The following is a 51,679-nucleotide window of genomic DNA, read 5'->3' on the forward strand; positions in this document are numbered from 1 at the left end:
TATAATTTGTACCTGGTTGTTGGTGATGTCAGGTACCGCATCTATGGGCAATCTGGTTAATGAATAAATGCCCCAGATCACCAGGGAAAGTGTCATTAAACCTATGGCCAGTTTATTCTTTATAGAGAATAAAATAATCTTATCAAACATAAGGGTTTGTCTTATAGCTAAAAATAATCAATACGAGGATTCATCGAAAGCTGATGAATATTTCATCGCTGCCAAACAATTATTCATTGTTTTTAAGGAAGAATTGGTGTTGAATTATCCTAACTGAGGCGGTTGCCAGATGTCACCGGCGAATATGACCAGTGGTGCGGCAGGAAGTTCAGGGTAGCTGACTTCTTTTTTAGAAAATACGGTAGTGTTGATCAATTGGCTTGGGCTGGGAATAGCAAAAGCCTGGCAAGTGCTGCAATGGAAGAAAGGGGAGCAGGTATGTGGACCTGGATCCTGATCACAAGGGATCTCCTGTACTTCGCTGATGTGCGTTTGCTGTGTACTGATTTTAGCTTCATCATCACAGCATGGCCATATTGATAGGGCCATGATGACAATTGTAAATATATAAGCTAAGTACCTCACGCCGCAAACTTATATATTTTTTTAAACTACTGGTGATCTTTTTGACTTTTTTTTACTTTGGGGAGATGTTTGTTTCTAAAAACAGGGTGATTTTAAGGGGTTCTTATTTTTTCGATGGAAGTGGATTGAGTTGGCCTGTTTTTCTAGGGGGGGCGGAAGGGGTTGCTATAGTAAACATTGCAGTTACCCTATGGCAAGCCCTTCCGAACCCCTTCCAGCTCCTATGATAAGGGCGATCTCTTCCCGACCACTACCCGACCAGTATCGCGTTTTTCTTACAGAAAAGCAAACTAGCTTTCAAAGGTATATCTCTCCATTTTTTGTGAGATCAGGCATTCCGAAGGAAGTACTTTTTTCTAAACCAAAAGGAAAGATTGACGAGGGCAATGAGGGCTGGTACTTCTACCAATGGACCGATTACTCCTGCGAAGGCTTGTCCGGAGTTGATTCCAAATACACCGATTGCCACTGCGATGGCCAGTTCAAAATTGTTTCCGGTTGCGGTGAAGGCGATTGCAGTACTTCTGCTGTAATCTGCACCGAAATACTTGCCAGCGAAGAAGCTTAAAAAGAACATCAATGCAAAATAAATGGCTAATGGAATGGCGATACGAACCACATCTAAGGGAATCTGAACGATCAGTTCTCCTTTCAAACTGAACATGACAACAATGGTAAATAACAGCGCAATCAGGGTGATTGGTGAAATGAAGGGCACAAATTTTTCCTGAAACCAGCGCTCACCTTTTAATTTAATCAGGCTGTACCTGCTGATGATGCCCATAGCAAAAGGAATCCCCAGATAGATGGCTACACTTTCTGCAATCTGACCGATGCTGATGGAAACTTCCAGCCCTTTTAATCCGAATAATGGCGGCAGTACCGTAATGAAAACATAGGCATAAACGCTGTACAATAAGACCTGAAAGATGCTGTTGAGGGCAATTAGTCCGGCGGCGTATTCCCGGTTTCCCTCTGCCAGCTCATTCCAAACCACTACCATCGCGATACATCGGGCTAAACCGATCAGGATCAATCCGATCATATATTCCGGATAATCCCTTAAAAATGTAATGGCCAATAGGAACATTAACACCGGACCAATGATCCAGTTCAGTACCAATGAGGTGCTCAGGACTTTGGTGTCTTTAAAAACTTCTCCCATGTTTTCATATTTCACTTTGGCCAGGGGAGGGTACATCATCAGGATCAGGCCAATAGCCAGGGGAATATTTGTGGTGCCACTGGAAAAGGAATTGATGATTCCCGCAGAAGCGGGAACAAAGTATCCTATGCTAACCCCAATAGCCATGGCCAGAAAGATCCATAAGGTAAGATAGCGGTCTAAAAAGCTGAGCTTTTTTCGTGCAACTACTGGGGTACAATGATTTGCAGACATGCTAGATTACAGGTTTTTGTGAACAAAATTTTGGCAGTATTCCTTGATCATATCCCGGACTTCGGCAAATTTTGCCTGGATTTCTGCTTCAGTTCCTGTGGCCTTTGCGGGGTCTGGGAAGTTGTAATGAAATTTGATGGCCTGAGTTGGAAAAAATGGACAGCTTTCTTTCGCGTTGTCACATACAGTGATCAGGAAATCAAAATCTAGGGCCATATATTCTTCGATATGGTTAGAGGTATGTGTTGAAATGTCTATACCATCTTGCTTCATCGTTTCAATGGCCCTTGGATTTACTCCATGAGTCTCTATCCCTGCGCTGTAAATCAGCGCTTTATTGCCAGCAAAATGTCTTAAATAACCTTCTGCAATCTGACTGCGACAGCTATTGCCTGTGCAGAGTACGAGTATTTTTTTCATCTGTTAAAATTTAGCAACAACCAGATCCAGGCGTGCAGATTTCAGCATCCGGGGCAAAATTGATCAATTGAATTTTTGGTTTTTCTGTGGATACAGTTTCCACTGCTGCTGTTGTTGGGCTACAGCATTCTACGCCTGTTTCATTGGTGCCGCAGCTGCCTCCGCGATTGATCGCTTTACATTGTGTGGCATCAGGAATGAGGTTTACAATTAAATTTTCTCCATCGATGGTCATTTCTCCAGGATACATCTGACGGGTGTCAAACTGAGAATTTCCAAACTCAATTTTCACGATTCCTATAGGATTCAGGGGTAATGATTTTTCTACCAATTCCACAATAGATAAGGCTTTCTTCACTTGCATAGCCCTTTCACTGTCCTTTTCTGAAGGCTCCCAAAGTTGTACGATGATCTCCGTCCAGGAATTCATCACACCACCGCAATCCACGGATACGATAGGTGCCTGTTTGATTTCGGTGATGTGGTAGGAGGCATCTACCCATTGATTTGCTGCATATTGAAATTGCAGCGTTAGCTCAGGATGAGCTTGTAACTTCGCTTTGAAGTTTTCCCAGTTCATTAATGTTGTGGTATTCATATATTGCAATTTTACGATTGATGTAGACAATTTTTTTTAACAGCAGGGGATTTCACCTTTATAAGCACCCAGGAATGCGCCCAATTGGCTTTCCATCATTTTCCAGGTTTTTGGATTGATGCAATAGCAGACACTTACGCCTTCAATGGTTCCTTGAATGAGCCCTGCATTTTTTAGCTCTTTTAAATGTTGCGAGATGGTGGCTTGTGCCAAACCTAGTTCTTCGACAAGATCACCACAAATACAGGTGTTGGAAGCCAGAATTCGCTGCAAAATGGCAATTCTTGCCGGGTGTGCCATTGCCTTTAATAGTTGAGACAATTGGTTTTGCTCGTCGGTAAATATTTCTGATTTGGTCAGTCCCATGTCTTGTTTAATTGATACATTGCAATAATACGATTGATAGCTGGATCTTCCAAATAAATTTGTTCAAAAGACCAAAATATGACTTTAGCTGAGTCGGGATATAGGAAGAGTAACTGGTTGATATTAAACAGCGGACCCTTTTTCGGTGGCCACCCTATAGGTAGGATCTTCCAGGATATTCACTACAATAATAGCTGCTGCATCTTTTAATAGTTTTCTGCAATCTTCACTTAAATGAATTAAATGAAGCGTTTTTCCTATTTTTCGATAACGTTCAGTTAGCTTGTTGATCGCATCTATGCCAGACATATCTGCAATCCTGCTGTCTTTAAAATCAATAAAAACGACTTCCGGATCCTCGGCTGGTTCAAACTTTTCCAGGAAATTGTGGGTAGAACCGAAAAATAACGGGCCATAGATCTCGTAGTGTTTGGCCCCATTTTCATCGAAGTACTTCTTTGCACGGATTCTTTTGGCACTTTCCCAGGCGAACATTAATGCGGAAACGATCACGCCGATCAATACCGCGAGTGCCAGATTGTGGAGCCATACGGTAATTCCTGCGACTAGCACACCTACAAAAATATCTTTACCAGGCATTTTATTGATCACTTTGAAGCTCATCCATTCAAATGTCCCAATCGCGACCATGATCATCACGCCTGTCAGGGCGGCCATAGGTACTTTTTCTATCAGCGGGGCACCAAAAAGAATGATCATTAATATCGTAATTGCGGCAATAATTCCAGAAAGCCTGGCTCTGGCACCTGCAGAAAGATTAACCAGTGTTTGTGCAATCATTGGGCAGCCTCCCATTCCAAAGAAAAAGCCATTGAGCATATTTGCCGAACCTTGGGCAATACATTCCCGGTTGCTATCGCCTTTGCTTTCTGTGATTTCATCTACCAGATTTAAGGTGAGTAATCCTTCCGTTAAACCTACAGCGCCCATAATTAAGGCATAAGGCAGGATAATTTGTAAGGTTTCCAGGGTAAATGGTACCTGAGGAATATGAAAAGGAGGAAATCCGCCACTCACAGCTGCGATATCCCCAACGGTTTTGGTATCAATACCGAAGCCTAAAACAATCAGGAACACCACAATAATAGCGACCAATGAGGCGGGGATGGCTTTCGTGAATTTTGGTAAGATCAGCACAATGGCGATGGTTAAGGCAACGAGGCTAGCCATCAGGTATAGTGCAGTACCGCTGAGCCATACCATTTCTCCGTTAATTACGGTTTTAAATTGTTCTAATTGCGCTATAAAGATGATAATGGCCAATCCGTTGACGAAGCCAAACATTACCGGCTGAGGGACCAGGCGTACAAATTTGCCCAGCTTAAATAAGCCAACACTAATTTGAAAAACACCAGCAAGTATGACGGCAGCAAAAACATAATCCAGGCCATGTGATTTCATTAAAGCAATGAGTACAATTACGGTAGCGCCTGCTCCGCCGGAGATTAAACCTGGTCTGCCACCAAATATTGCTGTTACTAAACCCATGATGAAGGCAGCATACAAACCTGTTAGTGGTGGAAAGCCTGCCAGAATAGCAAAGGATAAGGATTCCGGCATCATTGTCATGGCTACAGTTAGCCCTGCAAGGATTTCAGTTTTATAATTGATCTTTTTAGAAAAGTCGAACAGCTGGATAAAAGGTTTCTGGAGGTAAGGCTTCATTTGCCTGCAAAGTTACGTTGGATTTATCAGGCTTTAATCTGCAGGAGCTGAAAAATTTAGATGGGCAGATAATTGTTGATCGGTTTAATCAGGCTGGAGTCGTTGAGACTGCGGTCTGCGATGTCTTTGGTCACTTGAAACCTGGTCATCAATTCCGGAGGATAGCTCATACACAGCGCCAATAATTTTTCTTCTTCAATGGTTTTACTCAGCCATGCTTTTTCCGTTTCCGGCGTTAAAATGACTGGCATGGATTTGCTGATGCCACTAATGAGTTCATTTCCGGGGATGGTAATGATACAGAAGGATTCATACCTTTCTTTTGTAATGGGGTCAATCCAGGCAGACCAGATTCCGGCCATTGAGAAAACTTTCCTGTCTTTTAATGTGAAACGAAAGGGATATTTTTCTGCGCCGAACCTTTTCCATAGGTAAAAGCCATCTGCCAGCACCAGACAGCGTTTATGGGTGACCATGAGTTTTCTAAACAGTTGTTTAGAAAGAATCTGGGAATGCCTGACGGTACACATGATTGATTTTCGCTCTTTAAAGAAAAACGGAACCATGGAGTAGTGCATCTTTTTTATTAAATGAGGTTCATCTGCCGTGACCACCATGCCTGGCATATAGATGCCAATGTTATAGGTGGGCGTATAGGCTGCTTCTAATTCATACGGATAATTTTGCTGTATCAATGGAAGCGCTTCTGTAAGAGAGAACGATAAACTCATAGTGTGAAAATTAGGTTTCCTTTCCGTTAATGCAATATTACTTATGGAGCTGGAGTTCGTGCTGCAATTCCTTGATCTCCTGCTGCATATCATGTACGCGCTGCAGCAAGTGCCTGATGGCGTCAATCCCTTCTATATTAATTTGAAGGTCATAGTGCAAATGAACATATTTATCCAATTCTGCGAGCTGATCTGTATGGATACATTTTTCTTTTTCAACAACTGGGAACCGGACAATTTCTGATTCTTCCAGTGAGACCATAAAAGAAGGGTCTATGTGATAATTGATACAATATTCAGTGATGGTGATGAATTCTGTTTCCATAGCTGTAGGGATTAACTCAGGTTTTGTAGTTCTCTAAACAGTTCTTGTTGTTTTTGAGTCAGGTTTTCTGGAAGTTTAACATTATAAGTAATAAAAAGGTTCCCAAATTCTCCATCTTTCTTATAAAGGGGGAAGCCTTTATTTTTCAGTCTGACTTTAGTGCCGTTTTGTGTTCCAGCCGGGATTTTAAGTTTTACTTTTCCATCCAGGGTTTCCACCATGACTTCTCCACCCAAAACAGCGGTATATAAATCAATATCCTGCGTCAGGTATAGGTCGTTGTGCAGTCTTTTGAAGATTGGATCTTCTTCCACATTAATGGTCAGGTATAAATCACCTGCCGGGCCACCGTTTACTCCGGGAGCACCCATGCCCTTTAATTTAATGACCTGATCGTCCGCTATACCTGCAGGAATGGTAATCCTGATTTTTTTATCATTGATGGTCAGCGTTTGTTTATGCGTGGTATAAGCATCTCTAAGAGAAATGCTAAAACTTGCATTGTAATCCTGCCCTTTGAATTTCATGCTGCCTCTTCCAGATGATCTTCCGCCGCCACCGCCACCAAACATAGATTCAAAAAAGTCTGAGAAATTGCCGCCACCAAAATCACTAGCACCTTGTCCGCCTCTGCCACCACCAAAAGGATTTCCTCCAGTGTGTCTGGATTGTGATCGGGCCTGTTCAAACTGGTCTGAATTTTTCCAGTGTTCTCCGTACTCATCGTATTTTTTTCGCTTTTCCGGATCACTCAGCGCCTCATTTGCTTCATTGATTTCCTGGAATCTCTTGTTTGCTTCTTTATCGTTGGGATTTAAATCCGGATGATATTTCCTTGCCAGTTTCCTGTATGCTTTTTTTATATCCTCCTGTGAAGCTTTTTTGTCAACGCCCAGAATCTTATAATAGTCGATAAATGCCATATCAATAATTGGTCTATCCTCAAATTTAAGCTATTATTTTTATCATTCCTCAATATTCAGCTATTTGTATTAAGTAAGTGTTATAATTACACCGATTTTCTCAATAATAATAATAAATTTGAGAATCAATGGCTTGCGGCTGACCACCTAAGCTATAAACCAAGTGTAAGCTGTTCCTGTAGGAGTCCGTCTTTTTCTAAGATGGTACCTCCATGTGTCGTTTCGGATCTGTTTACATGGCGTTTGATTTTGCTCGAATACATTAATGCACAAACGAATATGAAACCAAATCAACCAAACTCAAGAAGAGATTTTATTAAAAAGACAGCGGTAGGTGTTGCTGCCTTCAGCATCGTCCCCAGGTATGTACTTGGCGGAACCGGATTTATTGCACCCAGTGATCGCCTGACTAAAGCGGTCATCGGTGTTGGCAGTATGGGAAGAGGCCATTTTGGATACGATGGAACACAGGTCGTAGCCATTTGTGATGTCGATACCAGACATTTGGATCTCGCAAAACCGATGCTCGATAAAGGGGTCAAGACCTTTAGTGATTACCGGGAATTGATCAAATTACCGGAAGTAGATATTGTACACATCGCCACACCGCCGCACTGGCATGGGATTATGGCCGTTGATGCTGCCAATGCCGGAAAAGACATTTGGTGTGAAAAGCCGATGACGCATACCATCGGAGAAGGTAAGCGGGTGATGGAAGCCGTTCAAAAACATGGCAGGATGTTCCGTTTAAATACCTGGTTCCGTTTCAAAGATAATTTCTATGGGATGGGGACTACGGTGAAACCGATTAAGAGATTAGTAGACAGCGGTTTATTGGGTTGGCCACTAAAGGTAACCGTGAGTAAGCATACTGGTTTCGACTGGAAGTTTTACTGGGTAGGAAAAGACAATTTACCTGTTGAACCTGTTCCAAAGGAATTGGATTATGATGCCTGGTTAGGTCCGGCACCATTTAAACCGTATAGCACACATCGCGTGCACCAAACTTTCAGGGGATACTGGGATTATGATGGCGGCGGTTTAAGTGATATGGGACAGCATTATCTGGATCCTATTCAATACTTCCTGGGTAAAGACGACACCAGTCCTGTTTCTGTAGAAATTGATGCGCCACAGCAGCATACTGATGCAGTAGGCATCTGGCGTAGAATTACATATACTTATGCAGATGGCTGCCAGATCATTCTGGATGGCGAAGGAAAAGATGAGAAAGCGGCTTATATTGAAGGCCCTAAAGGCAAGCTTTATGCTGGATTTAAGTCTGATATTCCTGATTTGGAACGTAAGCTGGCTGCATTCCCTGATCCGGCACCGCAAATGACGGATTTTATCACCTCTGTGAAAACCAGGAGCCAGTTTGCTTTAAATGAAGAAAATGGGCATCGTTCCTGCAATATCATCAACATTGGATTGGCGGCATTACGCTTAGGCCGATCGCTGAAGTTTGATCCGGTAAAACAGGAGTTTATTGACGATGAGGGTGCAAACAGATTGATTAACCCAGTCATGCGCGCTCCATACACCATTTAAAATCAATTCATTCGAACCCATTCTCAAATATTTATAATGATGAAAAAGATATTCTTTATCCTTTTGGCTAGCCTTGCATTTCAGGGACTGGCCATTGCACAGGATAAAAAAGACCAGCGAACGCAGACTACGCGTATTGCTGATTTGCTGGCGCAGATGCCGGCAAAAGATGCGGCCCAGGCGGCCATTAATGCAAATGATATTGCCGGACTTGGTGAGACAGGCTACCTGGAACTCATTGGGATGCTTGCTCCGGTAGGAAAAGGCAATAATGCGTTAATTGAATATGCAATTGGCGGATTTACTGCAGCCTCCACAAAGACAGGAAAAGAAAACTGGAGAAAAATGTGTGTGTCTGCTTATAGTAAGGCTTTACAGAAACTAAGTGATCCACAAAATAAAGCCTTTATCATGAGTCAGCTGGATGGTGTTGCGCAAGACGATGCAGTGCCTGCGCTGGTTCCTTTTTTGAAGGATACGCAGCTTGCTGATCCTGCAGTTAGGGCATTGGTGAAAATCAATACTCCAGCATCGAAAACAGCTTTGTTGAATGCTTTGGCTTCAACGGAAGGTAAGAGTCGTCTTTCTGTGATAGAAGGATTAGGTGATAGTCGCGTTAAAGCGGCTGCAGCCCCAATTGCTGCATTTGCAAATGTTGCTGACCAGAATTTAACGAAAATGAGCCTTTATGCTTTAGCAAAGATTGCCGATCCTTCTTCTGAGGAATTAATGGCTTCTTCGGCAGCAAAAAGTAATTTTAAATATGAAAATACAAATGCTGTAGCCGCTTATCTGGACTATGCAGCCCGTCTTTTAGCAGATGGCCATGCTGTTTTAGCGCATAAGATCGCGCTTCAGTTGTTGGATAAAGCAACTGCTCCGGATTTGGTGTCTGTTCGTACAGGCGCTTTAAAAATCCTTTCTGATGAAACTAAGGGTCAGGATATCTCTGTGCTGTTAGGGGCAGTAAAAGATCCTTCTATTGCTTATAGAGCAGCAGCTTTGAAATTTGCTTTACCTTATTTAAATCCAGCAACAACAGCTTTATGGCTTAAGGAATTAAACAAAGTAAAACCTGAGGTACAGGCTGAAATGGTCACTATGCTTGGCGATGGACAGGCAGTAACTGCACTTCCAGCAGTATTGAAATTGATCAACCATAAAAATCAGGATTTGAAGTTTGCTGCAATTGAGGCAGCAGCGAAAATTGGCGGAATAGAGGTGTTTCATGATTTATTAAAAACCATGGACAAAGGTGATGACGCGACCGTGCAAAAGGTGGCGGATGTAATGCTGAGGATGAAAGGTGATGGTTTGACAGCAAATATCGCAAAGACATTGCCTGTGATGAAACCGAATGTGCAGGTGGCCTTAATTCAAGTGCTTGCAGCACGTTCCGCTCATGAGCAGATCAATAGTGTATATGCTTTGCAGAAGAGTAAAAATCCAGCGGTGAGAAAAGCGGCATTTGCAGCTTTAGCAAAGCTAGTGACTAAGGCAGATCTTCCAGAGTTATTCGCATTATTGAATCAGAAAGAGACTACCGATGAGGAATCTTTAATGGTGCAATCTGCATTGATAGCGGCATTAAAAGTGGGAGCAAGCCCGAGCCATACTGAAATTGTTTTACAGCAAATGGCGGATGCCCAATCTGATAAGAAAAAGTTCTTTTACAAGGTACTGGCTAGTCTTGGTGATGCTAAAGCCTTAGCAGCAGTAAATAATGCTTTTAAAACCGGGGATGAGCAAACACAAAAGCTGGCATTGGAAGCCCTTTCTTCCTGGGCAAATCCGAGTTCTATGGAGAGTTTATTGAACATTGCAAGAACGGCTAATAATCCGGCCTTCCAGGAGCAGGCATTGCAAGGGTATTTACGTCTGGTTCGTTTATCAACAGCCCCTGCTGCACAAAAATTACTGATGCTGCGTGAAGCCATGGAGGTGGCTAAAACGACTGCGCAAAAGCAACAGATTTTAACAGATCTGGAGCAGGCTAAAACTTTTAATGCAGTGATTTTTGCTGGAAAATATATAGATGACCCTGCTTTGCAGCAAGCTGCAGCAAGAGCAGTCATGACCATTGTGCTTTCCGATAAATCTTATGAAGGTGCGGAGGTCAAGGGTTTGTTGAATAAAACCATTCAAGTGCTGAGCGGAGGTGATAGTGAATATGAGAAACAGGCCATTCGCAAATACCTGGCGGAAATGACCGGTGGTCCCGGCTTCATGCCGATGTTTAATGGCAAAGACCTGACCGGTTGGAAAGGCCTGGTTGCTGATCCGTTGAAAAGGGCGAAGATGGACGAGAAAACGTTAGCCGCTGCACAGGAAAAAGCAGATGCTGAGGCTTTAAAAAGCTGGGTAATTGAACATGGTGATTTATTGTTTACCGGAAAAGGAGATAACCTGGCTTCTTTAAAGAAGTACGGTGATTTTGAAATGCTGGTAGATTGGAAAATCTACGATGATGGCAATAAAAAAGGAGATGCTGGTATTTATTTACGAGGCAGTCCGCAGGTGCAGATCTGGGATACTTCCAGAGTAGCTGATGGTGCTCAGGTGGGCTCCGGTGGTTTGTACAACAATCAGGTGAATGAAAGCAAGCCTTTAAAAGTAGCGGATAATAAATTGGGAGAATGGAATAATTTCCACATCATCATGAAGGGTGATCGCGTTACCGTGTACCTGAATGGTGTATTAGTGACTGAAGATGTGATCCTTGAAAATTATTGGGATCGTAAGCTTCCGATTTTTGCAGAAGAGCAGATTGAATTACAAGCGCATGGATCCAGAGTAGCTTATAGAGATATCTATATTAAAGAGCTGCAGCGTCCGGTTCCTTTTCAGTTGAGTGCTGCAGAGAAAAAAGAAGGCTATAAAGTATTGTTTGATGGTACAAATATGCACCAGTGGACAGGAAATACCAGCGCATATACCATTGCAAATGGAAACATGGAAATCAATCCAAAACCTGGAAAAGGTTCTGGAGGAAACTTATTCAGCAAAGATGATTATAGTGATTTTGTGTTTCGTTTTGAATTTCAGCTGACTCCAGGTGCAAATAATGGATTGGGGATTCGTGCTCCATTAGCAGGTGATGCTGCTTATGAAGGGATGGAACTGCAAATCCTGGACAATGACGCCGACATTTATAAAGACCTGCATGAGTACCAATATCATGGTTCTATCTATGGAGTTCAGGCAGCAAAAAGAGGATTTTTAAAGCCTCTAGGAGAATGGAATTACCAGGAAGTTACTGTAAAGGGCCCTAAGATTAAAGTGGTCTTAAATGGAAATGTGATTTTGGATGGTGATATCACGGAAGCCCGTAAGAAGGGAACAGTTGATGGTCAAAGTCACCCGGGTTTACAGCGCGATAAAGGCCGTGTTGGTTTCCTTGGTCACGGATCGGTAGTTCGTTTTAAAAATATCAGAATTAAAGACTTAAGCGTCTCAAAATAGAACGGGTTAGGTTAACATTGAATTAAAAGAATAAAATATGACTGAAGATAATAAGCATTCAGCAGGAAATAATTCAAGAAGAAGCTTCCTGAAGACGACAGCGCTTGCTGCTGCAGGATTTATGATTGTGCCCAGACATGTATTGGGTGGTAAAGGATTTTTGGCGCCCAGCGACCGTTTGATCGTTGCCGGTGTCGGGGTAGGCGGAAAAGGCCAGAGTAATTTAAGTAACATCTATAAAGGAGGAAAGGCAGATATTGCTTTCCTCTGTGACGTGGACGACCGCAGGGCTGCCAATTCCGTAAAAAACTTCCCATCTGCCAAATACTATAAGGATTACAGGGAGATGCTGGATAAAGAAGGGAAGCATATCGATGGTGTAGTCGTTTCTACACCAGATCATAACCATGCCATGATCGCCATGGCTGCGATGCAGCTCGGCAAGCATGTTTATGTAGAGAAACCGCTTTCTCATGATATTTTTGAAGCCAGAAAATTGACTGAAGCTGCCAACAAATATCAGGTAGTTACCCAAATGGGCAACCAGGGCTCATCAGGAGACGGTGTAAGGCAGCTGCAGGATTGGGTAGATGCCGGTGTGATCGGAAAAGTAGAACGGGTCTATTGCTGGACGGACAGGCCTTCCTGGCCGCAAGGGATTACCTGGCCAGCTGTAAACGGATCAGTTCCTAAGGAGCTCGACTGGGATCTTTGGCTTGGTAGCGCACCTTATAAGCCTTTTGTCGATAAATTAGTTCCCTTTAACTGGCGTGGCTGGTGGGATTATGGAACCGGTGCAATAGGGGATATGGGCTGCCATCTGGTAGAACCACCTTTCCGGATCCTTGGTTTGGATACGCCGATAGATGTGCAGTGCAGTGTGGGCAGTATTTATGTGGACGAATTTAAACGGGGATATTTCCCGGATAGCTGTCCACCTTCAAGCCATGTCATTATGACCTTTAAGAAGACCAAAAAGACAAAAGATGACCTTCAGATCCATTGGATGGATGGCGGGATTAAGCCCGGCAGGCCAATAGAACTAGGTGCGAATGAGCCTTTCGGTGCAAATGGCGTTTTGTTTGAAGGTACCAAAGGAAAGATGATGTGTGATGTTTATGGTGCGAATCCGAGGTTATTGCCTTTGTCGCGTAATCAGGAGGTACATGTGAAACCAGGTGTGGAACGCGTGATTGGTGGAGTGGACGGACATTACTGGGATTGGGCGGAAGCTTGTATCGCCGGTTACGGAAAGAAAAAACTGAGTTCTCCTTTTGAAATTGCCGGTCCGCTGACAGAGACTTTGCTCATTGCAAATCTGGCCATCAGGGGTACAGATATCCAAAAGCCAAGACAAAGTGGCAACGGATTTGACTACCCAGGCCGCGATATCAAGCTGATTTGGGATAAGGAAAACCTGAGGGTGACTAACTTTGATGATGTGAATCAGTTTGTGCGTAGAGAATACCGTCAGGGCTGGAGTTTGGGAGGATAATTTTTTAAAAGAATGAGTTTAGAAACGAATAATATTAAAGTTTTAGTAGTAGGCTGTGGTAATATGGGAACTTCCCATGCCATGGCCTATCATCAGTTAACAGGTTTTGAAATCTGTGGAATCGTATCCAGAGGAGATAGCAAGGTGGTTTTGAATGAAAAACTAGGTGGTGGTTATCCTTTATTCCATGATTTTGAAACTGCCTTGAGCGAGACCAGGCCTGATGCAGTTTGTATTTCAACCTATCCCGATACCCATGAGTCTTTTGCGGTAAAGGCGATGGAGCAGGGTTGTCATGTGTTTATTGAAAAGCCTCTGGCAGATTCTTTAGAAGCGGCACAGCGTGTGGCAGATGCGGCGAAAAGATATGGAAAGAAGCTGTTGGTAGGTTATATCCTGAGGTATCATCCATCCTGGACACGTTTTATCGAACTTTCTCAGGAAATGGGGAAACCACTGGTGATGCGCATGAACCTCAATCAGCAAAGTCAGGGAGCAAAATGGAATGTTCATCAGAATTTAATGAAAAGTCTGAGTCCGATTGTGGATTGTGGTGTGCATTATATTGATGTGATGTGTCAGATGACACGCTCCAGGCCTGTTCAGGTCAGCGCAATTGGTGCAAGGCTGACCAATGATATTCCCGAAGACAATTACAATTACGGGCAGTTACAGATCCGTTTTGAGGATGGCTCTGTGGGTTGGTATGAGTCGGGATGGGGACCAATGATGAGTGAGACCGCATTTTTTATAAAGGATGTAGTTGGACCAAAAGGGGCAGTGTCTATTCTGGCAAAGGAAGCTTCGGCTGCGGGTAAATCCGACGTGATTGATGCGCATACGAAAACGGAATCTATTAAGGTGCATTATGCCGATCTGGATCAGGATGGGAAGTTTTCCCGGGCGGATGAATGGATCGACCTACAAGACGAACCAGATCATTTGGAGTTGTGTAAAAGAGAACAGCGACACTTTCTTAGGGCAATTCTGGAAGATTTAGACCTTACAGTACCTACTCAGGATGCGTTAAACAGTTTAAGAGTAGCATTTGCGAGTGATGAATCTGTTCGGACAGGCAATGTGGTTAAATTGATCTAATAATTTTATAAAATTAAACTTTTGAGGGCCTGCTGATAGCAGGCCTTTTTTTGTTTTACAAATAATTATAATCTTTATCATTATTTTTACTTAGTGTATTGTTTTTTTATAAAAACAACTCTTAATTGGTTTTTAATCGTTGTTTTTGAGGGTTTTATCGGCAATAAATATTTTTATATTTTACACTTAGTGTATATTATTTTAATATTTTTGTTGCGGGGGTTTTAGTTTTTGTAGCAGTAAAGCAACGCTCCTGAACTTTATTTGCGGGGGTTAATTAAGATGAATTACGTGCTTAAAATGTAAGCTATCTAATTGATTTGTGAACCAGGATTTTTCAGTTTGAATCGCAGGTCAGTTTAAAATCTATTATCAGTTCAAATTTGTCCATTTTTATGAGAGCTTTAAAGATATCACAGAGTATTACCAATAGAAAGAGAGATTCCCTTGAGAAGTATTTGAATGAACTTGGGAAATATGAATTACTAAAAATAGAAGATGAAATCCAGTTGGCCATGCGCATTGCAGAAGGAGATGAGGTGGCATTGGAGAAATTAGTGAATGCAAACCTTCGATTTGTGATTTCTGTTTCCAAGAAATACCAGGACAAAGGGGTTCGGCTTTCTGATTTGATCAGTGAGGGGAACATTGGCTTGATTAAAGCAGCCAAGAGGTACGACCATACTAAGGGCTTTAAATTTATATCTTTCGCGGTGTGGTGGATCCGTCAGGCGATTTTAACGGCTATTTCTGATCAGCAAAGGATCGTTCGCCTGCCGGGAAATCAGGTAGTGGGAAATACCATGATTAATAAAGCCACTTTAAAGCTGGAGCAGCAATTAGAACGTCGTCCTACTGCTGATGAAATTGCGGAAGAAATAGGTTTCAAAGTAGATAAGGTGATAGACCATCAGCTCAATTCTGTGATGTCTATTTCGCTGGACACTCCAGTGAATGTAGAGAACGATTTTTGTTTAATGGATATGATCCCTTCCAAAAGTGTGGAGCCAGTAGATGACCTGCTCATGAAACAATCCCTAACTGAGGACTTGAAAAGATGTCTGGTGATTTTACCTGAGCGGGAACAAAGGATTTTAACACTTTATTATGGTTTGTATGGTTGTGAAGAGACGACACTTGACGACATGGTTTATATTTTTGACCTGAGTAAGGAACGAATCCGACAGCTCAAGGATAAGGCCTTGAAAACTTTGCGCAATAGCCCAAAATCACAATTGATCAAGGAATACCTCGATTAATAGGCTTTTTTTTGAACTGCCTTCGGCTCAATTTGTTTAAATATGAGCCTGTTTATTTAAACGAAATAGCCATTTAGAAGGGTTTTTTAAAGAAAAGTGCCTTATTATTTAAAAAAAGAGTGCTATCCTTAAATATTCATTTGGTGGAAATCCAATAATTATTAACTTTAAAGCGTTATATCATATATTTAAAATCTTAAACGAAAGAAAAACATGGAAAAATTCTCGAAACTTAAAGAACTTATTGCAAGCGTTGAAGCTGATGCAGACAAATTTTATAATTCAGGTAACGGTGCAGCTGGTACAAGAGTACGTAAAGCAATGCAGGATTTAAAAGGCCTTGCTCAGGACATCCGTACTGAAGTGACTGAAAAGAAAAACACGAAGTAATCTACTTTGAATGTCATGAGAAAGGCCCGCTTAATGCGGGCCTTTCTCATTTATAGCTATTGAGGTTTTTATTTTTTAATTTTAGGGCCTTAGCCTTATGAATCCCTCAGAACAGCCATCGACACGCAAGATTATTCATATTGATATGGATTCCTTTTATGCTTCAGTAGAGCAAAGGGATGACCCTACACTGGAAGGTAAGGCTGTGGCTGTTGGTGGGTCCCCTGATGGGCGGGGAGGAGTAGTGGCGACTGCTAATTATGAAGCCAGGCGCTTTGGTGTACATTCCGCCATGTCTTCCAAAAAAGCACAGCGCTTATGTCCGCATCTGATCTTTCTGTATCCCAGGTTTGCAGTCTATAAAGAGATCTCCCAGCAAATTCGGGAAATATTTAGCCGATATACAGATTTGATTGAACCCTTATCCCTTGATGAAGCTTATTTAGATGTTACTGAAGATAAATTAGGAATTGGATCAGCCATTGATATTGCCAAAGAAATTAAGGCAGCCATAAAAACGGAGCTGAATTTAACCGCTTCTGCAGGTGTGTCTGTCAATAAGTTTGTGGCAAAAGTTGCTTCCAATATGAATAAACCCGATGGCCTGACCTTCATTGGTCCATCAAAAGTAGAGCGTTTTATTGCGGCATTACCTGTGGAGAAGTTTCATGGTGTAGGAAAGGTGACGGCAGAAAAGATGAAAATCAGAGGTTTACATAAAGGAGCCGACTTAAAAAAGCTGACCGAAGCGGAGCTGGTCTATCTGTTTGGGAAAAGCGGTCATTTTTTTTACAAAATAGTTCGTGGAATTGACCACCGTAAAGTAGAGCCAAATCAGGAAACAAAGTCTATCGGTGCTGAGGATACTTTTTCCTATGACCTCGTTGAATTGGAAGAAATGAATTCGGAACTGGCCCGCATTTCCGGAATTGTATTTAAGAGGATGAGCATTTACCAATTGTTTGGCCGGACGTTAACGATCAAAATTAAGTTCAGTGATTTTAGGCAGATTACCAGGAGCAGGTCATTCCCGGCAACGTTTACAGAATTGGCAATGATTGTGGAAGTTGCTCAGTCTTTGCTGGATGCCGCGGAATTAGAGGGCGAAAAAGTAAGGCTGCTAGGAGTTTCTATCTCGAATTTTAAAAGTAATAAAGATCAGGGAGAATGGTATCAACCCAGACTTTTCCCTTAATTCCAAATAGGGGTTGGTATGTTATTGGGTAAATAATATTTCCTATGGGTTAGGGGATGTCAAATATACAGCGGAACAAGAGTTGATTTAGGGTTATTTATGTAAATTGATCTAGCATCCAAATGTAAAATTTAGCCCTATGGAATCCTTGTCAAATGTTCTTGATCCTGATTTATATCAACCTAACCTGATTTTTCTGAATAAATTATTTGAATTCCAGCATGCTTATTATTCCGGTGATGACAAGATTCAAGTATTGGAAGCATTGCTTCATGAATTATGTATCGCTACACAAAGTTTGGCGGCAGGACTAATTGATTTGGATGGAGCAGCGGATGTTGAGGTAAACCGATCTGCCCATGATGATATAAAGCAGGCCAAAGGATATGAACGTTTACTTTGTCCGATTGGCAATAGTTTTGGAAAAGAAAGCAAACTGTACCTGATTAGAACTGCACCTGCGTATACGCCGGCAGATGATCATTTGATCAAGCCTACCCTCTCTATCCTGAATGGGATGGTTGTGCACTTAACTGCAATGGCCGAAATTACCAGGCAAGAGCGGCAAGGCGGCCATTTGCAGTCGCTCATCACCTCATTAGATGATATTATCATTGAGTTGGATGAATACCTGGTGATCAAAAAAGTCTGGGTAAAAGACCCGGAAAAACTGTTCATGCCCACGGAGTTCTTTATTGACAAAACAATCGTAGAGGTGATGGGTTCTTTTGCCGATATTTTCATGGAAAGTATAAATAAGCTGCTGCAAAGTGGTGAGCGACAGGAGTGTGTCTACCCGGATTTTAATCCAGATAAAAAGGCCTGGTATAGTGCTAAGTTTCAGAAAATTGACCCAGTGTATGCTGGGGACAAAATTCGATTGATCTGTGTCATAGAAGATATTACGACTAAAAAACAGATGAGTGATCAGCTGCAGCATCAAACTTTAGAGCTTATTGCAGCGAAAAACCTGGCAGAGCAGGTGGCGAGGAAAAGAACAGAGATTCTTTCCATTATGAGTCATGAAATTCGTACTCCCTTAAATGGAATCATAGGGATTTGTAATCTCCTGGGTCAGGATATTGATCAGGATGCTTTTATTAGAGAATATGTTGATCACCTGAACTTTTCTTCTAACCACCTTTTGAATTTAGTAAATGATATTCTGGATCTGGAGAAGATTGAAAATAAGAAAATGGAACTGGTCGAAACGGAAGTTAGACTGGTTACTTTCGTTGGTAATATTCAAAAGCAATTTCAATCTTTGGCGGAGAGCAAAGGCTTAGACCTTCGGTTTTATCATGACGAACAGATCCCGGAATTAGTGAGTGTAGATGACCTGAGGTTAGGTAGAATTTTAAATAATCTGATCGGAAATGCCATTAAATTTACGAATACAGGACATGTTTCTATTTATTTAATATTGGTCAAACGGTCTGCAGAAGAGGTCAGAATTTGTTTTAAAATTGAAGATACAGGGATCGGTATCCCTGAGCACCTCCATAGTCTGATTTTTGATAAATTTCATCAGGTCCAGCAAGCTAGTCACCGCCAGCAACAAGGAACCGGACTTGGTTTGAGCATCACTAAAGGACTGGTGGACTTGTTTAAGAGTGAAATTATTATAAAAAGTAAGCCTGATGGAGGGACGATTTTTGAGTTTGAGATCGATTTTAAGATAAGTATTCCATCAGACCATAAGGTAAGTGCAGATCATGCAGTTGCATTACCGCTTGTTTTACCTGAATTGAGTTTGTTGATCGTAGATGATAATCCGGTGAATTTATTGGTTGCTAAACGTCAGCTGAGCATATTCGGACTCCATGCAGAGCAGGCCGATAATGGGCATAGTGCACTGGAAATTTTAAAAGAAAGAACCTTTGATATCATTTTAATCGACCTTCATATGCCCGGGATGGATGGTTATCAACTGGCAAAAAAAGTGCAGGAGCTGTATGCTGAGTTAAAGGTGATCATTTTTACCGCAGATATTTTAGAGGAAGTAAGAACAAGATTATGGGATATGGGAATTAAGTATGTTTTGTCGAAACCTTTCAATCCAGAGGAGATGCATCAGTTGTTGTTAGAGGTAGTGAGTGTTCATGATTAACTTCTGAACATCCTGAGAATCCATAGCAGCTACCCTTCAGTAGCTGCTATGGAATTTTAGCTTAATCGGATTGGACTTCCCGTCCATGCTGTTCCATTCGCTAGTTTTTCACCTTTCATCACCAATGAAAGTGGTTCCAGTTTCACGTCATCTCCAATCTCACTATCGTATAGAATGATTGATCTGGAACCGATACTACACCTTGCACCTATTTTTACGGAGCCAACTTTCATGACCCTATCTTCAAACAGGTGGGTTTGAGGCCCGCAGTCTTCGTTTAAAGCGGTGTCATCGCCGATACTCACCATATCATGTTCCGTGATGTCGGTAGTGTTTAACCAAACTCTTTTTCCGAATTTCACTCCAAAAAGGCTGAGCACCATAGGTAAAAACGGAGTTCCCTTCATGAATTCCAATAGAAAAGGAACGGCTAAAGCTTCATAAGTGGTGGTATTTGCTTCGCTGCGCCATACTTTATGCGTCCACATTGGGTGCTGTTCTGCTTTAAATTTACCGATAGTGGTCCATTTGAGCAGTAATGTCACCAATAATGCGGGGGCTCCCATGTAGAGGAGGTAATAAAAAGGAACTTTCGGTGCTTCTTTTAAGATTTGCCAAAGTGTTCTGTCTTTCACCAAATCATGGCAATAGGCAATGAATAAAACACTGCAGCAAATAATTACAGTTTCCGGCAGTATAATTCTTATTCCTTCAATAATATGACGGGCAGTTTTTCTTCCCCAGGTAGGATTCGTGGTTAATTCAGCAGGGAAATTTCCACTGTCCTGTCTTTTCGGTAGGGCAATTGCAGGCGATCCAAACCAATCTTTTGAATCTGATTGCTGCAGCTGTTCTGTAGTTGGCGGTGTAGAAAGTACGCCAATCAGCATGTCATCTGCCAGTTCATAACCTTGAGGAATCAAGGCGCTGTTTCCTACAAAACTTCTATTGCCAACACGTGTTTTATCGAGGATCAGCTGTTGGCCGCGGATGTCCTCTTCCCCCAAGGTAACGGCATCAGCGATGAAAGATTCATCTCCAATTTCCAATAGGGTATGGGTGACATTACTGGCCGTAGAAATTTCTGTGTTTTTCCCGATTTTAGCACCCAGCATCCTGAAAAAGGAAGAAATATAAACGGTGGCGTACATAGGATGCAGCACAATGAGTGAGGTGGAAATTAATTGGTCTGACAACCATTTCCGAACATAAATCCACCCGTAAACCGGATAAGTACCTGGTTTCATTTTGTACAGCAATAATCTGGAGAGCAGCACGGTTTCCAGTGCATAAAGCATCAGATACAGCACTGTAAGCATCGGAATGTGTATGAAATAATTGAAGTTGTAATCAGGCGCCTGACTATCGAGGTAACTTAATAATTCGATAACCGGTAGTAAAGGCAGTAGGATCACAATTGGAAATAGGATCAGTAAGATTGTATATAGAAGGCCGAAGCATTTTCTTTTGAAGCCGGAAACGATCAAGGGCTGAGGAAGTTCTTCCGGCAGTTTTTTGTCGACTGGCTCAGCAGGACTGCCTTTCCAGACTTCTCCTGCCAGGATATGTTTACCCGGCTGCAGGTGGCTAAGGTCTTGTAATTCTCCCCATTCCTCTATGGTGGTATCTCCAGAAATCACTGCTCCACTGCCAATATAGGCATGATCGGCAATTTTGATCTTTCTTAATTTCAGGAGACCATTTTCTACAATTACATTGTTGAGTACTACTCCAGAGCTGATGCTGACATCGCGGCCTATTTCCAATAAGTCTTCCATACCCACGGTAATGGAGCTGATCTGGGAATCTGGTGCCATTTTCATCCCCATCATTCTTAAATAAAAAGGATAAAGTGGAGTGCCATTCATAAACTGAAGCGGTACCAGGCGTTGCATAGATTTAATCAGCCAGTATCGGAAATAATAGGCTCCCCATAGTGGATAATCTCCCTCTTTTGTTTTCCCAAGGAGCAGCCATTTCATTGCAATACTCAATAAGGAGAAGAATGGGGCGATGAAGCAAAATAAGACTAGTGCGGTAATAATGGCCCAAAAAGTATCTCCTTTATCAGTTTCACTTTTCGCCAGCTGATAGTAATAACCCAGGTAAGAGACAAAAATCTGGGCAGCAAAAAGGCCGTAAATGATCAGCAATGAAAAGCCTTGAGCGATGCCGCAGATCCAATACCGTAGAGAAGAGATCTTATGGAAAGGTTCCTGTTCTTTAGGAGTATTTAGTTTTTCTTTTTCAGCAGCGATGGTCCAGGTTTGGATCAGTTTACTAATGGGACGGTTGGTGTAAATATCTTTTAAAGAAGCTTGAGGGATGTTTGCTTCTTTTCTCAACCAGGAAGAAAAAGAGGCGGCCAGCAAAGAATGACCTCCTAAATCCATGAAAAAATCGTTTTCAGTACTGATGATTCTTCCAGGGAAAAGATGCTTTAGTCCGGCCATGACCCTTGTTTCTATATCATCATCTGGATGAAGGAGGATTTCTTCTTCCGGCTTAATTTCCAGTAAAACCTGAGGCACTGGCAATTCTTTTCTGTTGATTTTTCCACTTGGAAGGCGCGGCATTTTATCCATCACAACGAGTACCAGAGGTACCATGTATGGGGGCAAAACCTTTGCAAGTTCCATTCTGGCCTCCTGGTCATTAAATGAAACATTTGCTTTGAGCGTCACGTATCCAATCAGCTGATCCTGTTGGTTTGCGTCTTTTTTAAGTGCTACAGCAGCTGCGGAAACTGATTCCAGTTCATTTAGTTTGACCTCAATCTCGCCAAGTTCTATGCGGTACCCACGTAGTTTTACCTGATCATCCAGGCGTCCGCGGAAATCGATACTGCCATCAGCTTGCATGATCACGGCGTCGCCGCTCAGGTAAATCCGGTCTCCGGGAAGCTCATGCAGGGAATCAGGTTTGCTTAGGAATTTTTCGGCAGTCAGGTCCTGACGGTTAACATAGCCATCACAAACTCCCGGCCCGGAAATGATCAGTTGACCCTGTTCGCCGAAAGGTAATAGCTCAAACTGTTCATTGACTACGGCAAGGTTATAATTGGGTAGTGGGTTACCAATGGTAATCGGGTCGCCGGGTCTGAGGGGAATCATGGTAGAGGTAACCGTAGTTTCCGTTGGCCCATAACTGTTGTAAAATATATTGTACCCAGGCTTGCTCCAGCGGTTCAGCACCTGACTGGTACAGGCTTCACCGCCTGCATTAATGAGGCGAAGCGAAGGGATCGCGTCATCTATGACGGCAAGGAGACTAGGTACAGCGTGAAGAATCGTGATCTTTTGTGCCCTGAAAATGTCGCTTAGTTCATCGATAGACTTAGCTGTCGTAGCATCAGCGATCCATATGGTTGCTCCTGCAGCTAAACTGATCCAGGTTTCTTCGCACCACATGTCGAATGAGACAGAGAAGCCTTGATACACACGGTCTTCTGGAAGAATCTGAAGCACACTCTGTTCAGAGCGGATCAGGTGGCAAATCTGACGGTGACTGATGGGAATTCCTTTGGGCTTCCCTGTACTTCCGGAAGTATATAATACATAGGCACGGTCGTCTGGAAGGGCGGATATTTGGTAGCTTTTACTAACTGTGTTGAAATCCGGGCAAGCTGGAATGCGAAATACAGGACAAGATCCTTCATCCAGCGCATCACTGAAGCAGGCTGATGCGCCAACTTCCTGCATCACGGTATGTACACGATCGGCTGGCATTTCTCTGTCTAGTGGCACATAAGCGGCGCCAGACTTTGCTATTCCTAAAATGGCAACTGGTAATTCCATGCTTCTTGGCCACCATAAGCCTACACTATGGCCTCTGCCAATACCTTTTTCGTTTAAAAAAACGGCGATTGCATCACTCCAAAGGTCTAGTTGCCGATAGCTTAAAGTTTTTTCATTAAAAATGAAGGCTGTTTTATGTGGGTGATCTGCGACGGCAGCTCTAATGATATCTCCGATAGTCTCGTCTCTAGTGAATTCGGGACGTATATTGCCAATAACAATGCTTTTTGAATTCATGAGCACGCTGAAATTTAATTAATCGAAATAACCGAAATTTTTTCAGAAAACCACTAAAAACAAAAAAGACATTCATTAAAAAATGAATGTCTCTAATATGTAGGAGGATTGGTTTATCTAAGCGAAATCTAACCATGAGCTGCCATTCGAATAATCATCGATTGCAGTTACGTTATTTTCGTATTGCAGGGAAGCAATAAGTGCTGAAACTTCTTGTTTAACCATCGTGATACAGTTTTGAACCAGGTCTTTTCTGTATCCTTTTTCTTCTAATTTCAGTACATAGCCTACGCAGATTACTCTGGCTAATATTTTACCAAGGTCAACCATTTTACGCTGAGAAAGATTTTCAGATAGTTGGAAAGACAATTCCTTTTTAAAATAAGCAACTGGTTGAGAAGTGATCTTAAATTCAGCAAGAAAATCAAAAAGGTTGGATTGTTTTTGTTTCTTCATTGCACGGGTAATCATTTCTGCAGTTTGATTGTACAGCATTTCATTTGATCCTTCAAAAATCTGGAAAGGTCTGCTGTCCATAATCCCACGACCACCAATATGGCTGGTTCTGTAACCTTTTGCACCTGAAAGCTGAACCAATAACTGTGCAGATTCCTGCATTAAATCAGTAACAACGGCTTTCATGGTGTTGGCTTCCAATCCTTCCATTGCCAGATTGTGCTCAATACCACTGATTTCACTACTGTGTGCACACATCGCAGAACAGATCGTATAAGCAGATTGAATTCTGGAAAGTTGGAATTGAACATTGTCAATAGCCATTAAATTACCAGCGCCCACGATGCGGGTACGGCAATGCTGCATAGCTTCATCCAACATTCTTTTAATAAATCCCATACCCATTCCAGGAAACTGCATTCTGCTTCTGTGAAGGATATCCAACATCATTTTGATACCGGTAGTTTCCGGTTTTAATCTGAAATTTTGAGGGACTACAAGATCCAGTTGATTTAATCCGTAAGGAATCATGTATAAACCTGGATTATCGTAAAGTTCTTCTACTACGATTTGCTGTTTCGGTTTAGTAATATCACAAAGGAAGAAATCGATATCTCTGCCTAAATCACCATTTTCATTTGCATTTCTTGCGGCGATGATCCAGTAATCAGCCATGCCGGTAAGACCTTGCCAATGTTTAGTTCCTTTAATCTGGTAGCCTTCTGGCACCATTTTACTCGTCGTTTTCATGTTTAGGGCATCACTGCCATAATCAGGCTCAGTGATCATCAGACCACCCATGTTTCCTTTTTCCAGGAAGTTGTCGAAAATTCCTTTTTTAACAGATTCATCTGCGTATTTTGAAACCGGCTCCAGGAAAAGCGCAATATTGATCCCAAAAGTTAAAGATAGGGGCAGTGATTCATAAGAAGCAGCGGCTAAAAGGCCAAGGCATTCTTTAACGATACTTCCACGTCCACCATATTCGGTAGGAATTGCTACGGAAAGTGGTTTTTGATCCATAATTCCTTTAAGAATTTCAGGAGGTAAGCCTCTTTCCAGGCTCAGTTGATCAATGTCGGCCTGCACATGAAATAAGTGTTTCAATGTTTGCTCGAAGTCTCTGATGTAATCAGAAAACTTGATGTCGGTTAATGTCATATATAGAATACAAGTATTTTAAAAAGATCGTTAAGCAAATAAGTGAATATTTATCTAGAATCTTTATAAATAATAAACAATTTTTGCTGAACATCGAATTCAAAATAATGACAATCCCGCGAACTATAAAATGATCGTGGTCACATCAGTTGGATTTATCATGGATGCGAAGGTCCCTATTCCCTCTTACACAGCTGTTTAATCTAATCTTAGCAGGAATAAAAACGAAATTTCGTTTCATTGTGCTCAGGATAGTACCGAAATATACGGTTTATGCGTATTTAATAGGTTAAAAATAAAAAAAAATACCAGAGCTGGCGAATGCGCTAAAGGAGATTGTCGATTTTCAATGAAAGTTATTTAGGTATAGTATAATTTTTTATCTTTTTTAGTTGTAAAATTGATAAGAAATGAATAAGAGGTTTATCAAAAATTAACCCATAATTAGCGATTTTTTGTTTTGGAAAGCTAGGTAATCCGGATGTTCTGGAATGTTTAAATAAGCACACACTTGAGTTTTCCGTAGCTTTATCGAACATTTATTGACTATGCTATATATTTTTGATCCTGAAACAGATTACACCCTGGAAGACGAGCATGCATTACTGCGTCCATTACAGCTATCCGATACTGAACATTTGAATACTTTCGCTATTCATGAGCCTGATTTGTGGACTTATTCTCTGCAGAATGCAGGTTCTGAAAGCGCAATGAAGCAGTATATTGAAAAGGCATTGATGGCCAGGGAAAAGGGAATAAGTTATCCTTATATCGTTTTTGATAAGGTCAGGCAGCAGTATGCGGGCACTACCCGTTTGTACGATATTGATCTTTCCAGCAAATGTCTGTCCTTAGGTTATACCTGGTATGGCAAGGATTTTCAGGGTACTGGATTGAACAAGCACTGCAAGTATTTACTATTTGAATTTGTGTTTGAGCAAATGGGTTTTGAGCGGATTGAGTTTCGTTTAGACAGTTTGAATGCCCGAAGCATGAGTGCCATAAAAGGGCTGGGCTGTACTTTAGAAGGAGTATTGAGAAGTAACAGCTATCGCCCAGATGGCAGCAGAAGGGATTCAGCAGTGCTGAGTATCTTAAAAGCAGAGTGGTTTGATGGGAAAAGGGAACTACTGAAAAGTAAACTGGTCTAGTCCTTTAAAAGAAGCGTTTTTTTGTCAGGTTAACGTAAGATGAAAACCGATCCTGCCTAGTATTCTTTTTTAGAGGCCTTGCTCTGGAATAGAATATGTAAATTGGCGGTAATAGATCATACTTATCCATCAGTAATGCAAAAAATAGAACAGACCGAACTGCATTTAGAAGTCGATCCAAATAAATTGGATTCCAAGATTAAAAGTTTTGAATACAATGGCAACCATTACCTTTATGTATGCCATATTGATAAGTACTCCGATAAAGCGGGTGGACATACTGATGATCGTCCTGATCAGGTTAAATTACTGGTGAAAAGCTTTTATGGTAAGTACCTGAATATGGATGTGCCCTTGAAAGACCTGAATACTCCGGCTTTTAATGATCAATTGATCAAGTCTATCAATCAAAATCTGCTTTCTACAGAGCCGAGTTACTAAAGGATAGTTGTATAGGATAGCCTTTAAATAAAAAAAAGACGACGTCTGGAGCAACGTCGCCTTTAATTAAGAAATAAATCTTGTACACCCAATAGGATTCGAACCTATGACCTACGGTTTAGAAAACCGTTGCTCTATCCAGCTGAGCTATGGATGCATTTACCTTGTTGGTGCGACAAATGTAGGAGTAAAAATGAACATCTACAAATCTAATTTGCATTTTTATCGCCTCTAATGCGCATTTGCCTGCTTTTAAGCACGATACAATGTGAAAAAAAAAGCAAATCAAATAAACATAAACTGGAGATCAGCGTCCAGTATTTACTTTAAATAAAGATTAAAGTATTATTCTGATTGTTAATGTCCTGCACATTAGGTTCTTATATTGAAATCCTTTTCTGCGGATACAGTTCTGTATGGTTTAGAATCAGGTGCATAATGTAATCATTGGAAGGGAAAGGCTGCAAAGCTGATTTTAGCATTCCAGGCTCATTTACATCGGTATACGGAGAAATATAACCCATGCCGTATAATTTTCCTTGTTCCACGAGGATGCAGCTTTGTTCATCTTCTGTTCTTCCGGTGTCTAAAATTGCAAAGCTCGGCAGCATGGTTTTCAACTGTTCTATTGCATATTTTACACGCACATTATAAGCTGGTGCTGATTCTTTGCCCAGGCAGGCACCACTGCAATTTCCTTCTTCATGACCTGTACAGGCCAGTCTTTTGCTTTGGATATAGCAGAGCTTCTCACATAGAAAATGATCTTTGATGAGAATTTTCAGTACATGATGTCCTTCCAAAATGGTATTGAAGCTATACAAAACCGGCATGTTTTTCTTGAAAGTATCCAGCCCTAACCTCAGGTATCCTTTTTGATCTTCAAAAGCGTAGAGTGCATATTTCTGCTCATAGCGTTTCATGGCACGGTTGTTTTCCGGCCATAGTCTTTTGATCTCTGTTGCTTCCAGGATAAAGGCCATCAGTTCTGTGCCGCAAACCTCAAAATCTACGGTGTAGATGTCTTTTAGAAAGTTCTGACGTTGCTTTGCTGTGCTGTTTCCCGTGAAATGGGAGCACACTCTTTTCTTCAGGCTTTTAGCTTTCCCGATATAAATTACTTTTCCTTTTTGATCTTTAAAGTAATAAACCCCAGGACATAAAGGAAGTCGATCTATCTGGGATTTAGGTAGGTTAGGAGGGAGTGCCTGTTCTTTAGAACCGATTTTTAAGGAGGCCGGGATAATTCCTTCCGAGTCATTGGCCAGTAAAAGGCTTAATAATTCTGCCGTGGCTGCGGCATCGCCACCAGCCCTGTGGCGGTTATTCAGGGAAATCTTTAATGCAGCACACAATTTTCCAAGGCTATAAGAGGCATGTCCAGGGATGATTTTACGACTCAATCTTACCGTACATAATTTTTTGCATTGCAGGTCATAACCAGCAACAGAGAGGTTATGCTTGATAAAAGAAAAGTCAAAATTCACATTGTGGGCCACAAATATTTTATCCTGCAGCAGGTTATAAATCTGCTCAGCTACTTCATGAAACATCGGAGAATCTTCAACCATATCATTACTAATGCCGGTTAAGGCTTCAATATGAGCTGGAATATATTGTCCAGGATTGATCAGTGTTTCATACGAATCTACCACAGAAACGCCGTCATGCACCAGGATTGAAATTTCCGTAATTCCATTTCCTGCAGCATGACCGCCAGTGGTTTCTATATCTACAACAGCGTACAGCATAGTTTCTTTAAAAGAGTAATTTTAATCCGTAAATATGCTAATAATTTTAGTATATTATCAAATAATTCAAATAAATGACTCGATCAGAAGAAATTAATGTTTAAAAGCTGGTTTCGATTTTGATCGGATTACTAAGAATTTTATGAATCGGGCATTTATCTGCAATTTGCATCAGCCTGTCCTGCTCTTGAGCAGATAAAGTTCCGGTGAACGTTATTTTTTTGCTGATCCTAGTTTCTTTACTCATTTCGTCTTCATTGCATATCGCCAATTCTACTTTGATGCTTTCTAAATTCATCTTTTTGCGATCGGCATACATCCGGATCGTAATGGCGGTACAGCTGCCCAGACTTGCTAGTAATAAAGCACCCGGTGCCATCCCTTCATTTGTTCCTCCTACTTCCTCCGGCTCATCTGCATAGATGAAATGTCCATCGGAATATATTTTTGTTTTGTAATGTGAGTGGTCTAATTCTGTAATTGCAGTGATTTTGTTTGCTGACATATTGGGTGAATAAGGTATAAATATAGGATATATGTGTATTGCAACAACTCAATGTTTGAAACGTTTGTGATGCAGCCATAAATAGTGCAAAGTTTTTACAATATCATATCAATTACTTAAGATTAGCTAAACATTTCAAAGTTAGATTTGTTATATGTCACCTAACCACTATAAATATGCTAAGCAATTATCTCAACTTTCAGTTTGATGTTCAGGGCAAGTCTGTGAATGGTTTTTGCATGCAGATTCAAGACGATTTTCATGAAACTTATGCAGTAGTATTAGATGGATATCATTCCTTTTGCGTGTGGTTAGATGCTACCAGCACCTGGAGATCTTCCAGACATACCAGCGTTGAACCAAAAATCCTGGAGCAAATTATTAACCGATTAACCCTCAGTAAGCTAGGTTAAATTTCTATAAATATTTTTTATTTCCCTTTATTCTTAATACGAAGGCATCAAATGTGATAATGTCTTGTCGGAATATTGAGTCTTTTTGTCGTTTTTTAGTATTGTCGGTATTTATGGCGCAAGTGGCAGTAACTTATAATCCTGCCACGGCTTCTTTTATTTATAAACAACAATATTTTAAGCGCTGATATTATCCAAAGAACATATAGCATAAGCCGATCGCAGTACATACGCCTACTAAATCTGCCAGTAACATTGCACCGATTGCATATCGCGTATTGGTTACGCTAACCGAGCCAAAATAAACGGCGATCACGTAAAATGTAGTGTCTGAAGAACCTTGCAGAATGCTGGATAATCTACCAGCAAAGGAGTCTGGTCCATGAGCAGTCATGGTATCTATCATCATCCCTCTGGCACCACTTCCACTCAGCGGTCTGATGAGTGCGGTGGGAATACCATCAATAAAACGGGAATCCATGCCTAAAGCTGTGCACACATGTTTTAATCCGTTGATGACCATGTCAAATGTACCGCTGGTACGTAATAAACTGATGGCAACCAACATCCCCACTAAATAAGGAATAATTCGGATTGCGGTATCAAAACCACCTTTAGCACCTTCTACAAAAGCATCATAAACGTTGATGTTTTTATATAAACCACCCAATACGATCAATAAAAAGATCAATAATAACAATCCGTTGCTTAGAATTCCTGAAAACTCCTGCAATCCGGCAGTAGTTAAACTGGTGAGGTAAAGCACTAATAATCCGATAATGGAAGACAATCCCAATACCCAGGCCATGATCACCGGCTGAAAAATATTGATCTTTTGCTTAAACGAAACGATAAACATGGCGGCCATGGTGGCTACAAAAGTAGCAATCATGCAAGGGATAAATATATCTGTTGGATTTGCTGAATTTAAAGAAGCACGTACTGCGATAATGCTGACCGGGATTAAGGTTAGTCCGGAAGCATGTAAACAAAGAAACATGATCTGCGCATTGGAAGCTGTGTCTTTATTGGGATTCAGTTCCTGCAGACTTTCCATTGTTTTTAGTCCGAAAGGGGTAGCTGCATTGTCTAGCCCTAATAAGTTTGCGGAAAAGTTCATCACCATGTGGCCTGTTGCCGGGTGACCTTTAGGAACATCCGGGAAAAGCTTGGAGAAGAAAGGGCTAATGATTCTCGACAACAAACGGATGCCTCCGGCTTTTTCTGCAATGCTCATAAAGCCCATAAATAAAGCCATAATTCCGATCAGCTTTAAGCAGATATTGACTGCAGTCCAGCAGGTCTCGATGATGCCATCTACCTTCAATACGTTACCTGCATCACTGGCTTTTCCAATGATCATGAGGTTGAAAATTTCTGTTTCTCCAAGAAAGAAACACTTAAAACTGGCTACTGCAATCGCGATGATAATGAATGCAGACCAGATCCTACTTAGGGCCATTAAAACAAAATTAGTTGAAGCGTTAAATTTATAGTTTTGATTCTAATAATCGGGTGTTAAGCACTAATAATTATCGTTGGATAAGGATAAAAATGTGGATGATAGAAATCTGCCGCTCAAGTAAACAGAAACGGCCGCATCCTCAATGAAGGGATACGGCCGTTTTGATACTAAAATTAATTGATAATGATCAATCTTTAATGATCATTAGGGCTTATCATCTGTTAGCTCAAAGCCCCATGTTTTTCCTTTTTCTGTAGCAGGGATTCCTGAGGTCATCCATGCTGGTGCTTTAGCACCTTTCAGATAATAATCGAAAAACTGCTGTTCTCTGATCTGAATGTCTTTTCTATTCTGACGCTGCACCAGGTTGTGTGCTTCACCGTTGTAATTGAGCATCCATACCGGTTTTCCAAGGCGTCTCAAGCCACTAAACAGCTCAATTCCCTGGTACCATGGTACGGCACCATCCGCATCATTTGCCATGATCACTAAAGGCGTGTTTACCTTTGGTAAGAAAAATAAAGGAGAGTTCTCGATATACAAATCTGGTTTCTCCCAAAGAGTAGCACCGATTCTACTTTGTGTCTTCTCATATTGGAACTGTCTGTTCATGCCACTTTCCCAACGCATGCCGCCATAGGCAGAAGTCATGTTCGCAACTGGCGCACCAGCCCATGCTGCAGCATACATATTGGTACGTGTAATCAGGTGTGCTACCTGATAACCACCCCAGCTTTGTCCCTGGATACCAATTTTACTGCCATCTACCCAAGCGTTTTTCTTCAGGGCTTCTACACCGGAATTGATATATTCTTCTGCAGATTTTCCAGGATAACCAGTTTCATAAGAGATGTCTGGTGCAAATACCAGGTAGCCATTACTCACGAAAAAAGGAATGTTTAACCTCGATGGCGTAGGAGCGGGCGGCTGATAAGCATAAAGTCCATCAGAAAGTTTCTCATAGAAATATACGATCATCGGATACTTTTTGGTCGGATCGAAGTTTTCCGGTTTATATAAAATACCTTCTGATTTAAAGCCTTTAGGGGTATCCCATTTTACCAATTCAGCGGTTCCCCAATTGTAGTTTTGCTGTTGAGGATTGGTGTTACTCAATTTTATCTCTGTTTTCAAGTCTTTTGAAACATAGACATTCGGAGAAAGGACATAGTTTCCTTTGTCGTAGATATACATTTCTGCATCCTTAGCTTTTGCTAAATCAGAGTACTTGTATTTGTCCATCACGATCAGTTCCGGGTTTTTCTGATCGCCAACATTCGTTTTATAGAAACCATTTTCTTTGGTCGTATTGTTGAAAGCATCCATTAAAATGTGCTGCTTTTTTCCAAGGAAACGGCTTTCCGGATCTAGCTTCTGGTAACGGAAAGTCAGCTTATTCTGTCTGCCAAAACCATTAGTTAAGTTTTTTGCAGGGGTTTTTCCTTCAGGAGAGAACTCCCAGATGTCATATCTGTCGTAGATTAAAACGGTCTTGTCATCTTCTGTCCACGCGGCTACACCATACGCAGAAGGGCTGTCAGGAACATCATTTTCTTCATCAACCAGTTTAACGGCCAAACCATTATTTAATGGCGTTACCTTTCCGGTAGCCACCTGGTAAGTAGAATAATTGCCTGTTTTCTTATCAAAGAAAAGCACATATTTCCCTCCTGGAGAAGCCATAGCAGAGCCTGAAAGTCCTTCCATAATCTTCTTCCTGGCGCCAGTTTTTACGTCTACCAGGTAGTAATCTTTGATGGTACTTGCAGTCCATTGCTGCTGCACTCTATTGCCAAAATCTGTAGAGGCCAATGCGAAAGGCGCATTTCCTTCATCCATGACTACTGCGTCGGGTAACTTCACATCTGCTAGCGGAACAATTTTCGGGTCGCTGTTGAAGATTTCAATGGCAGAGAGGTAAGTTCTTTTGGCTTCTTTGTCTGCATTTTTCAGCTGCATTGGCTGCAGGTAATCGTCTTTATACCCCCAGATGTCTAGTTTTGCATTTTCAAAATCTACCAAAGTCGTATCTTTTGGTGTTTTCACAGGAGCAATGCCGAAGAATAATTTCGTGCCATCCTTGCTAAAATTAACGCGTGAATCACCGCTTACTGCCCATTTTTTAGGCATACCAGGAATGGCATTGTCTACCAGAATCTGCGCAGTATCTAAAGAAAGCGAGTTGTAGTATACATTGAATTCTTTCAGCTCCGTTTTCTCCGGACTTTGTTCTCCTACAAAAGCTAAATACGCCCCATCCTCATCAAAAGCAAAGTTTTTGAAAGTACCTTTTCCTTTGACCAATGTTTTCAGCGTTCCTTTTTCTGTATTCAAAACAAACACACCTACTGCTGCGGTTTTGTCTTTTTTGGCGCCAGTACAGGCAAAGATAAATTGTTTTCCGTTTTTGCTGAAGGCATACTCGCTCACATACTTAAACGTACGTTCTACACCCGTATTCAGGTTTTTAAAGATCAGGTCTGTGCCTTCGGTTTTTCCGGAAGCTGCTGCATCGTCTTCAGCAAAAAAATCTTCATTGTCTTTCTTCTTGTCGGTAGCAGCAGGCGAAGGTGTTTTCTTGGCGGTATCGATCGGTTTTTCGAGTTGATAAGCTAAAAATCCAGCCGCTTTCTCTGGCATTTTATAGGACTTTACACGTGCGACTTTTGATATCGCCATGCTGGTTAAGTTGACGATTCCCAAACTGTCTTTAGGCTGGTCATCTGCTTTTTTCTTTTTAATTTTTGCCTGACGAATGTCCTTTTGAAATGGTTTGATGGCAAATACTGCATATTTTGAATCTGCACTGAACTGTGCATTTGTACCACGATTGACTTTTAATTTGGCCAGGTTGACCAGGTTATTGAGGTATAGATTGGCATCACCTTCTTGCTGGTTGATCCCATACATGGCCCAGGTGCCATTGTTACTGAGTTGTTTCGATCCCACAGATTCCCAGGTATCATAAACACTATGATCTAATGGCTTTTTCTGCGCATACGCTGCACTGGCCATTAACAAGAACATTAGTGTGAGTTTTTTATGCATCATAAAGACTGTTTTTACTTGTTTATTTCTTCAGCTTTAAATTTCTGCTTTTTTCGTCCTATATCCGCAATGTGCACCAAATTATTACAAAAAAAACCGCCTTAAATGCAAAAAGCACCCGAAAGGTGCTTTTTGAACGTCTTAAAATAAGACTATTTTTTCTTTGCCTGTGCTGCCGCTTGTTGTTGCGAACGCATATAGTCGTCTAATCTCGTTTGGAATTTAGATTTCTTTTTATTCTCTACAGGTTTTGTTTTGTTCTCTTGTAAAGTACGGTGAATCTTCTCATCATCAACCATAGATTTAATCATGAACTGCTGTGCAAATGTCAGCATATTCGCCAGGAAGTAGTAATAGTTTAATCCTGATGGATAGCTATTCAATACCCCTAAGAAAATGATTGGCATGATGTAACCAATATACTTCATCTGACCTGTTGCACCAGAAATCTGGTTATTGAAATAAGTGTAGATCAAGGTCGAAATCGTCATCAATACACACATTAAACTCAAGTGATCTCCGATAAATGGAATAGTGAAACCAAATTTGATGAAATCATCATAAGTGGAAAGATCTTTCATCCATAAGAAGCTTTCTCCTCTTAACTCAAACAAGTTCGGGAAGAAGAAGAAGAAGGCCATTACAAAAGGCAATTGCAGTAACATTGGTAAACAGCCCCCCAATGGGTTTACGCCTACCTGCTTATACAATTTCAGGTATTCCTGTTGTAAAAGTGTTGGGTTATCTTCGCCTACTTTGGCTTTAATCACATCCATTTCTGGTTTAAGAATTCTCATCTTAGCCATAGAGATGTATGATTTATACGTCAGCGGAGACATAGCAACTTTAAGAAGGATCGTCAGGATCAAAATGATCAGGCCATAGTTCCATCCAAAACCTTCCAAGAATTTAAATACCGGCAATACCACAAATCTGTTGATGTATTTCAATGGCCAGTAACCCATATCTACTAATTTCTCAATTTCGTGCCCTTGTGCTTTTAGCGTAGAGAACTTATTGGTACCGAAGTAGAAATCCATCGCATAGTTTTGTGAAGCTGACTGGCTGAAACGTAATTTCATGTCTGCATCATAGCGTTTGATTTCACCTGGTTTGGTAGAATCTGTGATGGCAAGTTTACCGCTTTCAAAACCGTCTTTAGAGATCAGGACTGCAGAGAAAAACTGTTGTTTGAAGGAGAACCATTCGATTTTTCCTTTTTTCAATTCTTCAGTCTGGTCTTTAGCAACGCTCAAATGATCTGGGCTTGCATTTGTGTATTTGTAGAAAGGAGCAGAGTGTTCTTTTTCTTTCTTCGCAGATTTCTCCTGCTCTAATAACGTTGCAGACCAGTTTAAAGAGATAGAATCCGTTTGGATCACCTGGTTTAAACCATTCAGATTAATGTTAAAAGCAACATTGTTCGACTTAGGTTTTAAATCGTAAGTATATTCAATGTATTGATCACCTTGATAAGTGGCACGCATGCTCACTTTATTGTCTGTTACTGTTGGTGTAAAATAAAGATCATCAGTATTTAATACTTTACCGTTGATGTTCATTTTTAGACCAAACTTATTCTGGTCGCCGTCAAATAAAATAACTGGTTTTCCATTGTAAGTTTTTTGATCTTTCACCTGTACAGATAAGATCTTACCACCTTTATTGGTTAACGTTAATTTTAAGTTCTCATTCTCTAGAACAGTAGTCTGAGGAGTACCTGCGATGCTGCCACCAAATGGTCCTGATAATGCTGCTGAATCCACAGCTGGTGTTGCCGCTGCAATTGCAGGAGCAGTGGTTTTTGAGGCTGCATTAGCTTTTTTCAAAGAATCTGCGGCAATTCTTTCCTTTTCTTTGGTGATTTCAGTCTGACTGGGACCAAAAAAGTAAAAAGAACCGGCCAAAACGATCATGATCAGGAACAGGCCTGTAAACGTATTTCTATCCATTATTGTTATTTAAACTCGTATTATTTGATTTTCTTCTTCGCAAATTCCATCGCGGCGGCGACAAATTTAACAAAAAGTGGGTGAGGATTAGCAACTGTTGATTTTAATTCTGGATGAAATTGTCCACCAACGAAGAAAGGATGGTTTTTAAGCTCCACAATTTCTACTAAATGACTGTCAGGATTTAAGCCTGAAGCAATCATTCCTGCTGCTTCATACTGCTCCAGGTAGGCGTTATTGAACTCATAACGATGTCTGTGACGCTCAGTGATGTGTACTTTTCCATAAGCTGCATAAGCTTTTGTTCCCTTTTTAAGGTCACATGGATAAGAACCTAAACGCATCGTACCTCCTTTATTGGTGATCGTTTTTTGGTCTTCCATCATGTTAATTACTGGATTTTCTGTGTTTTCGTCGATTTCAACAGTATTTGCATTGGTTAATCCCAATACATTTCTACCGAATTCAATCACTGCACACTGCATCCCTAAACAGATCCCGAAGAAAGGAACGTCATTTTCACGAACATATTTAATCGCATCGATTTTTCCTTCAATACCACGGCTTCCAAAACCAGGAGCAACCAATACACCGTCTAAGTGTGCTAATTTTTCTTTGGCATTGTCTGCATAGACACCTTCAGAATGGATATATTCTACTTTTACTTTACACTCATTTTTAGCACCTGCATGTACAAAAGATTCAATAATCGATTTGTAAGCATCAGGAAGCTCTACATATTTACCAATCAGACCGATTTTAACTTCTGAAGTCGGGTTTTTCAAACGACCAAGGAAATCTTTCCAGCTTTCCATATCCGGTTCATTTTTCTGCGCCAGCTTCAATTTGCTCAATACCGTTTTGTCCAATTGCTCTTTCATCATCAGCAATGGCACATCATAAATTGTTGAAGCATCAATAGATTCCACAACTGCATTGATGTTTACATTACAGAACAACGCGATTTTCTTACGAATATCCATATTGATATGGTGTTCCGTACGACAAACCAAAATGTCTGGCTGGATACCATATTCCAATAACGCTTTTACCGAGTGTTGTGTTGGTTTTGTTTTCAATTCTCCTGCAGCAGCAAGGAAAGGAATCAAAGTCAGGTGAATTACAATAGCATTGTTCGCACCTTCTTCCCATTTAAATTGACGTACTGCTTCAATGAAAGGTAAAGATTCAATATCACCAACAGTACCGCCAAGTTCTGTGATCACGATGTCGTACTTACCAGTATCACCCAAGATGCGCATGTTGCGTTTGATCTCATCAGTGATGTGTGGAACTACCTGAACCGTTTTTCCAAGATACTCGCCTTGTCTTTCTTTGTTGATTACATTTTGATAAATCCTTCCAGTCGTGATGTTGTTCGCCTGTGAGGTTGGAATGTTTAAGAAACGCTCATAATGACCAAGGTCAAGATCTGTTTCCGCACCATCTTCTGTTACAAAGCATTCGCCATGCTCATAAGGATTTAACGTTCCCGGATCAATGTTGATATACGGATCAAATTTTTGAATGGCTACACTGTAACCTCTTGCTTGTAATAATTTGGCTAATGAAGCGGAGATGATGCCCTTACCTAATGAGGAAGTAACACCGCCCGTAACAAAAATATACTTAGTCATGTTTGTGATTTTCTGAAAATAAAGGCAGCTTTAAGGGCTACTTTTATTGTTTTTGTACGGGATACAAAGTTAGCAAATAAAACGGAAGCTAAAGGGCTAAATGTGGAAATATTGTTGATCTTGTAAATTCGAGACCTAAGCGCTTATGGCTGATAATGTTAAAGCGTGAAACCGTAGAACCGCTTTTTTACCAGTTCCGGTTTTTGTTTTAGCAGCTCATCGTGTCTGGAATATATTTCGATTAATTTGTTGAATTCTTTCTCTGTTACTATCTTTTTACCTCTTCCAGGAGGCGTAATGGCTAAAGATTGTTCAGCATAAGGCGTTACTTTTGTGGCAAACCAGGTGCTGAAATAGCGGGGGATGGCTAGTCCGAGGATCATTCCAGGTAAGCCGCTAAAACCTTCCGGGCCACCTTTCAATAGAATGTCATCTGTGTAAAAAGCAACCACATAAACGGAGTCATTCATCACTCCAATGGCTTTTCTGCAATCATAACCGGCAATATTGCGCATTTCGTGCATAATTTTCCATTCCATTTTAGGAATAGTATCGGTTAAGAGGTAATCCTCTCCAAGAATCCTCTTTTTAATCACGCGCTTGTCCTGGTGATAGTTTGTATAAAGTTCATTTTCTGAATTATCATTAAATCCAAAAAGAGAAAACTCGGGCTCATCCTCCTGTTTTTTTACCGGCTGAAAGAGCGATTTTGAATTGTCGAATGATAGTTCCCACAAGCTGGTTTTATATTTTTTAATCCGTTCAGAAATTGCCGAATTCTCCATCAGACGTTGCAAATTCACCTTTTTTTCAAATATAATGCTGCCATTTGGCACAAAAAGTTGCTGTGCCTTTACCGGCGTAAAAGAAATGGATAAAAGTAACAGACAAGCCAATTGTTTCATGATCGTTTATGGATTAGCCCCGGCTTTAGTAAAGTTACCACTTAAATTCCAGTTTATGCCAATCAATACATAACGTGGAATATAGCTGAATGTGTTTTCAGAGATCAGGTTTCCACCCACAAACCGATTGTAGCCAATTTTTTGATTGAGGATGTCTGTGGCAGTCAGTTTCAGCTCAAAGGCTTCACTTTTTCCTAATTTCGTAGCCAGATAGCTGTTCAGGATGACTACGTTCAGGTCTGTTTCAAAAGAAGAATTGGCCGGACGTAAGGAGATGGAAAGTGTACTGTTGAATTCTGAACGGTAAGGCAATTGTACGGTTCCCGAGAATTCATGATTATGAGTGATGCTCTTTCCATCGTTGAAGCCTCCGATGGAGGAGGTGCCATACATGATAGAAGCGGAAGGAGAATAAGATAGGTCTACTTTGGAAGTGTAATAATTGAAAGAACCTTTCGCATTGTATTGAGTATTAATAGTGGTATTGCGTACACCATTGATTTTCGCGACATTTCCTGAGCGGTAAAAACTCAGGTCCAAGCCCATACGGAAATGAAGTTTTGAAAAGCCTTTTGAATAATACATATTTCCACTCCAGGAATTGTTGCCGTTTAAATTGATAAAGCTGGTCACGCGTTTTGCAAATTCATCTACGATTTCTGAATTTACAATGGCATTATTGGTAAATCCATAATTTAAAGAACCAGAAATAAACTGGTCACTGTTCATCATGAAGCTACTGTAGGAAACGGAAAAATTATTGGTAAATGAGGGCCTTAAACCTGAATTTCCAATCACCTGAAACAAAGGGTTGTTAATTTGTGTCACAGGCTGGATCTGTTCAATACTGGGCTGCTGCGTGAAACCATTATAGTTTAGCGCCATACTTGTATTGTTGCTGATCCTATAATAGATATTGGTTCGAGGAGAGAGGTTCAGGTAGCTTCTTTTGAAATTACTGGCTTTGTCTAAATCTTTCAGTTCAAAGTTGGTTTGGGTAGCTTCCAGGCCACTGGAGACAGATAGATCCTTCACCTTATATTGAAAAATTAATTTCCCGATATTGGAGAAATTAATGAATTTAAAGTTGTTACTCAGGGAGTCAATTTTTTTACGTTCACCAGTTACAGCATTAAAAACTAAGCGGTCACTGCTGGAAGCAATGGTTTTAAAGGTATATCCGGCTTCCATAGACCAGCGTTTTGTCAATAATTCCGCATAACTGATCCGGGTTCCAATAGAATTTTGTTTGCCGGAATTGTCTTTGATCAGGTTGATGTCTTCACTGTTTTTCCAATTGCCCAGGGCATCGTAATACTCGGTATGGTTGAAGCTGGTTTCCAGTCCTGAACTGTTTTGACTTTCCGGTTGAATATCTATTGACAATACCCTGCCTTTTTTCTTGAATTTTGTGGACCAGTTGATGTTCCCGTTGAAAAGGTCGGTCGCCCCATTTCCAATGTTGGATTGTGAATTCTGACTGATCGGTAATCCCTGATCATTGTTACTGCCATTAAAACTTTTGGATTCATTATAGCTTCTGTTCTTTTTTAGGCCAAATGATACCTTTAGGATAGATAAAGAATCGGTATGATAGGTATAAGTCCCGCGGATATTTTCACCGGTTACATTAGAATGGTCATCTGTAGTACCTGTACTCACGAGTTTTTGCCCAGAGGGCAGCAATTCCTGAGAGTTGGAGGTTTTATGGTTGGTATTCTGGTTATTGAATACTTTGAAATTCATCTTTAAACCCATCTTATTCTTGTAGAATTTATCGGAATAATGGGCGCCAAGGTTGATGTTGCTTGGCAGACCTCCGGTAGAAGAATAGTAATCATCATCGTCATCTCCACCAGAAGAATACATAATGGAACTACCATCGTCTCCGATCTCAATCTGATCATAATCTTCTCCTTTGAGCTTACGCATGGAATTGTTGATCTTAGAGTCATTGTCGAGGGTCGAATAGGTGCCAAAAATGGCCATTTTCAATTTGCTCTTAAATGCGCCTATCATCCCTCCATAATCCTGAAAAGCATCACTCCCGACATTGGCATCCAAAGTAGTCAGATAGCCGTTCTTAGCGTTGTCTTTCAGCTTGATGTTGATCGTCTTCTGCTTAATCCCGTCGTCAATTCCGGTAAGTTCTGCCGTCTTGCTTTTCCGTTCATAGACCTGAACTTCATCTACGGCATTCGCTTTTAGGTATTTGGTAGCCAGTAGGGGGTCGTCGCCAAAAAATTCGTCGCCATCTACAAGTACGGTTTTGACTTCTTTTCCCTGCGATTTTATCGCACCATTTTTATCTACTTCAATTCCCGGCAGCCTTTTGAGTAATTCCTGGACATTAGCATTGTTTCTTACTGCGAAACTATCAGCCTGAAAAACTAAGGTATCTCCACGCATTCTGATGGCTTTTTTAGTGGCCGCAATCACGACTTCATTTAGTAATTTGGATTTTAACTCCATATTTACCTGGCCGAGGTTCAAAATACTATCTGGGCCAATGCTGATGTTACGGAGGTAATCCGCCATTTTTGGGTAGCTGATCAGCAGCAGATAATTGCCAGCTTTAATATTTCCCCATTCGAAACGACCATTTATATCCGTACGTGCTGTTTTTACCAATATAGAATCCGTAGCCCTGATCAACAGGACTGCACTATTCTCAAGTACCTTTTTTTCTAAAGTATCAGCAACTAAACCTTTAATCACAGATTTTTGTGCAAAAGCGGTAAATGAAAATAAAGTGAAAAGTATATAAGTGAAAAGTTTTTTCAGCATAATTTACCAGCGATCTCCTCATGGTGATTTCCTAAATCTAACAACATTTTTTTTGTCTCTATTAAATTTTAATCATATTCTTTTAAGTATTTTGAATCTCTAAGCTTTAAGAATTAATTTTTTAAAAGATGAGCTGCTGCTAAACGCATCAGTGTTTGATATTTAGAAGCAGACTTTCTACTGCTCATTTCCCTCTTTACGGTATTATTGTTGCGGACTGGTTCCTGGTGTCTTTCCTGTTGCAGATTTGATAGGGGGATAGCGGCTGCCTGAAATTTTAGGCATAAAAAAGGCCCGAATAAAATCCGGGCACTTTTGTTAAAGTATATTTGGTTAGAATATGCGGTTTTAGGTTGTTATTTCTTTATTAGGTATGCTTTGATTATTTAAATATAATGCAAAATATAATTTAATCACAATATAATTTTCAACTTTTTTCATAAAGCGAATGAAAATATTTGATATTCTTGCTTTGTGACCTTTTTAAGGAGGATATGAGCGCTGGTTTAATTTTACTTGCAGCAGCTATAATAGGGTAAAACCTGTTTTTTCTGCGCCGACCAGGCGATATAAACTTCCGTTTCATTGGATAAACGGTACTTAAATCCATTCAGTCCGCTGCGTTTTAATTCATTATAGAAATCTTTATCCGGGGTATTTGCGTCTGCATGCTCATTTTCTGTCACTGCAGGTTCCAGAAAATTCTCCTCATCGAGAAATAATTTCAGCTCCTGCTGCATAAATTCCAGCTGTTTCGCCTGCTTTTTAAGGTCGAGCGTAGAAGCATAATTTTTTAACAGCTCAGTTGCCTTAAAATCCTTTTGGTAAATCTTTGCACCATCATGAGCTGTGATGCTGAAATTCATGATCATATCAGCAGGTTTCTGCCCTTTTAAGACCACTTTGAAGGTATCCAGCAATAAGGTGTCGCTGAATGCTTTTAAGACCGTATGGCCCTTCAGGTTCTTCTTTAAATCGTCCTCAGAAACTTTTGTCTTATTGCCTTTACAGGCAGCGAAGACGGCAAGAATTAACAATAAATAGGTAAAATGTTTCTTCATAAGGGGAAATTAATGGTTAAGCACCCAATATCTTTTTCAGGTCATCAGGAGTGTCAATGGCAATCGTTTCAATGTCGGTTACCCTGGTTTGAATCGCATAGCCATTTTCTATCCAGCGCAGCTGTTCCAAACTTTCTGCAATTTCCAGGGAAGAAGGAGGGAGTGCGGTAATCTCCTGTAATACAGTAGCTGTGTAGCCGTAAATGCCAATATGTTTATAAAACAAATGTGCCTGCAACCAGTTTTCTTTTTCTGCATTTCGCAGGTAAGGAATGGTCTGGCGACTAAAATACACCGCTTCTTTGCGGGCATTCAACACCACCTTTGGCAAATTATGGTTAAATAATTCTGTTTCTGTATGGATTTCCTTGATGAGGGTAGCCAGCTGTACGTTCGGGTTTGCAAAGCAGGAAACCAATAAGTCTATCTGTGCCGGATCTATAAAAGGTTCATCACCCTGTATGTTGATGAGTACCTCAAAACCAGGTAATTGCCTGGCTACTTCCGCACATCTGTCTGTGCCGCTTTGGTGCTGAGTGCCGGTCATGATGTACTCGCCACCAAAACTTTTCAGTTCTTCGGCGATGCGTTCATCATCCGTGGCCACGACTACTTTGTCGAGCCCCTTCGCTTTAATCGCCTGCTCATATACCCTGCGGATCATGCTTTTCCCCTGAATGTCCACTAAGGGCTTTCCGGGGAAACGCGTAGAAGCAAAGCGGGCTGGAATTACTCCAAGTACCTTCATCTTAAAATAAACCGTTTATTTCTGCATCAATAGACCGGATAATACTGCCCAGATCTTCTGGATTATTCGTGAAATCAAGCTTGTTTTTATCAAGAATCAGCAATTTCCCCATATTGTAATCCTTAATCCAGGTTTCATATTTTTCATTTAGCTTCGATAAATAGTCAATACGAATACTGGCTTCATACTCACGGCCACGACGCTGGATGTTATTTACCAGCGTTGGGACAGATGCACGCAGGTAAACCAATAAGTCTGGCGGTTTAATAAATGAGGTAATGTTCTCAAATATCGCCCGGTAATTGTGGTGATCTCTGGTGGTCATTAAGCCCATCTCATGAAGGTTTTCCGCAAAAATATGTGCATCCTCATAAATGGTTCTATCTTGAATCACATTGCGTTTGTTGTTCTCAATATCCACAATCTGCTGGAAACGATTGTTTAAAAAGTAAATCTGTAAGTTAAAGCTCCATCTTTTCATGTCGCTGTAAAAATCTTCCAGATAAGGGTTATCGTCTACCTCTTCATATAAAGCTTCCCAGCCATAATGTTTGGCAAGTAATCCTGTTAAGGTGGTTTTACCGGCACCAATATTTCCAACTATAGCTATATGCATATTTTAATAATTTATCTAGCTTTTGTAGCTATATGATCTAATTTTATCGACTAAAAGGATTTGAATCCGATCAGTTCTCTCGCTTCTTTAATGGTTTTTTGTGCACTTTCTCTGGCTTTTAAAGCACCATGTTTCGCTACCTGACGTAAATAAGAAGTGTCTTTAGAAAGTTCTTCAATTTTTTCACGAATCGGCGTATTGAATACGATCATGTCTTCTGCCAGCTGCTTTTTGAAATCACCGTAACGAATCTCACATTTGTTATATAAACCATCGAAATGCGCCATCGTATCTGCCGGGGAAACAATTTTCATCAGGTCAAATAAGTTTTGGATCGCTTCAGGTTTTGGCTGATTGTCTTCCGTCGGTCCACCATCTGTTACTGCACGGGAAACCTTTTTACGGATCACCTCCGGGCTGTCAGAAAGGTAAATACAACTTCCGTCGCCAGATGATTTACTCATTTTTCCTTTTCCATCTAATCCTGGAACTTTTACCAAGTTCTCCGAATAGTTGAAAGCAAAAGGTTCAGGGAAAAGGTCTGTTTTGTACATTCTGTTGAAGCGATTTCCGAAAGTACGGGTCATTTCCAGGTGTTGTTCCTGATCCTTTCCTACCGGAACTTTAGTCGCTTTGTGGATCAGAATATCTGCAGCCATCAAGGTTGGGTAGGTCAATAAACCTGCGTTCACATTGTCAGATTGTGATCTGATTTTATCTTTAAAAGAAGCACTGCGCTCCAATTCGCCCATATAGGCATTCATATTCAAGTATAAATACAACTCTGCAACTTCAGGAACGTCAGACTGGATATAGATGGTGGTTTCTTCCGGATCAATTCCGCAAGCAAGATATTCTACTAATACATGTTTTACATAACCATGAAGATCGTCAGGAGTTGGATGTGTGGTTAAAGAATGAAGGTCGGCAATGAAAAAGTAGCAATTGTAATCATATTGCATCTTCACAAAGTTTTTAACCGCACCAAAATAATTTCCCAGGTGTAATTTTCCTGTAGGACGTATCCCGCTAACTACCGTTTCTTTCATGCAACGAAATTAAGAAAAAACAGGTATTGGGGAGGCGTATAATTTCATTTTTATCTTTTATAAACCGGATGACCGATGAATTTACATTGCAATGAGCATATTAGCGGTCTGCTCTTTAAAAAAATAGTAGTTTTGAATCCATGATCCGCCTCTTAAAACATAGCCATCGCCTCTATTCCATATTTGTTATTTTGTCGCTTTCGGTGGTGTTTTATCCGTTTTACTTCGCTGCGGCACAGTCTCCGAAGGGTTATCTGATACTGAACAAGCTGAGAAAAGTCAATAGTTTCCTCAGCAGCTGGCTCACCGGGATCTTTTTTCGCTTTACTTTTGAACAGCCTTTAGACAAAAATCAGACTTACATTTATTGCGCCAACCATACTTCCAACCTGGACATCATGATTTTTTGTATCCTCGCTCAGGGGAAATTTCATTTTATGGGGAAGGATGCCTTGTTGAAAAACCCAGTATTGAAAATCTTTTTTAAGACGATTGATATTCCGGTCAACCGCGACAGTAAGATTTCTGCTTTCAGAGCTTTTAAAAAGGCGGGCGAGCGACTAGAAGCGGGTTGGAGCCTGATTATCTTTCCGGAAGGTGGGATTGACGGATTACATTATCCACCAGTTCTGCAGTCTTTTAAAAACGGGCCGTTCCGTTTGGCTATAGAAAAGAAACTAGCCATTGTGCCGGTAAGTTTATCCGATGTATGGAAAAAAATGTGGGATGATGGATCAAAATATGGTAGTACGCCCGGAATTTGTGATATTTACATCCACCAGCCGGTGACCACCCATGATTTAACCCCAACAGATGCCGATCAGTTGAAAGAACGCATCTTTAATTTAATAAATAGTAAACTGCTTAACGCATGACCATAGATAAAGAAACGATATATAAAGTGGCCGACCTGGCCAGAATCGCCATAGAAGAGAAAGAAGTGGATAGCCTGATGGGGGATATGAATAAGATCCTTACCTTTATGGAGCAGCTCAATGAGTTGGATACCAAAGGTGTAGCGCCATTGGTGTACATGAATGAAGAAGAAAATGTTTGGCGGGAAGATGTGGTGAAACAAGAGATTGCTGTGGCCGATGGATTGAAAAATGCAGCGAAACACAATGAAAACTTCTTTATGGTGCCTAAAATCCTAGAAAAATAAAGCCGGATGTAACATTCCGAGGTACTTTGCCGTCTAAAACAAAAACCCGAATAATTTAGCTACCAATGGAAAAAGCGTTAATCAACATCAAAGATATAGGCCGTAAATACGTGATCGGATCAGAAGTGATCCATGCTTTAAAATCAGTTTCATTGGACATCCAAAAAGGTGAATTTGTAGCATTAATGGGGCCTTCTGGTTCCGGAAAATCTACGCTGATGAATATTTTAGGCTGCCTGGATACCCCAAGTAAAGGGACTTATGTATTGAATGGGATTAACGTCAGCCAGATGACCGAAAATGAACTTGCAGAAGTTCGGAACAAGGAAATCGGTTTTGTATTCCAGACTTTTAACCTGTTGCCGCGCTCTACTTCCCTGGATAATGTGGCTTTGCCATTGATTTATTCAGGTGCAAATAAGAAGGAACGCGATGCAAGAGCACATAAAGCATTGGAAAATGTAGGCCTGGGAAACCGGGTAACGCATAAACCAAATGAGCTTTCAGGTGGTCAGCGACAAAGGGTGGCTGTTGCAAGAGCTTTGATCAATAATCCTTCGATTATCCTTGCCGATGAGCCTACAGGTAACTTAGATACCAAAACATCAGTTGAAATTATGGGCCTGCTGGAAGAGATTCACAGTAAGGGAAATACCATTATACTCGTTACCCATGAGGAAGATATCGCGCAGCATGCCCACCGTATTGTGAGGATGCGTGATGGTTTAATTGAAAATGACTACCTCAATACCGATATCAAAACAGTTTCTCCACGCCTCGTGAAATTAGAGGAAAGTGGTGACGACTTCGAAAAAATTGGTTAATTTTCCAATATGAAGATATATACCAAAACCGGCGATAAGGGTTTGACCTCCTTAATTGGTGGAACCCGCGTGCCTAAGTTCCATTTACGCATCGAATGCTATGGAACGGTAGATGAGCTGAACTCTTATATCGGACTCATCATGTGCCAGGATATTGACCCTCATCACCAAAAAGTGCTGAAGGAAATCCAGGATAGGTTGTTCACCGTAGGTGCGGCACTCGCTGCTGATCCCGAAAAATCGAGGATGAAAATCCCGGATCTCCACGATACCGACATTACTTTACTGGAAGAGGAGATGGACAATATGCACAAAGTATTGCCAGAATTGAAACATTTTATACTGCCCGGCGGAACAACTGTAGTTTCCTATTGCCACTTAGCGCGTTGTGTATGCAGACGTGCTGAACGTTTAACTGTACATTTGGCTTCAGAAAGCTTTGTTGACGAAAAAATGACGATATATTTGAACCGTTTAAGCGATTATTTATTTGTTTTGGCACGAAAACTGAATTTAGATGCAAAAGCAACGGAAAACATCTGGATTCCAAGGCTCTAAAAGTGGTTGAAAAAAAGTTTGTTTTGCTCATGTTTTTTATTATACTTTTGCGAAACGAATAGAATAACTTAATTAGGATAGGAAATATGTATTGGACACTAGAACTCGCATCGCATTTGGAAGACGCTCCATGGCCTGCAACAAAAGATGAATTAATTGATTACGGGATAAGATCAGGCGCACCAGTAGAGGTGATTGAAAATTTACAAGCTTTGGAAGATGATGGGGAACCATACGAAACCATCGAAGAAATTTGGCCAGATTATCCTACTAAAGATGACTTCTTCTTCAACGAAGACGAATACTAGTCTTTAACTTTTTTTACTGTAAAGGTCCTGTAAACTCGGGGCCTTTTTTTGTGCCAGCATCTTTTTGGAATGATGATTGTTTATGTAATGTCATGGATGATGAATCATCCACATTAGTTTCATCTAAAAAACACACATCTTAAAATTAAACGTTATGGGAAATTTACTTTATTTAGTAGCAGTAGTATTAGTGATATTATGGGTAATCGGGTTCTTTTTTCAAGGATTTGGTCCGAATGTAGGCGGTTTGATCCACGTTCTTTTAGTGATTGCCGTGATCGCTATCATTTTGAAAATTATTAACAGAGCCGCTTAATCCTTTTTATTTCTTTTAATATAATTTAGAGGCCTCTGAGATGATCAGAGGCCTTTCTTTATGAAAATAGACGCGATCTCCAGGTCTTCCGGATAGGTGATCTTGATGTTTTCACGACTGCCTTCAATCACATGAATAGGGTAGCCTGAATACTCTACGACAGAAGCATCATCTGTAAATTCATTTCTGAAAGGCTGCTGATATGCTTTCCTTAAGAGCTCTACTGCAAAGGTTTGCGGGGTTTGGATCATCAGCAGGTTTTCCCTGTTCAATGCTTCCGTTTTTCCTTCGATATTGATGCTGCGCACAGAGTCTGTAGATTTTACAGCCGCTACTGCATTGCCATTCGCTTCTGCAGCATGAAAAGAACGTAAAATAAGATCGGCAGAGACTAAAGGCCGTACTGCATCATGGATGGCTACGATTCCTTTGCCTTTAATGGCCTTTAGACCGTTTTTAACGGAATGAAAACGCTGATCCCCACCTTTGATGACCGAATGCTTAACGCTGAAGCTGTGGCGCCTGCAGAGTTCTTCCCAGTACTGGTGCTGGTGGATGTTTAAAACAAGTAATAATTCGGGCTGCAATTCAGAGTTCGCAAAAGCCTCCAGGGTGTGCATCAGGATCGGTTTGCCATTCAGCAGCAAAAACTGCTTCGCGATATCGCTCTGCATTCTCGATCCGGAACCTCCTGCGACTATAATTGCGTAATATTTCATGTGTTTGGAAAATTTGCTGCTAAACAAAAATAGGAGATCCAAACCGTAATGGTTTAAAATCTCCTATTTAATCACTGTATTTTTTATTAGATGATCAACATCGCATCTCCATAACTGTAGAAACGATATTTTTCTTTTAAAGCTACTTCATAAGCATTTCTTACGTAATCGTAACCACCAAAGGCACTTACCATCATCAATAGTGTAGATTCAGGCGTGTGGAAATTGGTAATCATTGAATTTGCAATGCTGAAATCATAAGGAGGGAAGATGAATTTACTCGTCCAGTCATTTGCTGGTTTTAACATTCTTCCTGAAGAAACAGCAGATTCAATGGCACGCATAGAAGTAGTTCCTACTGCACAAATTCTTCTTTTTTCTTCAATCGCCTTGTTCACGATGTCTGCATCTTTCTGCTCAATGATGAATTGCTCAGAATCCATTTTGTGTTTCGTTAAGTCTTCCACTTCTACCGATCTGAAAGTACCTAAGCCTACGTGTAAAGTTACTTCCGCAAAGTTGATGCCTTTCAATTCCAGGCGTTTCATCAACTCTCTGCTGAAGTGTAATCCAGCTGTAGGAGCTGCAACCGCACCTTCATGCTTAGCGAAGATCGTTTGGTAACGCTCTTTATCCTGAGCAGTAGCTTTACGCTTGATATATTTTGGAAGTGGAGTTTCTCCTAGAATTTCAATGTTTTTTCTGAACTCTTCGTCAGTTCCGTCAAATAAGAAACGGATGGTACGTCCGCGAGAAGTGGTATTGTCAACTACTTCAGCAACTAATAAGTCGTCATCACCGAAATATAACTTGTTTCCAACACGAATTTTACGTGCAGGATCTACTAAAACGTCCCATAAACGCAACTCTTTGTTCAGTTCGCGTAGTAAAAACACTTCAATTGTTGCACCCGTTTTTTCTTTATTGCCATATAAACGCGCAGGAAAAACTTTAGTGTTATTTAAAATCATGACATCCTGATCGTCAAAATAACTTAAAACATCCTTGAATATTTTATGTTCAATTTTGCCACTATCTTTATGCAAAACCATTAAACGGGCTTCGTCCCTATGCTCTGAAGGATTATTGGCAACTAATGATTCAGGTAGATTAAACTTAAATTGAGATAACTTCATATTTTTTCGATGTGATAATTAAGGGCGCAAATTTACGAAATATAATTTTCTTTTCCACAAATAATCCGCACTGTATGTCCTTGAATTGTTAAATCTACAACCAAAAGGAATGTTTTTAAGGAAAGCTATGTATTTTTTATATTATATAGGATTTCCATGTAACCTTTTTGGGTACTTTTGGTCTAAACCCTAATTATGATTATTCTCAGACTAATAGGCGAAAGTTTTCGGTTTGCACTAGATGCGCTACGCCAAAATAAAACGCGTACCATGCTTTCCTTATTGGGGATTACCATCGGTATCTTCACCATTATCTTCGTCTTCTCCGCAGTAGATACCCTTAGAGGTAAGCTACAAGCCAGTATCGATAAATTAGGATCCAGTACGGTATTCGTACAAAAATGGCCTTGGGGTGGATTCGGTGATTATCCATGGTGGAAATATGTGAACAGACCAGAACCCTCATTGAGAGATTATGAAGGACTTAGAGATCGTCTGGAGTATGTAGAAGGAGTTTCCTATGAGATTTCTGCCAATGCCAGAACGATAAAATATAGAAGTAACTCCGTAGAAGGGGGGTCCATCAGGGCCGCATCGCAGGATTTTAATAAAACATGGAACCTCGATTTTCAAGAGGGAAGGTACTTTACCGAAAATGAAGGTAAATCTGGCGCGCCAGTCGTCATTATTGGTGCCGATATTGCCGATGGACTTTTCAATGGAGACCAGGCCGTAGGGAAAGCGATTTCTGTCATGGGAAGAAGGCTAACCGTAGTTGGCGTATTTAAGAAAGAAGGAGAAGATATGATGGGGATGTCGCAGGACAAAAATGTACTGATGCCCCTCAATTTTGCCAAAGGGATTATGGATGTCGAAAGTGACAGGTATGATCCAACAATTACCGTAAGAGGGAAATCTTATGTGGCACTGGACGAAGTGGAAAGTGAGATCAGAGGTGCCTTAAGAGCAATCCGTAGAACGAAACCAGGTGCGGAAGATGATTTTGCACTGAACAAAAGTACCATAGCATCAAATCAGCTAGATCAGATGTTTGGTGTGGTCGATATCGCAGGCTGGGTAATCGGTGGATTCTCCATCTTAGTAGGAGGTTTCGGTATCGCCAATATTATGTTTGTATCCGTGAAAGAAAGAACCAATATTATCGGCATTCAGAAGTCGCTGGGCGCAAAGAATTATTTTATTCTGCTCCAATTCCTGTTTGAAGCGATTGCATTGTGCTTGCTGGGAGGAGCTTTTGGACTGTTGCTGGTTTACTTGCTGACGGTTGGATTGACTGCAGGAGGTTTTGAAATGACCTTGTTTATGAAGAATATCGTGTTAGGATTTACGATTTCGGTGGTGATTGGGGTGATTTCTGGATTTTGGCCGGCGTATTCGGCGTCGAGGTTGGACCCAGTTGAAGCAATTCGCTCCTAAATAGGACTTGTGCGCGCTGCAGTTCAGGAGGACACTCCTCAAAGGCTGAAACCTTTTCCGCTGAAGGGCGGAAAACTTTCTAGGCCTTCTCCGAGGTCACTCGAGAACTGCAGCCATGTTACTTCGGGATATTTACTCGCTGTACTAAATAGCATGATGCAGATGAGGTTAATTTCTTTTTTGCCAAAAATGGACATCTAGCTTTGAAGACATTCGAAGGTTTGCCCTTCAGCAAAGATTCGGGGATGAAAAGCGGATGGGTATTTTCTGGCTTACTTAATTATTATTCCATAATACAGCATCTTTAAACTTTTTATAAAGCATAAAAAAAGCCGGTTTCTACGCAGAAACCGGCTTTTTTATTCAAATTGCCCCGTCCTAAAATAGGTTGACATCAAACTCAACTTATTATGAAAAATGAGGAAAAGAAAACCGTCAGACGTAGT

The 51,679-nt window shown here is 40.8% G+C and carries 44 protein-coding genes and 1 tRNA gene (1 of these 45 only partly in view); 18 read left to right on the plus strand and 27 right to left on the minus strand.

The genetic code is table 11. The annotated features are described in order from the left end of the window. From K7X70_RS07585 to K7X70_RS07630, 10 genes are all read right to left on the minus strand, one after another. On the minus strand, positions 1–150 hold the beginning of the coding sequence (locus K7X70_RS07585; protein ID WP_222536468.1) for a CusA/CzcA family heavy metal efflux RND transporter. Its footprint begins 4,236 nt before the window's first position; only the first 150 of its 4,386 coding nucleotides appear in the window; the start codon lies at positions 148–150; its stop codon lies off the left edge, out of view. A 114-nt stretch (positions 151–264) separates the two neighbouring features. After that, entirely contained in the window at positions 265–585 is a 321-nt protein-coding gene (locus tag K7X70_RS07590; protein ID WP_348636430.1) for a DUF6660 family protein, read from the minus strand. A 328-nt stretch (positions 586–913) separates the two neighbouring features. After that, positions 914–1,984, minus strand: a complete 1,071-nt coding sequence (gene arsB, locus K7X70_RS07595) for an ACR3 family arsenite efflux transporter (protein WP_222536470.1) — start codon at positions 1,982–1,984, stop codon at positions 914–916. Positions 1,985–1,990: 6 nt separating this feature from the next. Next, complete coding sequence (locus tag K7X70_RS07600; RefSeq protein WP_222536471.1) at positions 1,991–2,404, minus strand: arsenate reductase ArsC; 414 nt, start codon at positions 2,402–2,404, stop codon at positions 1,991–1,993. 10 nt (positions 2,405–2,414) lie between these two features. Next, complete coding sequence (locus K7X70_RS07605) at positions 2,415–3,002, minus strand: DUF6428 family protein (protein WP_222536472.1); 588 nt, start codon at positions 3,000–3,002, stop codon at positions 2,415–2,417. A gap of 36 nt (positions 3,003–3,038) precedes the next feature. Further along, the gene (locus K7X70_RS07610; RefSeq protein WP_222536473.1) at positions 3,039–3,368 is read right to left on the minus strand and encodes an ArsR/SmtB family transcription factor; all 330 of its coding nucleotides are present in this window, start codon (positions 3,366–3,368) and stop codon (positions 3,039–3,041) included. Between the two features lie 123 nt (positions 3,369–3,491). Further along, positions 3,492–5,054 (minus strand): SulP family inorganic anion transporter, encoded by a 1,563-nt coding sequence (locus tag K7X70_RS07615; protein WP_222536474.1) that lies wholly within the window; start codon positions 5,052–5,054, stop codon positions 3,492–3,494. A 56-nt stretch (positions 5,055–5,110) separates the two neighbouring features. Next, positions 5,111–5,785, minus strand: a complete 675-nt coding sequence (locus tag K7X70_RS07620) for an SOS response-associated peptidase (protein WP_222536475.1) — start codon at positions 5,783–5,785, stop codon at positions 5,111–5,113. A 37-nt stretch (positions 5,786–5,822) separates the two neighbouring features. Beyond that, positions 5,823–6,110, minus strand: a complete 288-nt coding sequence (locus K7X70_RS07625) for a chaperone modulator CbpM (RefSeq protein ID WP_222536476.1) — start codon at positions 6,108–6,110, stop codon at positions 5,823–5,825. Between the two features lie 11 nt (positions 6,111–6,121). After that, positions 6,122–7,033, minus strand: coding sequence for a DnaJ C-terminal domain-containing protein (locus K7X70_RS07630; RefSeq protein WP_222536477.1), 912 nt, complete (start codon positions 7,031–7,033; stop codon positions 6,122–6,124). A gap of 279 nt (positions 7,034–7,312) precedes the next feature. Here K7X70_RS07630 and K7X70_RS07635 point away from each other — a divergent pair, with 279 nt between their 5' ends. The 8 genes from K7X70_RS07635 to K7X70_RS07670 all read left to right on the plus strand — a co-directional run bounded on the left by K7X70_RS07635 (position 7,313) and on the right by K7X70_RS07670 (position 19,593). Continuing rightward, on the plus strand, positions 7,313–8,584 hold the full coding sequence (locus K7X70_RS07635; RefSeq protein ID WP_222536478.1) for a Gfo/Idh/MocA family oxidoreductase: 1,272 nt from the start codon (positions 7,313–7,315) through the stop codon (positions 8,582–8,584). A 36-nt stretch (positions 8,585–8,620) separates the two neighbouring features. Beyond that, on the plus strand, positions 8,621–12,046 hold the full coding sequence (locus K7X70_RS07640; RefSeq protein WP_222536479.1) for a 3-keto-alpha-glucoside-1,2-lyase-like domain-containing protein: 3,426 nt from the start codon (positions 8,621–8,623) through the stop codon (positions 12,044–12,046). A 37-nt stretch (positions 12,047–12,083) separates the two neighbouring features. Beyond that, a complete protein-coding gene (locus K7X70_RS07645; RefSeq protein ID WP_222536480.1) occupies positions 12,084–13,541 on the plus strand; it encodes a Gfo/Idh/MocA family protein in 1,458 nt (485 codons plus the stop codon). A 12-nt stretch (positions 13,542–13,553) separates the two neighbouring features. Further along, positions 13,554–14,639 (plus strand): Gfo/Idh/MocA family protein, encoded by a 1,086-nt coding sequence (locus K7X70_RS07650; RefSeq protein ID WP_222536481.1) that lies wholly within the window; start codon positions 13,554–13,556, stop codon positions 14,637–14,639. 395 nt (positions 14,640–15,034) lie between these two features. Next, complete coding sequence (locus K7X70_RS07655; RefSeq protein WP_222536482.1) at positions 15,035–15,898, plus strand: sigma-70 family RNA polymerase sigma factor; 864 nt, start codon at positions 15,035–15,037, stop codon at positions 15,896–15,898. A gap of 213 nt (positions 15,899–16,111) precedes the next feature. Next, positions 16,112–16,288, plus strand: a complete 177-nt coding sequence (locus tag K7X70_RS07660; protein WP_062547595.1) for a BF3379 family histone-like protein — start codon at positions 16,112–16,114, stop codon at positions 16,286–16,288. Between the two features lie 97 nt (positions 16,289–16,385). After that, positions 16,386–17,483 (plus strand): DNA polymerase IV, encoded by a 1,098-nt coding sequence (gene dinB / locus K7X70_RS07665; protein ID WP_222536483.1) that lies wholly within the window; start codon positions 16,386–16,388, stop codon positions 17,481–17,483. A gap of 139 nt (positions 17,484–17,622) precedes the next feature. After that, the gene (locus K7X70_RS07670) at positions 17,623–19,593 is read left to right on the plus strand and encodes a response regulator (RefSeq protein ID WP_222536484.1); all 1,971 of its coding nucleotides are present in this window, start codon (positions 17,623–17,625) and stop codon (positions 19,591–19,593) included. A gap of 56 nt (positions 19,594–19,649) precedes the next feature. On the opposite strand, the gene K7X70_RS07675 is transcribed toward K7X70_RS07670, so the two are convergent. Then, positions 19,650–23,627: a Pls/PosA family non-ribosomal peptide synthetase gene (locus K7X70_RS07675; protein WP_222536485.1), complete on the minus strand. Its 3,978-nt coding sequence runs from the start codon at positions 23,625–23,627 to the stop codon at positions 19,650–19,652. 117 nt (positions 23,628–23,744) lie between these two features. Continuing rightward, positions 23,745–25,244 carry an acyl-CoA dehydrogenase family protein gene (locus K7X70_RS07680; RefSeq protein ID WP_222536486.1) on the minus strand — a complete coding sequence of 500 codons (1,500 nt, stop codon included), beginning with the start codon at positions 25,242–25,244 and terminating at the stop codon, positions 23,745–23,747. A gap of 548 nt (positions 25,245–25,792) precedes the next feature. Here K7X70_RS07680 and K7X70_RS07685 point away from each other — a divergent pair. Both K7X70_RS07685 and K7X70_RS07690 read left to right on the plus strand, forming a co-directional pair. Beyond that, positions 25,793–26,395: a GNAT family N-acetyltransferase gene (locus tag K7X70_RS07685; RefSeq protein WP_222536487.1), complete on the plus strand. Its 603-nt coding sequence runs from the start codon at positions 25,793–25,795 to the stop codon at positions 26,393–26,395. Positions 26,396–26,530: 135 nt separating this feature from the next. After that, complete coding sequence (locus K7X70_RS07690) at positions 26,531–26,836, plus strand: hypothetical protein (protein WP_222536488.1); 306 nt, start codon at positions 26,531–26,533, stop codon at positions 26,834–26,836. Positions 26,837–26,919: 83 nt separating this feature from the next. Here K7X70_RS07690 and K7X70_RS07695 read toward each other — a convergent pair. From K7X70_RS07695 to K7X70_RS07705, 3 genes are all read right to left on the minus strand, one after another. Continuing rightward, positions 26,920–26,993 (minus strand) — tRNA-Arg (locus tag K7X70_RS07695). Between the two features lie 223 nt (positions 26,994–27,216). After that, a complete protein-coding gene (locus tag K7X70_RS07700) occupies positions 27,217–28,587 on the minus strand; it encodes an exonuclease domain-containing protein (RefSeq protein WP_222536489.1) in 1,371 nt (456 codons plus the stop codon). Positions 28,588–28,687: 100 nt separating this feature from the next. Then, the gene (locus tag K7X70_RS07705) at positions 28,688–29,092 is read right to left on the minus strand and encodes an OsmC family protein (protein ID WP_222536490.1); all 405 of its coding nucleotides are present in this window, start codon (positions 29,090–29,092) and stop codon (positions 28,688–28,690) included. A 176-nt stretch (positions 29,093–29,268) separates the two neighbouring features. Here K7X70_RS07705 and K7X70_RS07710 point away from each other — a divergent pair, with 176 nt between their 5' ends. Beyond that, on the plus strand, positions 29,269–29,505 hold the full coding sequence (locus K7X70_RS07710) for a hypothetical protein (RefSeq protein ID WP_222536491.1): 237 nt from the start codon (positions 29,269–29,271) through the stop codon (positions 29,503–29,505). A 190-nt stretch (positions 29,506–29,695) separates the two neighbouring features. Here the strand turns inward: K7X70_RS07710 and K7X70_RS07715 are convergent, their stop codons facing one another. From K7X70_RS07715 to trpS, 10 genes are all read right to left on the minus strand, one after another. Next, positions 29,696–30,967 carry a nucleoside recognition domain-containing protein gene (locus K7X70_RS07715; RefSeq protein WP_222536492.1) on the minus strand — a complete coding sequence of 424 codons (1,272 nt, stop codon included), beginning with the start codon at positions 30,965–30,967 and terminating at the stop codon, positions 29,696–29,698. A gap of 207 nt (positions 30,968–31,174) precedes the next feature. Then, complete coding sequence (locus tag K7X70_RS07720; RefSeq protein WP_255606973.1) at positions 31,175–34,021, minus strand: S9 family peptidase; 2,847 nt, start codon at positions 34,019–34,021, stop codon at positions 31,175–31,177. A 149-nt stretch (positions 34,022–34,170) separates the two neighbouring features. Beyond that, positions 34,171–35,970, minus strand: coding sequence for a membrane protein insertase YidC (gene yidC, locus K7X70_RS07725; protein ID WP_222536493.1), 1,800 nt, complete (start codon positions 35,968–35,970; stop codon positions 34,171–34,173). Positions 35,971–35,990: 20 nt separating this feature from the next. Further along, positions 35,991–37,607 carry a CTP synthase gene (pyrG, locus tag K7X70_RS07730; RefSeq protein ID WP_062547609.1) on the minus strand — a complete coding sequence of 539 codons (1,617 nt, stop codon included), beginning with the start codon at positions 37,605–37,607 and terminating at the stop codon, positions 35,991–35,993. Between the two features lie 158 nt (positions 37,608–37,765). Continuing rightward, a complete protein-coding gene (locus K7X70_RS07735) occupies positions 37,766–38,512 on the minus strand; it encodes a GLPGLI family protein (RefSeq protein ID WP_222536494.1) in 747 nt (248 codons plus the stop codon). A 6-nt stretch (positions 38,513–38,518) separates the two neighbouring features. Further along, positions 38,519–41,299, minus strand: a complete 2,781-nt coding sequence (locus tag K7X70_RS07740) for an outer membrane beta-barrel protein (RefSeq protein WP_222536495.1) — start codon at positions 41,297–41,299, stop codon at positions 38,519–38,521. A 512-nt stretch (positions 41,300–41,811) separates the two neighbouring features. Continuing rightward, a complete protein-coding gene (locus tag K7X70_RS07745; RefSeq protein WP_222536496.1) occupies positions 41,812–42,360 on the minus strand; it encodes a hypothetical protein in 549 nt (182 codons plus the stop codon). A gap of 16 nt (positions 42,361–42,376) precedes the next feature. Beyond that, positions 42,377–43,108: a 3-deoxy-manno-octulosonate cytidylyltransferase gene (gene kdsB, locus K7X70_RS07750; protein WP_222536497.1), complete on the minus strand. Its 732-nt coding sequence runs from the start codon at positions 43,106–43,108 to the stop codon at positions 42,377–42,379. Between the two features lies 1 nt (position 43,109). Next, complete coding sequence (locus tag K7X70_RS07755; protein ID WP_062547615.1) at positions 43,110–43,724, minus strand: deoxynucleoside kinase; 615 nt, start codon at positions 43,722–43,724, stop codon at positions 43,110–43,112. 50 nt (positions 43,725–43,774) lie between these two features. Beyond that, entirely contained in the window at positions 43,775–44,773 is a 999-nt protein-coding gene (gene trpS, locus K7X70_RS07760; RefSeq protein ID WP_222536498.1) for a tryptophan--tRNA ligase, read from the minus strand. Positions 44,774–44,913: 140 nt separating this feature from the next. On the opposite strand from trpS, the gene K7X70_RS07765 reads away from it, so the two are divergent. From K7X70_RS07765 to K7X70_RS07790, 6 genes are all read left to right on the plus strand, one after another. Further along, complete coding sequence (locus tag K7X70_RS07765; RefSeq protein ID WP_222536499.1) at positions 44,914–45,648, plus strand: lysophospholipid acyltransferase family protein; 735 nt, start codon at positions 44,914–44,916, stop codon at positions 45,646–45,648. Further along, on the plus strand, positions 45,645–45,935 hold the full coding sequence (gene gatC, locus K7X70_RS07770) for an Asp-tRNA(Asn)/Glu-tRNA(Gln) amidotransferase subunit GatC (RefSeq protein ID WP_222536500.1): 291 nt from the start codon (positions 45,645–45,647) through the stop codon (positions 45,933–45,935). The genes K7X70_RS07765 and gatC overlap by 4 nt, the downstream gene beginning before the upstream one ends. A 65-nt stretch (positions 45,936–46,000) precedes the next feature. Next, a complete protein-coding gene (locus K7X70_RS07775; RefSeq protein WP_062547619.1) occupies positions 46,001–46,759 on the plus strand; it encodes an ABC transporter ATP-binding protein in 759 nt (252 codons plus the stop codon). 9 nt (positions 46,760–46,768) lie between these two features. After that, on the plus strand, positions 46,769–47,317 hold the full coding sequence (locus K7X70_RS07780) for a cob(I)yrinic acid a,c-diamide adenosyltransferase (protein ID WP_222536501.1): 549 nt from the start codon (positions 46,769–46,771) through the stop codon (positions 47,315–47,317). Between the two features lie 86 nt (positions 47,318–47,403). Beyond that, on the plus strand, positions 47,404–47,625 hold the full coding sequence (locus tag K7X70_RS07785; RefSeq protein WP_008240955.1) for a DUF2795 domain-containing protein: 222 nt from the start codon (positions 47,404–47,406) through the stop codon (positions 47,623–47,625). Between the two features lie 154 nt (positions 47,626–47,779). After that, complete coding sequence (locus tag K7X70_RS07790) at positions 47,780–47,941, plus strand: lmo0937 family membrane protein (protein WP_222536502.1); 162 nt, start codon at positions 47,780–47,782, stop codon at positions 47,939–47,941. 44 nt (positions 47,942–47,985) lie between these two features. Here the strand turns inward: K7X70_RS07790 and K7X70_RS07795 are convergent, their stop codons facing one another. Both K7X70_RS07795 and queA read right to left on the minus strand, forming a co-directional pair. Further along, the gene (locus K7X70_RS07795) at positions 47,986–48,660 is read right to left on the minus strand and encodes a 2-C-methyl-D-erythritol 4-phosphate cytidylyltransferase (protein ID WP_222536503.1); all 675 of its coding nucleotides are present in this window, start codon (positions 48,658–48,660) and stop codon (positions 47,986–47,988) included. Between the two features lie 86 nt (positions 48,661–48,746). Further along, positions 48,747–49,796 (minus strand): tRNA preQ1(34) S-adenosylmethionine ribosyltransferase-isomerase QueA, encoded by a 1,050-nt coding sequence (gene queA / locus K7X70_RS07800; RefSeq protein ID WP_062547622.1) that lies wholly within the window; start codon positions 49,794–49,796, stop codon positions 48,747–48,749. 195 nt (positions 49,797–49,991) lie between these two features. Between queA and K7X70_RS07805 the strand changes: the two genes are divergently transcribed. Beyond that, positions 49,992–51,233 carry an ABC transporter permease gene (locus K7X70_RS07805; RefSeq protein ID WP_082461449.1) on the plus strand — a complete coding sequence of 414 codons (1,242 nt, stop codon included), beginning with the start codon at positions 49,992–49,994 and terminating at the stop codon, positions 51,231–51,233. Positions 51,234–51,679 lie beyond the last annotated feature (446 nt).

Origin of the sequence: Pedobacter polysacchareus, assembly GCF_019802255.1 — a bacterium.
Taxonomy (GTDB): domain Bacteria; phylum Bacteroidota; class Bacteroidia; order Sphingobacteriales; family Sphingobacteriaceae; genus Pedobacter; species Pedobacter polysacchareus.

What these genes read in the sequence shown, in the direction of transcription:
- arsB (WP_222536470.1), bottom strand. Translation starts at nt 1,984, where the DNA reads ATGTCTGCAAATCATTGTACCCCAGTAGTTGCACGAAAAAAGCTCAGC.
- K7X70_RS07600 (WP_222536471.1), bottom strand. Translation starts at nt 2,404, where the DNA reads ATGAAAAAAATACTCGTACTCTGCACAGGCAATAGCTGTCGCAGTCAG.
- K7X70_RS07605 (WP_222536472.1), bottom strand. Translation starts at nt 3,002, where the DNA reads ATGAATACCACAACATTAATGAACTGGGAAAACTTCAAAGCGAAGTTA.
- K7X70_RS07610 (WP_222536473.1), bottom strand. Translation starts at nt 3,368, where the DNA reads ATGGGACTGACCAAATCAGAAATATTTACCGACGAGCAAAACCAATTG.
- K7X70_RS07615 (WP_222536474.1), bottom strand. Translation starts at nt 5,054, where the DNA reads ATGAAGCCTTACCTCCAGAAACCTTTTATCCAGCTGTTCGACTTTTCT.
- K7X70_RS07620 (WP_222536475.1), bottom strand. Translation starts at nt 5,785, where the DNA reads ATGAGTTTATCGTTCTCTCTTACAGAAGCGCTTCCATTGATACAGCAA.
- K7X70_RS07625 (WP_222536476.1), bottom strand. Translation starts at nt 6,110, where the DNA reads ATGGAAACAGAATTCATCACCATCACTGAATATTGTATCAATTATCAC.
- K7X70_RS07630 (WP_222536477.1), bottom strand. Translation starts at nt 7,033, where the DNA reads ATGGCATTTATCGACTATTATAAGATTCTGGGCGTTGACAAAAAAGCT.
- K7X70_RS07635 (WP_222536478.1), top strand. Translation starts at nt 7,313, where the DNA reads ATGAAACCAAATCAACCAAACTCAAGAAGAGATTTTATTAAAAAGACA.
- K7X70_RS07640 (WP_222536479.1), top strand. Translation starts at nt 8,621, where the DNA reads ATGATGAAAAAGATATTCTTTATCCTTTTGGCTAGCCTTGCATTTCAG.
- K7X70_RS07645 (WP_222536480.1), top strand. Translation starts at nt 12,084, where the DNA reads ATGACTGAAGATAATAAGCATTCAGCAGGAAATAATTCAAGAAGAAGC.
- K7X70_RS07650 (WP_222536481.1), top strand. Translation starts at nt 13,554, where the DNA reads ATGAGTTTAGAAACGAATAATATTAAAGTTTTAGTAGTAGGCTGTGGT.
- K7X70_RS07655 (WP_222536482.1), top strand. Translation starts at nt 15,035, where the DNA reads ATGAGAGCTTTAAAGATATCACAGAGTATTACCAATAGAAAGAGAGAT.
- K7X70_RS07660 (WP_062547595.1), top strand. Translation starts at nt 16,112, where the DNA reads ATGGAAAAATTCTCGAAACTTAAAGAACTTATTGCAAGCGTTGAAGCT.
- dinB (WP_222536483.1), top strand. Translation starts at nt 16,386, where the DNA reads ATGAATCCCTCAGAACAGCCATCGACACGCAAGATTATTCATATTGAT.
- K7X70_RS07670 (WP_222536484.1), top strand. Translation starts at nt 17,623, where the DNA reads ATGGAATCCTTGTCAAATGTTCTTGATCCTGATTTATATCAACCTAAC.
- K7X70_RS07675 (WP_222536485.1), bottom strand. Translation starts at nt 23,627, where the DNA reads ATGAATTCAAAAAGCATTGTTATTGGCAATATACGTCCCGAATTCACT.
- K7X70_RS07680 (WP_222536486.1), bottom strand. Translation starts at nt 25,244, where the DNA reads ATGACATTAACCGACATCAAGTTTTCTGATTACATCAGAGACTTCGAG.
- K7X70_RS07685 (WP_222536487.1), top strand. Translation starts at nt 25,793, where the DNA reads ATGCTATATATTTTTGATCCTGAAACAGATTACACCCTGGAAGACGAG.
- K7X70_RS07690 (WP_222536488.1), top strand. Translation starts at nt 26,531, where the DNA reads ATGCAAAAAATAGAACAGACCGAACTGCATTTAGAAGTCGATCCAAAT.
- K7X70_RS07700 (WP_222536489.1), bottom strand. Translation starts at nt 28,587, where the DNA reads ATGCTGTACGCTGTTGTAGATATAGAAACCACTGGCGGTCATGCTGCA.
- K7X70_RS07705 (WP_222536490.1), bottom strand. Translation starts at nt 29,092, where the DNA reads ATGTCAGCAAACAAAATCACTGCAATTACAGAATTAGACCACTCACAT.
- K7X70_RS07710 (WP_222536491.1), top strand. Translation starts at nt 29,269, where the DNA reads ATGCTAAGCAATTATCTCAACTTTCAGTTTGATGTTCAGGGCAAGTCT.
- K7X70_RS07715 (WP_222536492.1), bottom strand. Translation starts at nt 30,967, where the DNA reads ATGGCCCTAAGTAGGATCTGGTCTGCATTCATTATCATCGCGATTGCA.
- K7X70_RS07720 (WP_255606973.1), bottom strand. Translation starts at nt 34,021, where the DNA reads ATGATGCATAAAAAACTCACACTAATGTTCTTGTTAATGGCCAGTGCA.
- yidC (WP_222536493.1), bottom strand. Translation starts at nt 35,970, where the DNA reads ATGGATAGAAATACGTTTACAGGCCTGTTCCTGATCATGATCGTTTTG.
- pyrG (WP_062547609.1), bottom strand. Translation starts at nt 37,607, where the DNA reads ATGACTAAGTATATTTTTGTTACGGGCGGTGTTACTTCCTCATTAGGT.
- K7X70_RS07735 (WP_222536494.1), bottom strand. Translation starts at nt 38,512, where the DNA reads ATGAAACAATTGGCTTGTCTGTTACTTTTATCCATTTCTTTTACGCCG.
- K7X70_RS07740 (WP_222536495.1), bottom strand. Translation starts at nt 41,299, where the DNA reads ATGCTGAAAAAACTTTTCACTTATATACTTTTCACTTTATTTTCATTT.
- K7X70_RS07745 (WP_222536496.1), bottom strand. Translation starts at nt 42,360, where the DNA reads ATGAAGAAACATTTTACCTATTTATTGTTAATTCTTGCCGTCTTCGCT.
- kdsB (WP_222536497.1), bottom strand. Translation starts at nt 43,108, where the DNA reads ATGAAGGTACTTGGAGTAATTCCAGCCCGCTTTGCTTCTACGCGTTTC.
- K7X70_RS07755 (WP_062547615.1), bottom strand. Translation starts at nt 43,724, where the DNA reads ATGCATATAGCTATAGTTGGAAATATTGGTGCCGGTAAAACCACCTTA.
- trpS (WP_222536498.1), bottom strand. Translation starts at nt 44,773, where the DNA reads ATGAAAGAAACGGTAGTTAGCGGGATACGTCCTACAGGAAAATTACAC.
- K7X70_RS07765 (WP_222536499.1), top strand. Translation starts at nt 44,914, where the DNA reads ATGATCCGCCTCTTAAAACATAGCCATCGCCTCTATTCCATATTTGTT.
- gatC (WP_222536500.1), top strand. Translation starts at nt 45,645, where the DNA reads ATGACCATAGATAAAGAAACGATATATAAAGTGGCCGACCTGGCCAGA.
- K7X70_RS07775 (WP_062547619.1), top strand. Translation starts at nt 46,001, where the DNA reads ATGGAAAAAGCGTTAATCAACATCAAAGATATAGGCCGTAAATACGTG.
- K7X70_RS07780 (WP_222536501.1), top strand. Translation starts at nt 46,769, where the DNA reads ATGAAGATATATACCAAAACCGGCGATAAGGGTTTGACCTCCTTAATT.
- K7X70_RS07785 (WP_008240955.1), top strand. Translation starts at nt 47,404, where the DNA reads ATGTATTGGACACTAGAACTCGCATCGCATTTGGAAGACGCTCCATGG.
- K7X70_RS07790 (WP_222536502.1), top strand. Translation starts at nt 47,780, where the DNA reads ATGGGAAATTTACTTTATTTAGTAGCAGTAGTATTAGTGATATTATGG.
- K7X70_RS07795 (WP_222536503.1), bottom strand. Translation starts at nt 48,660, where the DNA reads ATGAAATATTACGCAATTATAGTCGCAGGAGGTTCCGGATCGAGAATG.
- queA (WP_062547622.1), bottom strand. Translation starts at nt 49,796, where the DNA reads ATGAAGTTATCTCAATTTAAGTTTAATCTACCTGAATCATTAGTTGCC.
- K7X70_RS07805 (WP_082461449.1), top strand. Translation starts at nt 49,992, where the DNA reads ATGATTATTCTCAGACTAATAGGCGAAAGTTTTCGGTTTGCACTAGAT.